This window comes from Streptomyces sp. NPDC050164 (assembly GCF_044459945.1).
Classification (GTDB): domain Bacteria; phylum Actinomycetota; class Actinomycetes; order Streptomycetales; family Streptomycetaceae; genus Streptomyces; species Streptomyces coeruleorubidus_A.
The window spans coordinates 112,570-170,240 of record NZ_JBITJK010000015.1 but is presented as its reverse complement, the minus strand read 5'-3'; the positions used below and the strand labels follow the sequence as shown (position 1 = coordinate 170,240).

The window sequence follows — 57,671 nt, the reverse complement described above, 5'->3', positions numbered from 1 at the left end:
CGCTGTCCCGGGTGGACGGACGGCTGAAGGTGACCGGCCAGGCCAAGTACACCGCCGACCACGACATCGACGGAGTCGTCCACGCCGTCATCGTCGACAGCAGTGTCGGCCGCGGACGGATCACCGGCATCGACACCCGCACCGCCGACGCCCAGCCCGGCGTCCTGGGCGTCATCAGCCACCTCGACAAACCCGCGCTGGCCTACCGCGACAACCCGGGCGCCTGGTTGGACCCCCGCGACGGCGAACGGCTGCACGTCTTCCAGGACGACAAGATCCGCTTCATGGGGCAGCCCGTCGCCGTGGTCGTCGCCCGCACACTGGAGGCCGCACAGCACGCCGCGGACCTGGTGAAGGTCTCCTACGACGCCGACAAGCCGTCGACCGACATGGCGGCATCCGGAGTCCGGGAGAACGACCCCCTGCCGCCGCAGAACTACGTGCGCGGCACCCCCGAAGACGCACTGGCGTCGGCGGAGGTCAAACTGGAGGGCACCTACCGGCTCACCCGTAACCACCACAACGCGCTGGAGCCACACGCCACCATCGCCCGCTGGGACGGCGACAAGCTCACCGTGTGGGACAAGAGCCAGTGGGTGGTGGGCGCGCGGGACGAACTCGCCGCCGTGTTCGGCATGTCGGCGGAGAACGTGCGCGTCATCTCGCCGTTCGTCGGCGGCGCGTTCGGCAACGGGCTGCGTACCTGGCCGCACACCACCATCGCGGCCCTCGCCGCCCGCCAGATCCGCCGCCCGGTCAAACTGGTCCTGACCCGCGAGCAGCTGTACTACGGGGTGGGCTACCGGCCCGCCTACGACTACGGGCTGCGTCTGGGCAGTACCCGAGGCGGACGCCTGACCGCGGCGGTCCACCGGATACGGGCCGAGACGTCCTCGTACGAGCACTACGTCGAGGGCGTGATGAACCCGGGGCAGATGCTCTACGCCACGCCCCACGTCCGCCAGGCGTATCGGACCGTGCCGCTGGACGTGAACACACCGACGTTCATGCGGGGTCCCGGCTGGTCCAGCGCCGCCTTCGCCATCGAGTCGGCCATGGACGAACTCGCCCACAAAACCGGCATCGACCCGATCGAGCTGCGGCTGCGCAACGAACCGCAGGAGGACCCTGCCAACGGGCTGCCCTGGTCCACCCGGCGCCTGAGCGAGTGCCTGCGGACCGGAGCCCGCGAGTTCGGCTGGCACCGGCGCAACCCCAAGCCCCGCTCCCGGCGGGACGGCGACTGGCTGATCGGCATGGGCATGGCCAGCGGTATCTACGACACCCTGCGCATGCGGTCCGAGGCACGGGTCAGGCTGGACGCCGACGGCACGGCCCTGGTCCAGGCGTCGACCAGCGACATGGGCCCCGGCACCTACACCTCCATGACCCAGCTCGCCGCCGACGCCCTCGGCCTGACCATGCGCACGGTCCGCTTCGAACTCGGCGACTCCACCTTCCCGGCGGCTCCGCCGCACGGCGGATCGCAGACCATGGCCGGCGTCGGCTCCGCCGTCCAGGACGGCTGCGACAAGCTGCGACAGGAGGCGATCAAACTCGCCGTCGAGGACGAGCGGTCACCGCTGCACGGCGTCGACGCCGACGACATCGTGGTCCGCGGCGGCCGGCTGCACATCAAGGGCAACCCCGCGCGCGGGGAGACCTACCGGCAACTGCTGGCCCGTAACAGCCGTACGCACCTGGAGACGCGCGGGATCTTCACCCCGAGCGGCGACGACCGGCACTCCATGAACGCCTACAGCGTGACGTTCGCCGAGGTGGCCGTCGACCGGCGGCTGGGCCTGGTGCGGATGCGGCGCATGCTGGGCGTCTACGACGTCGGGCGGATCATCAGTCCCAAGCTCGCCGACAGCCAGGCCCTCGGCGCCATGGTGGGCGGCGTCGGGCAGGCCCTGCTGGAGCACACGGCCACCGACCACCGCGACGGCCGGATCGTCAATGCCAACCTCGCCGACTACCTCGTGCCCGTCAACGCCGACATCCCCGACATCAAGGCAATCTATCTGGACGGGGAGGACCTTCACGCCGACCCCATCGGCGTCAAGGGCCTCGGCGAGATCGTGAAGGTCGGGGTCGCGCCGGCCATCGCGAACGCGGTCTTCAACGCCACCGGCCGCCGCGTCCGCGACCTGCCCATCACCGCCGAAGCCCTGCTCTGAACCCCGGGCGGCAGGGGCCCCTCCCGCCCCCCGGGCGGGGCCTTGAGAGCCGTCCCACTGATCGGCTCGCCGCCGTGCCCTCGATCCCCCCATGCCGGCGCGGCGGCGGGCTTCCCAACCTCCCGCAGGAGAGCCACTCATGCTGAACATCGCGGACACTCTGTACCGCTGGTGCCGCGAGGCCCGCCCCTTCGCCCTGGCCACCGTCATCCAGGTCAGCGGCAGCGCACCCCTGCCACCCGGCACCGCACTGGCGGTGGACACCGACGGCGAGGCGGTCGGCAGCATCTCCGGAGGGTGCGTGGAGGGCGCCGTCTACGAGCTGTGCCAACAGGTGCTGGAGACGGGCGAACCCCCGATACGGGCCTCGTTCGGCTACTCCGACGACGACGCCTTCGCCGTGGGCCTGACCTGCGGCGGGGAGCTGGAGGTCCTGGTGCAGCGGGTCGACCCCGCCGACCAGCCCCACCTCACCACCACCCTGGAACAGGTGTCGGCCGGAGTGCCCGTCGCCGTGGCACAGGTGATCGGCGGGCCGCAGCGCCTTCTCGGCCGCACCCTGTCCGTTTTCGGGGGCGGCAGCGCGTACGACGGGACACTGGGCAGCCGGCAGGCGGACCGGGCGGCGGCCAACCAGGTCCGCGCGCTGCTTCGGGCGGGCCGGACCGCCCACGTCGAGGTCGGCGGGGACGCCGACACCTGCCCGGAGAAGCTGACGCTCCTGGCCCACACCCAGGCGGCGCCGCCCCGCATGCTGATCTTCGGCGCCGTCGACTTCGCCGCCGCCCTCAGCCAGGCCGGACGCTTCCTCGGCTACCACGTCACCGTCTGCGACGCCCGCCCCGTCTTCGCCACCACTCAGCGCTTCCCACACGCCGACGAGGTCGTCGTCGACTGGCCCCACCGCTACCTGGAGGCCACGGAAGTCGACGCCCGTACCGCGATCTGCGTCCTCACCCACGACGCCAAGTTCGACATCCCCCTGCTGCGCCTGGCCCTCGGTCTCCCGGTCGGCTACATCGGCGCGATGGGCTCCCGGCGCACCCACGAACACCGCCTGGAACGTCTGCGTGAGACCGGCGTGCCCGAAGAGCACCTCGCGCTCCTGCACTCGCCGATCGGACTCGACCTCGGCGCCCACACCCCTGAAGAGACAGCGATCTCCATCACCGCCGAGATCATCGCCCACATCAACAACGGCACCGGCCTGCCCTTGTCCCGCGTCCCCGGTCCCATCCACGGTTCCGCCCCGGTGGCCGGGATGTCACCCTCCTCGGTGCTGGCCGCATGACGGCGTGACATGCACCGGGGAGATCAGCGCAGCGGCTCCATTTCCCAACTGGCCAGCATCCGCAGGGCTTCCTCCGAGCGGGAGCCCGGCTCGGCGTGGTAGGTCATCAGCCGCATGGGGGCGCCCCCCGGCAGCGTCATGGGTTCGTGGACGAGGTCGAACTCTCCCACGAGCGGGTGCCGCACCCGCACGGGCTCGCCGGTGCTCTGGCAGCTCACCTCGTGCCGTGCCCACAACTGCCGGAACTCCTCACTCTTCTGCGACAACTCCTGGATCAGCGAAGAGAGGTATGAATCCCCGGGGCTCTTGCCGGCGTTCATGCGCAGCACGCCGGCGATTCTCAGAGCGCTACGGTCCGGGTCGGCGAAGCGGTCGCGCGCCTCGGGCGAGAGGAAGAACAGCCGGGCCACGTTGCGCTCCTCGGGCGCCAGTTGGGCCCAGTCCCCGAAGACGGCGGTGGCGAGCCGGTTCCACCCCAGGATGTCCAGGCGTCGGCCGACGACGTAGGCGGGTACACCGAGCGAGTCGAGCAGGTGCTGGACGGTGGGCCGCAGTCGCTGCGGCGAGGGTGCGGCCTGCGCCGTGCTCTGACGCTCGGGCTGAGCCAGCCGGACCAAATGGTCACTCTCCTCCTGGCTCAGACGCAGGGCGCGGGCGACGGCGTCCAGCACCTCGGCCGACATGGTCTCGCCGTAGCCCTGCTCCAGGCGTGCGTAGTACGCGTACGACATTCCCGCCAACTGCGCCAACTCCTCGCGCCGTAGTCCGGGAACCCGCCGCCGCCCGTACGAGGGCAGGCCCACGTCCTCAGGCCTGAGCCGGGCCCTACGGGAACGCAGGAACTCCCTCAGTTCAGTACGCCGGTCGAGTCCGGACGTCACCTGGTCACCGTGCGCCACATCTGAAGACATCTCTGTCCTCCAGTTGTCAAACGTGCCTCGCTGATGCGGGGCAGCGTACAGCATCGAATCCACGACTCATCTTGATACTGAGTCTCAGTCCGATGTGGGTGGCCGCCCACGGCGAGACGATCATTCCGCTGAAGCTGGACGTCACCGACAAGGCCGCCGTCACCGAGGCCGTCCAGCGGGCGCACGACCTGCGCGTCTCAGGGTGCCGTCGCGTAACCGGACGCCGGCAGCGCCCTCAGGGGCGGCGCTTTTCGCAGCTCTCAACCCACCATAGGTGACGAGCAGTTGGCGACGATATGTGTACGCGGTAACCCGTCCCGGTTGTTCACCAGCCGGTGACGCGCTTCCAGAAGCCCAGGATCTCCGGTGCCGTCCAGGCCGGTGACCAGGCCGTATCCCTGGTCCTGCGCCTGGACGGCGGTGCCGCGGTCGCGGGGCATCGCCATCCAGCCGCCGTCGGTGACGATCCAGCCGTACTCGGGGCGGTGGCCGATGACGGTGACGACGACGGACAGGGCGAGGTCCTCGATGCGGCAGACGCCGAGGCCGGCCATCACCAGGTCGAAGAATTCGGGTGGTCGTCCAGTAGGCCGGGTCGGTTTCGGCGAGGTGATCGGTGTCACTCGGGTCTGATACTCGGTATCAAATTGAGCCCTTGTTGTACCCTTCTGGCATGAACGAGACCGCCCGTACCGCCGCCCAGCCCGCAGGCAAGCCGCCCGGCTTGCGTGAGCGCATGCGTGCGACGGTTCGGACGGAAGTGGTCGAGGTGGCGCACCGGCTCTTCACCGAGCAGGGGTTCGACAAGACGACCGTCGACCAGATCGCCGCCGAGGTGGGTCTGTCGCGCGCCAGCCTGTTCCGGTACTTCGGCACCAAGGAAGAAATCGTCCTCGGGCGCTTGGCGGAGTCCGGCCGCCGGATCGCGGAGGCGCTCGCCGCCCGCCCCGACGACGAGCGGCCCTGGGAGGCGCTGCGCCGGTCCTTCGATGTCCTGACGCGGATGAACGAGCAGGCGCCCGAGCAGGCACTCAGCTATCTGCGCATGCTCCAGGAGACCCCGTCGCTGCGCGCCGGGCACCATGAGAAGCAACGGAGCTGGCAGGAACTGCTGGTGCCGGAGATCGCCCGGCGACTCGGGGTCAGCCCCGACCGGCCGGAGGACACCAGGCCGAGCGCGCTGGTCGCCGCCGCGCTCGCCTGCCTGGACGTGGCCGCCACGGGGTGGGTGGCTTGCGAGGGCGCTGTTCCCCTGGCCGTGCTGCTCGACCGGGCGATGGGCGCGCTGGAGGAGCAGCCAGGCCTCGCGTGAGCGTAAGGGCCTTACGCGCCGGTGTACCGGGAGGCGCTCGTCGCCGAACTGGTGCAGTGGGTGCGCGAGCACCGGTTCGCCGCCGTGTTCGGGGCGTCCGGCAGCGGTAAGTCGTCGTTGCCGCGGGCGGGACTGATTCCGTGGCTGCGGCAGACGGCAGACGGCAGACGGCGGACGGCGGACGGCGGACGGCAGGGGCGGGACGGGGAGTTCCTGGCCACGGCGGACGACCACGAGCTCGCCGTATGGCGGCTGGCCAGTGGCGGTACTCAGGTCTTCCACCGGCCGCTGTCCGGTGCGGACATGCGCGGGCTGACCTGGGACCCGGGCAGGCATGGCCTCCTGCGCTACCTCGACGGCGCCACGTTCCACTGCCTCGACCTGACCGACCGTCTCACCTCGCAGTGACAGAGCACGCGCGAGGGAGGTCTGCTCGTGAGCTCCGACGATCAGCACGTCGATCCGGAGTCCGGAAGGTCGCCGGACGGGCGCTCGCCGACGGCCGTGAGGTCACCGCGCCGGCGTTCAGCCCCGACGGCTCCCGGCTCGCCTTCGGCGACGCCACCGGGCACGACACGCTGTGGGACGGCGACCTCCGTCACCGTGCTGACCGGCACCTCCGACACGGTGTCCCAGGGCGAGCCGGAGGCGGTGGGGGCGCTCGCCTTCTCGTCCGACGGCAGCACCCTGGCCGTGGGCGGCGCGCGCGGGACCTTGCGGATGTGGGACACCGAGGGGCAGCAGCTCCTCGGGTCGGACCTGCCCGCGCCCGGCGACGAGATCCGGTCCCTCGCCTTCGCCGAGGACGGTGGCACGGTGTACGTCGGCGGCCCCCACGTGTCGCTCCAGCGTCTGACCGTCGCCCTTGCGCCAATAGCGGATGAAAAGGTGAAACAAGCAGAAAAGGGGCAGGGGTTCGATTTTTCAGACGGCCGTGTGGGTCGCTGAAAAACGCCTCTGACCTGGAAGATCACTGACCAGAACGACCGCGGTGTCCCGTCGGCGGCGGCCGCGAATCCCCTAAGTCAGGTTCTGGTCTCACGCATGCGCACTCACACTCTTGTCCCCTCCCTTCTGCTGCTCGGCGCCCTCTCCTTCACGGCGGCCTGCTCACCCGGAACGTCCGGGTCCCCGGATGCGGCATTCGCCCGGCCCGGTTCCACTCCCGTCCCCTCGCCCGTCCGAAGTGTCGACCCGTCGAAGATCAAGGGCCTGGAGATCGTCAGCGACAACAGTGAAGACAAGTCCTGCCCCTTCGCGACGAGCTACCCCGACGTGCCCGGCGCCGAAGCGATGACGGTAGCGATGAAGCAGTACGTGGAGCGGCGCCTGGCCTCCTTCCGCTCGGGCTCGGCGGTGTGCGAGGACGGCACCGGCGGCGCGGAGGGCATCGAGCTCAACATCAGCCACCAGTTCCTGGTCGCCTCCGGCGACGTCCTCGGCGTCCGGCTCAGCACCCATGACCCCAGCGGCGCCGGGTCCGGTCAGTCGGCGACGACGTACTGGTACGACGGCAGGGCGGGCGCGTACCGAACGGCCCTCGGGCTCGTCGCCGAAGGCTCCCGGGGTGCCTTTCTCGGCGCCTTGAAGGACCGGCTCGAGGGGCGCGAAGGCGTGGATGCCGCCTCCCTCGACAACACGTTCTCCGACCCGGACTCCCGCGCCGCCGCCCTGGACGACATGGCGTTCACCGCCGACGGCGGCCTGCGGGTGGCCATCGACCAGGGCGACGTGAGCGCACCGGCCGCCGGGGCCTTCACGGTGACGCTCTCCAAGGAGACGGTCACCCCCTGGCTGTCCGCTTTCGGGAAGCGTGTCCAGCGGCAGACGGTGACGCCCAGCCGTTCGCTCGACCTGGGCGCGACGCACATCCCCACGCCGGCTGTCCCCACCCACACCGCTTCCGGCGACGACGACACCGACTGCAGGAGGCTCAGGTGCCTCGCGCTGACCTTCGACGACGGACCGGCGGTGCCGGAGACCGCGACCCTGCTGACCTAGCTGGCGCAGCACAAGGCGCGCGCCACCTTCTTCACCGTCGGCCAGAACGGCGCCACCCACCCCGATCTCACCAAGCCCGCCTCCCGGCAGGTCGCCTCCCGGCTCAACCGCACGAGCGCCGCCATCAAGGCTGCCACCGGCAAGACCCCCAGCCTCTTCCGCCCGCCCTACGGTGCCGTCAACAGTGTGTTGTGACGTGGGTCACGCGATCCCAATAGTTACCTTGAGGTGACTGGTTACCGATCGTAAGGATTGGCAGCACCAGGGAGAACGCAGGTTGAAGGAGTGAGTGTGATGACCGGTACGAACGTCGATACCGCCCGTGAGTACTTCCAGGCTGTGCAGCAGGGTGACTTGGCCAGGGTGGGTGAACTCCTCGACGAGGGGATCGTCTGGCACCAGCCCGGCTCCAACCGGTACTCGGGCGAGCAGAAGGGGCGCGACGCCGTCTTCGCGATGCTCGGCGGGATGATGCAGACCAGCCAGGGTTCCTTCGCGATCGACGCCGTCCATAGCCTCATGGGCAACGACGACATGGTGGCGGCCACCATCCACTTCTCCGGCCGGCGCGACGGCGCGTCGATGAGCATGGACGGCGTGGACGTCCTGCGCGTCAAGGACGGGAAGATCGTCGAGGTGTGGCTGTTCTCAAGCGATCAGGCGGCCGAGGACGAGTTCTGGGGCCGGTGAGCCCGCCGGGTTCTCCAACCGGCCGCAGCGCCGCGACGCATCAAGGCCTTCCCGACCGCCGGTCGGGAAGGCCTTGTGCCGTCGATGGCCGGGGGAAGCGCTTGGAGGCGTCAGCGTTGGGCGTCGTAGGCTTCGCGTGCCGCGAGTACGGCGGGAATGTGCGCCTCGGCCCACTGTCCCAGAGCGCGTAGGGGGGCGTGCAGGGTCTGCCCGAGTGCGGTCAGTTCGTATTCGACCCTGGGCGGTATTTCGGCGTACGCGTGGCGCGCGACGAGCCCGTCGCGTTCGAGGTCCCGCAGGGTGTCGGTGAGGACCTTCGCGCTGATCCCGTCGACCGTGGTGCGCAGGTCGCCGAAGCGCATCGGGCCCGGGCCGAGTGCGATCACGATCATGGCGGTCCACTTGTTGGCGATCCGGGCCAGTGAAGTGCGGGACGGGCAGGTCGCCGTGAGCACGTCGAACGCCGGGTGTTGTGACATGCGTCGCGCACCTCCACCGGTTACGTCGGGGTGAATAGTTACCGATGGTGAGTATAGGGGAACCCGGTCCCCGACAACCGGCCTACTCGGCCTTGATGGCGTTCAGCATGTCGAGCTTCGCGGCGCTGCGCGCCGGCCACATCGCGGCCAGGACGCCCACGAAGGCTGCCAGGACCAGGAAGATCCCGATCCGGTCCCACGGGACGACCAGCGCGTACTTCGGCAGATCGCCCTTGATGGTCTGGCCGATCGCCCAGCCCAGGAACGTGCCGAGGGCGACGCCGACCACCGCGCCGAAGACGGAGATGACCACGGCCTCCAGGCGGACCATCCGCTTCACCCGGGGACGGTCCAGGCCGATCGCCCGCAGCATGCCGATCTCCTGCTGACGCTCGAAGACCGACATGGCCAGGGTGTTGACCACCCCGAGCACCGCGATCAGCAGCGCCATCGCCAGCAGCCCGTACATGATGTTCAGCATCATGTTGACGGCGCCGCCGAGTTCGTCGCGGATGTCCTTCTGGTCCATGACTGCGATCGCCGGGTTCTTGCCGAGGGCGCTGATCAGCGCCTTCTCGTTCGCGTCGCTCGGGCCGCCGTCCATCTTCACGAAGATCCGGGAGATGTACGGCTCCGCCTCGTGCGGGGTGACGAGCTTCGTGTCCACCAGCACCGAGGAGAGCACCGCCCCCTCCTCGTAGACGGCGCCGACCTTCAGTGAGCCCTTCTTGCCGTCCTCGAACGTGACCGGCACCGTGGCACCGACCTTCCAGCCCTGCTCGGTGGCCGTCTTCTCGTCGACCGCCATCTGCCCCTTGCCGAGCGAACTCAGCGAACCGTTCACCACATCGATGTCGAGGACCCGCTCGACATCGCCCGGCGTGACGCCCGTCGCCGACACGAAATCGTCCTTGAGGCGGAAGTACGCCGACTGGTCGGGCGAGAGCGCCGAGACACCCGGCGTCCTGTCCAGCGCGGTCAGCGCGGACCGGTCAAGGCCACCGCCGGCGGCTGTCTCGACCATGTAGTCGGCCTTGATCTGCTCGGTGGTCGCCCTGTCCAGCGCCGCGCCCATCGAGACGCCCAGCACCGACAGGCCGGTGACCAGCGTCAGACCGATGGCCAGCGCGGAGGCGGTGGCGCCGGTTCGGCGCGGGTTGCGGACCGCGTTCTGCCCGGCCAGCTTGCCGGCCACCCCGAAGGCACGGACCAGGAACGGCCGTACGAGCGCGATGACCGGGCGGGACAGCAGCGGGATCAGTACGATCACGCCGATCAGCGCGAAGAACACACCGCCGCCGATGATCTCCCGGCCCTGCTCGCCGATCGCGGCACCCGCCGTGATCAGCGCGGCGCCGAGCGCGGTGACAGCGGCCCCGATGGAGTTGCGGACGACCAGCGACTTGGTGGTCGGCACCGCGTGGACACTGTTCATCGCCGCCACCGGCGGGATCTTCCCGGCGCGGCGACCGGGCAGCCAGGCCGCGAACATGGTGACGAGGATGCCGACGGCGAGCGCGGTGATCAGCGGCGTCGTACCGATGACGAGAGGGCCGGCCGGCACCTTCATGTCGAACGCGGCCATCCCCGAGCGCAGCCCGGCGGCCAGGGCGACACCGAGTCCGAAGCCGACCACGGAAGCGACCAGGCCGACCAGACCGGCCTCGGCCAGCACGGAGCGGGTGATCTGCTTGCGCGAGGCACCCACCGCGCGCATCAGAGCGAGTTCCCTGGTGCGCTGGGCGACCAGCATGGTGAAGGTGTTGGCGATCAGGAACACGCCCACGAAGAGCGCGATGCCCGCGAAGCCCAGCAGCATCTGGTTGAGGCTGCTCATGTCCTGCTCGATCGTCCAGGCCTGATCCTCGGCGAGCGTGGCGCCCGTCTTCGCCTCGGAGTTCTCGGGCATCAGCGGCTTGATCGCGTCGAGGATCTTCTCGTCGTCGGCGCCGGGCGCGGCGGTGACGGTCACGTCCTGGTAGTGGCCCGGCTTCAGGTAGAGGCGTTGGGCGAGGGAGGTGTCGAAGAGGACCAGGCTGCCGCCGACGCTGACGGCGCCGTCGTCGGTGGTGAAGACACCGGTGAGCGTGAACTCCTTGACCGGGCCGTTCGTGGCGACGCGTACCTTGTCGCCGACCTCGTACTCGCCCTTGGCGGCGGTGTCCTTGTCGAGCGCGATCTGGTCGTCCCGCACCGGGCCCGCGCCGTCGGTGAAGTCGTAGGCGGGGTCCTCGCCGTCCTTGCCGGGGGCGAAGTTGGAGCCCGTGTTGGACCAGTCGGCGCCGATGAGCTTGCCGTCGGGATCGGCGACCCCGGCGAAGCCGTTCACCCGTCCGGTGACGGAGGCGACCCCGTCCAGCTTGCCGATCCTGTCGAGCGTCCGCTGGGACAGGCCCGCCTCCTGTCCGCTGTCGCTGTCGACGTAGGAGGTGATGCCGACGGCGACATCGTCGTAGCTCTTGGCCGACTGTTTGCGGAAGGCGTGGGAGAGGGTGTCGGTGAAGACCAGCGTGCCGGAGACGAAGGCCACGCCGAGCATCACGGCGAGCACGGTCATCAGCAGCCTGGCCTTGTGCGCGAGCACATTGCGCAAGGCGGTACGGAACATGAGTTGTGGGTCCTGGGGTGGGTGTCCGGTGGCGTACGGGGAGGGGGGCGCTGCGCCCTGGGAGGCTCAGCTGGTGCGGCCCCTGCCGTCGAACTCCTTCATGCGGTCGAGCACGCCGTCCGCCGTGGGCCGGAGCATCTCGTCGACGATCCGGCCGTCCGCGAGGAAGATCACGCGGTCCGCGTAGGAGGCGGCCACCGGGTCGTGGGTCACCATCACCACGGTCTGCCCCAACTCCCGTACGGAGTGGCGCAGGAAGCCCAGCACCTCGGCGCCCGAGCGCGAGTCCAGGTTTCCGGTCGGCTCGTCACCGAAGACGATCTCGGGGCGGGAGGCCAGCGCGCGGGCCACGGCGACACGCTGCTGCTGGCCGCCGGACAACTGCGCGGGCCGGTGATCCAGCCGATCGGACAGGCCCACCATGTCGATGACCTTGCGCAGCCACTCCTGGTCGGGCTTGCGGCCCGCGATGTCCATGGGCAGCGTGATGTTCTCCAGGGCCGTCAGGGTCGGCAGCAGGTTGAACGCCTGGAAGATGAAACCGATCTTGTCCCGCCGCAGAAGCGTGAGCTGCTTGTCCTTGAGCGAGCCCAACTCGGTGTCACCGATGCGGACCGAGCCGCCGCTGAAGGTGTCGAGGCCGGCCACGCAGTGCATCAGCGTCGACTTGCCCGAGCCCGACGGCCCCATGATCGCGGTGTACTCGCCCTGGTGGAAGTTCACGGTGACGTGATCCAGGGCGATCACCCGGGTCTCGCCCTGTCCGTACACCTTGGACAGATCCGCGGCGCGTGCGGCCACCGCGGTGGCGCGGCGAGCGGCGGGTGTGGTGATCACGAGGGGACTCCTGTCGGGAACTGGTCTTCGAGGACCCGTCCATCGTCCGCGCCCGTGACCCGCGGGGCGTCCCTCCACATGCCCGTTTCCGGGGACGGCCGAAAGTGCGAGCGGGGGCCGGCCCGTCCCCCGGAAGTATGACGAGGCCCCTCCTCAAGAAGGGGCCAGGACCTGAGATACGACGTTGTCTGGACGCTACTCGTCGGCGAGCGTGAGGTCAGGAACCCGCCAGGCCGCGAGCGCGAAGGCGGCCAGGGACACCGCGGCGCCGGTGAGGAAGACGATGCGCATCGAGGTGACGTAGCCCTCCAGGAACGGCAGTGCCGCGCTCGGGTCGAGGGTGCGCAGGAAGGCGGAGTCCTCCAGGTTGACGCCGCCGCCGGGGCGGAGGACGCCCGTCAGGGCGTGCGCGTTGTCGGGCTGGGCAAGAAGGTGGCGGTAGGCCGGGTCGTGGCGGGCCTCGGCCAGTCGGTCAGCGATGCTGCCGGCCGCCGTGGTGAACAGGATCGACAGGAACGCCGCGGTGCCGACCGTGCCGCCGTTGGAGCGGAAGAAGTTGACGGACGCCGTCGCCGCGCCCATGTCCGTACGGGGCACCTCGCACTGCGCGAGCGTGGTGAGCGTCTGCATCGACGCACCGAGTCCCGCGCCCATCAGGGCCATGCCGAGCGCCGGATGCCACAGCGGGCTGTCCACGCGCAGCGTGGCGAACACGAGCATCGCGGCGGTGAAGGAGCCGACACCGGCGACGAGATGGACCTTGAACCGGCCGGTCCGGGCGATCATCCGGCCCGTCAGCAGCGTCACCGCGAGGTTCGCGGCGACCGTGGGCAGCGTGGCCAGGCCCGCCGCGATGGGGCTCATGCCGCGCACGAGCTGGAGATAGAGCGGCAGCGTCGTCATCGCGCCGAACATGCCGATGCCGACGACGAAGTGCAGCCCGACGCCCAGCCGGAAGGTCCGGATGCGGAACAGGCGAGGCGGCAGCAGCGCGGCGTCGCCCGACCGCCGCTCGACCACGACGAACACCGCAAGTCCTGCCACGCCGATCGCGTACATCAACAGGGCCCGGGGCGAGTCCCACCCCCAGACGCGGCCCTGTTCGGCGACCGTCAGCAGCGGCACCAGTCCCACGGCCAGAGCGAGCGCCCCGGCGTGGTCGAGCCGGTGCCGCACCCGCCGGTGCGGGAAGCGCAGCACGCGCATGATCGCCACCGCGGCCGCGGCGGCGAGCGGCACGTTGATCAGGAAGATCCACCGCCAGCCGGCTGTGCCGAGCAGGTCGGCCCGGTCCGCGAACGCGCCGCCCACCAGCGGGCCGACGATGCTGGCGCCGCCGAACACGGCCATGAAGTAACCCTGGTAGCGGCCCCTTTCGCGTGGGGTGGTGATGTCGGCGACGATCGTCATCGCCAGCGACATCAGACCGCCGCCGCCGAGACCCTGCACGGCGCGGAACGCCGCGAGTTGATAGATCGACGTGGCGCATCCGCACAGCAGCGAGCCGACGGTGAACAGGGCGATCGCGGCCAGGTAGACGGGCCTGCGGCCGTGGATGTCGGAGAGCTTGCCGTACAGCGGCGTCGCGATGGTGGCGGTGATGAGATACGCGGTGGTCACCCACGCCTGGGCGGTCAGCCCGTGCAGGTCGTCGGCGATGGTCCGCAGCGCGGACGAGACCACCGTCTGGTCCAGCGCCCCCAGGAACATGCCGAGCACCAGCCCGGACATGACGGTGGTGATCTGCCGGTGACTGAGCCTCGGGGGCATGTCCCCGGCCGCGCCCTGTTCTTGGGTGTCGGAGAAGGTCACGTGTCGTCCTCGGGGGTGGGGGCGGGTACGGCTCGCGGGCGCGGGCCACCCCGGAGCTCCGGAGCGGCCCGCGCCGGGGGGCCGGGGGACTAGGGCCTGTTGCGAAAGTGCCGCCTGCCGCGCGGCGTCCGGCACGCCCTCTCGCCGCACCGGCCGAAAGCCCGAGTACGCCCAGTACGAGGGCTTCCGGCCGGCACGCCGAGAGCACGCACCGGACGCCGCGCGGCCGCCCTGCGGGCGACGACGCCACTTTCGCAACAGGCCCTAGCCGGCGATACCGGCGATGCCGGCCAGGTCACCGACCGCCTGCCCGACCTCCGGCAGCGTCAGCATCGCCAGCTGGGCCGACCGGGCCCGCGCCCGGGGCTCGGGATCGGCGAGGAGTTTGCGGCACACGTCGGCGATGCCGGCCGCGCTGCGGTCCGCGATGTGACGGCCCAGGCCCAGCTCCTCCACGCGCTCCGCGTTGGCGGGCTGGTCCCCGAAGTGCGGCAGGACCGCGAGCGGCGTGCCGGTGCGCATGGCCTCGCGGATGCTGTTGAAGCCGCCGTGGGTGACGAACAGGTCGACCGACTCCAGCAGCAGCGGCTGCGGCACCCGCTCGGTGACGTGGACGTGCCCGGGCAGCCCCTCGGTGTCCACCGGCACCCCGGACGTCGACACGACCACCGTGCAGTCGTCCAGCTCGGCCGCCGCCCCCACGATCGCGCGCAGGCTCTCGGCGCTGTCCGGCAGTTGCACGGGCGGAGGTGTTTCCCGGTCCGCCATGCGCGCACGGATCCCCGGCAGGGCGGTACCGATCGCGGCGTACACCAGCGGCCGGTCCGTGGGCAGTCCGGCGGCCCACTGAGGCAGCACCCCGCCGCGCTCGACGTCCACCGTCTGCCGGTATGCCCACGTCCTGGGCAGGTGCCGGGCGAAGGAGAAGGCGGGCGGCACGTAGTCGACCCGGCCGTGCGGTACGACGGACAGCGGGTCGTCCCGCACGGGAAGTCCCAGCTCCTCGCGCCGCTCGTTCAGCTGCGGCAGCACCTCGGCGGGGTCCAGGACGTTGCTGAACCCGGAAGGCGTCGGCAGCTGCGGCACGCCGAGCAGTTCGGCGGTGAGGACCGCGCCCATGTCCATGCCGTCCCGAAGGATCACATCGGGCCGGAAGTCCCGGGCGATGGGGAGCAGGACGTCCAGGTGCGGCTTGACTCCCGACCCGGCCAAGTGGCGCATCAGCAGCCGGGTCAGCGCCGCCGTCGGGTCCGTCAGGTCGGGGGTGTCGCCGAGCTCGGCGAGGTACGGGCCCATCGCGGCGAGCGGATCGAACTCCGGTAAGGCGGCGTTCACTTGTACGTCGTCGTCACGGAAGACGGGGACGAGGGCCTCGGTGGTGACCACCAGCACCTGATGCCCGGCCTCGGCGAGGGCGCGCAGCAGGGGCAGCTGAGCACGCCCGTGGGAGGGACTCCCGAGCGTGGTGCACAGAACCCGCATGGGTGAGCCTTTCTCTTGGGATTCTTCTTCGGAGGGAAGAAAGGAAGGTGGGGAGGGGGAGTCGGGGGAGCACAGGTGTCACGCCACCCGCGTCGGTGCCTCCGCGCGTCCGATGCCGTGCCAGCTCAGCCCGGCCCGCGCGAGCCGGTCCGCGTCCAGCAGGTTGCGGAAGTCGTGGACCTCCCGGCCGGCCATGCGAGCGGCGATCGCCGCCCAGTCGAGGTCGCGCAGCTGTGGCCACTCGGTGAGGACGAGACAAGCCGCCGCCCCCTCCGCCGCCCGCACCGGGTCGTCGGCGAGGTCGACCAGATCACTCAGGTCGGGCCGCTCCTCGCGCAACGCCGGGTCGTACGCCGTGAGTTCGGCGCCGCGCTCGCGCAGCAGCCGGGCGACGGAGAGCGCGGGGGAGTCGCGCAGGTCGGAGGTGCCGGCCTTGAAGGTCAGGCCGTACAGGGCCAGCCGTACGCCGTGCAGCGAGCCGTCCGTGCCGCGTCCGCACGCGGCGGCGACACGTTCGACGAGCTGCTGCTGGTGGGTGACGTTGGTCTCGATGGTGGCGCGCAGCAGGGGGAAGTCGACGCCGGCCAGTTCGCACACGGTCAGCAGGGCGTGCGTGTCCTTGGGAAGACAGGAGCCGCCCCAGCCGGGCCCGGGCCGCAGGAACGCGGAGCCGATGCGCGGGTCCCGGCCGATGCCCTCGGTGACATCGTTGATGTCGGCGCCGAAGCGTTCGCAGACGGTGGCGAGGTTGTTGGCGAAGGACAGCTTCATCGCGAGGAAGAAGTTCGCCGCGTACTTGGTCAGTTCGGCGCTGGCGGCGTCGGTGAGCACCAGCGGCGCGTCCAGTCCGGCGTACAGGTCGGCCACGCGCCGGGAGGCGTCCCGGTCGGCGGCGCCGATGACGATCCGGTCGGGGTGCAGGAAGTCGTGGACGGCGCGGCCCTCGCGCAGGAACTCCGGGTTGCTCACCACGGCCACGTCGTCCCGGTCGAGCAGCGCGGCGACGCGCTCGCACGTCCCGACGGGCACCGTCGACTTGTTGACGACGACACAGCCGGGCGGCAGCACGTCGCGGATCTGCGCGGCGACGGCCTCCACGGCGGCGAGATCGGCCGCGCCGCCCGCCCCCATGGGCGTGGGCAGGCACAGGAACACCACCTCGGCCTCGGCGACGGCGGCCGCGGTGTCGCCGGTGAAGTCGAGCCGGGCCGCGTCCAGGGCGTCCCGGACGGTCTCGGGCAGATCGGGCTCCAGGATGTCCACCCGGGCCTCGCGCAGCCGCTCGACCTTGTGCGGGTCGGCGTCCGCGCACACCACACGGTGCCCGAGAGAGGCCAGGCAGGCGCCGGTTGTCAGTCCGACGTAGCCGGTTCCGATCACGGCGACGCGTCGAGCAGGCACAGAAGATCACCTTTTCCGGTCGGTGGGGGGCGCCCGCTTGCGACGGTCGAGGGGTGCGCGAGGGCGCGCTCGATCGCGTCGTGCGGGCGGACCTGGAAGGGCCGACTCCGTCGTACGGCCCGGGCAGAGCCAGGACTCAAGTCACCAGTCGTTGACGTGAGTCAGGTATCGCATGCGGCGAGAATGTAAGTCAACGACTGATGACATCGATCGGTGACTTTGAGACAGTCGCCACAGACTGGAACATGGGCGGATGGCGGAAACGCCGAGGACCACGGAGGTGCGGTACGTGACCGGAGTACACAACGGCGAGGCGGCCGAGGAGGTGGCCCGTCGGCCCGCCCGCAAACGCTCGGCCTCGGCGACGCGTACCGCGCTGCGGGCCGCCGCGTCCTTCCGATTCGGCAAGTACGGCTACGAGGGCACCAGCGTGCGCGACATCGCGGGCGACGTGGGCGTGGACGCCGCCCTCGTCTACCGCTACTTCGGCTCGAAAGAAGCGCTGTTCAACGACGTTTCGAGCTCCGGCAAGATGTTCGAGCCACTGCTGAACGAGCCGGTCGAGGCGATACCCGACTGGTTCTGCGCGCTGCTCATGGGGCAGCCGAAGGAGGGTGACTTCCCGCATCCGGTGCTCTCCGTGCTGCGGTCCTCCGGCCGGGACGAGGCTGTGGCGCGGCTGCGCGCGGACTTCACGGAGGTGTTCTCCAAGCGCCTGGCCGCCCGCCTCGACGGCCCCGACGCCGACCTGCGGGCGGAGCTCCTTGCGGCCTGGATGCTCGGCACCAGCCTGATGCGCACGGAGATCCGCCCACCCGCCCTGGTCTCGGCGCCGGACGCCACGCTGGAGCGGTACCTGCGCGCGGGCATCGAGGTCCTGCTGGGGCCGGCGCCGGCGCCGGAAGACGGCGAAGGGGCGACCGGGGGCGAGGACGAGGAGCGTGCCGTCGACGACGACTGACGGTGCTGCAACCTGTCAGGCAGAAGGGCGGGCGACGACTTTGATGTTGAACGTATGAGAACCCAGACCGCCCGCGATGCCCATGAAAAGCAGGGCGAAATGCTCCTGCCCGCGTGCTGTGCCGATGCCGCCGATGTCGAGCTGGGACGACGGGGGCCAGCCGAGATCGGTGAGCAGTCGGCCGGTGGTCCGCTTGGCTTCGGCGTCGTCGCCGGAGAGGAAGACGGTGCTCGGGCCGTCCAGATCGCCCGGGGCTACCATCACCGTGGAGTCCATGGTGCACAGCGTCTTCACGACGGGGGTCAGGGGAAAGGCTTCCTGGATCTGTTCCCCAAGGCTGCTGTTGGGGTGCGAGAGCTCGGTGAAGTCGTCGGAGAGACCGACCCCGACATCGATCAGCAGGGTGCCGGCCAGTGCCGGTGCCCCGATGGAGTGCAGGAGTTCCACGGAGACGGTCCCCGGGGTGGCGTTGACGAGTACTTCCGCATGGGCGGCTGTGTCGTCGAGGCTCGCCACGGGGAGGCCGAGGCCACCCCGTTCCTCAGGTCGGCGTGAGCCGAGGAGTACGTCGTGCCCTGCGGCGCTCCAGCCGTGGGCCAGTGCTCGGGCGACGTTGCCGGTGCCAAGTAGTCCTAAGCGCATGGGTGGGACGCTAGCTGCTGTCCGGGGGCCGGCGAATCGGACCGCGGGCCGAGTGGGCGGGGCACCAAAGACCTAAGCAGTTCGTTTGGATCAGTAGGTCGTTGGTCCCGGTGTGCCGTCGACGGCAGCTGGGAGCGGGTGCCGATCGTGGAGCACGGAGGCGAGGGCCTACTCGCCTCCGTCGAGGGGCTGCGGTTCGTGGGCCGAAGCGGACCATCAACGCTGGTCCATCGCCGAAGTACTACCACTTCAAACGGGGCAGCGGATGGAGATGCCCGGCGAGGGCACCGGCGGGTACGGGCCGCTGGAGCCGCTGGCCTGCAACAAGGTGAACCCGAACAAAGTGGTGACGCGCTGGCCGGACATGCTCCGGGTGGTCGGCTCCCTGGCCACCGGGCAGTGCGGGCGGATCGCCAAGACCCTGCACCTGCTGCGCGTGGTCGACCCGGTCGACGACACCTGCCGGCGGAAGGTGAACCGGCAGCTCTGGTGCTGAATGCCGCCGTGCTGTGGACGACCCGCTATCTGGACGCCGCCGTCGAGGAGTTGCGGGCGGCCGATGAGGGCGAGTGCGACGTCCTGGAGGAATGACAGCAGCCAACGGGTTCAGCAGGCGGCCCGGTCAGCCGTACATCGCCACGCGGTAAAGAGTCGCAAGCGCGTCGTCGATGGGATGGGGCTGCGGCTTGCCGGAGGAGTCGAGTCTGTTCCACCTCTGCAGGTTCACCGCGACGGACATCTGCCGCTTGCCGTCGGCACGGGTCATGGCCAGGGCTCCACCACCCCAGACCGTGCCGCCGTGGCCCCAGAAGGTGCCCTGACCGGGACCCTCCATCGGGTGCAGACCGAGGCCGTAGTCGATCGTCTTTCCCTCTTGGGAGACGACCGGGACGGTGCGTCGCATCTGCGCCAGCGACGACGGACTGACGACCTCTCCGGCCAGCAGCATGCCGAAGAAGCGGTTGAGGTCCGTGACGGTCGATATCAGCGAGGCTGACGGCCCCACCCATGACATGTCGTAGACGCTGTAGTCACGCGGCGGGTCGATCATGCCGAACCACGCCTCGTAGAGCTGCGAGTGCGGCCCGTTGACGTGCGGTCCGGCGGGGAGTTCGGTGTCCCGGAGCCCGGCGAGCTCGATGACGTTCCGGGTGATGTACCGCTCGGCCGTAGTGCCGGTCACCTGTTCCAGGAGTTTGCCGAGGAGCAGGTAGTTGGCTTGAGGGAGGGGTAGGCGTACGGGAGATACTCGGCGAGGCCGCTGGTGTGGTTGATCAGCATCCGGACCGTGATCGCGTCACCGCGTGCTCCGGGAACCAGCTTTGGAAGGTACCGGCCGATCGGTGTGTCGAGACCGATCTGGCCGGGGAGCCATCCGCAGGGCCGTCGTCGACCTCATGCCCGAGCACACCACGGCTGACCGCGAAGGCACCCAGCCCCGGAGCTGCCGGTCACTCTCGACATACCGGGCAAGGTCGCCGACTTCCTCCGCACGACCGAGCTGGACGACGTCGAACGGGCTGCGCCCGACCAGGGCGTGACCGTACGACGCGGCCAGGGCTACACGCTGCGCGTCACCGCCGCGCCCCCGGTCCACCGCCAACTCCTCGCCCGCTGCCGACCCCTCGACGGCACTCATGGGCCATGATCACGCCGAGAGGAACGGCTCCGTCAAATGCGGCGTCGCCAGGTGCAGCGTGGTGGCGGTTTCGCGGCCGAGCATGCGCTCCCTCGAGTGCCTGGCCGCCTCAGGGTCGACCTCGTGCGCGTAGGCGAGCTCGGGGTGGAGGAGCTGGAGCGCGTGCACCAGGAGGTCGCCGGTGACGAGCGCCAGCTCGCGCCCGTCGGCGACCAGCACGCTCTGGTGTCCGGGCGTATGACCGGGCGTGGCTACCGCGCGCCCGGCGCGCAGCGGCGTGTCCCCGTCGAGGAGCCGGAGCCGGCCGGCGGCCGCGAGCGGGTCGGTGAGGGTCTCGCGAAGCTGCGGGTTGAGCGTGTCGAGGGCGTCGAACTCGGCCCGCTGGAGCAGGTATTCGGCGTTCGGGAAATAAGGGCGGCGGCCGCTGGTCGCGCCGCCGGTCGAAGCGTTGCCGTCCACCGCGCCGCCCGCTGACGGGACGGCCGCCTCGGTCACGACCGCCCACCCGACGTGGTCGGTGTGCAGATGTGTGAGCACCACGGTGTCGACTTCGGCCGGGTCGATGCCCGCGGCGGCGAGCGACTCGGGGAGCGCACCGGGCACGGGCGCCCACGAGGCGGCCGGGCTGTCCGCCGGACCGATCCCGGCGTCCACGACGGTGAGGCCCTTGTCGCCGCGGATCGCGTACGCGCGGAACTGGAGCCGCCAGCGGCCCTCGGCGTCGACCGCGCCCGGGTCGTAGCGGTCGGCCTCGGCCCACTGAGCGGCGTGGCCTCGGGGAAGGCCTCGGCACGCGCGGAGAAGAACGGGCCCTCGCCGTCGGCGAGGGCGATGATCTCGGTCGAGCCGATCCAGAGGCGGGGAACGATGAGGGACATGGCCGCGATCCTGCCACGCATTCCACGCGGGCGGTGACTCGCCTCGTGCCGTGATGATCTCGATGTGGGGCGAGGTGATCTCTCAGATGAACAGTGGGCAGTACTGGGGTCGTTGCTGCCTGTTGCGCTGTTGGGTGGGCCGTCGGTGTGTCGAAGGCGCCTACCGCCACCTGATCGCCGACCGCCTCGACATCACCGGCGCGCGTTGGGGGCTCGACGGCGCCGAAACCGCGGTTCGATTGGTCCCCGGGGTCGGTCATGACCCGTCTGAGTGTCCCCCGGCCACGGGGACGGCCCCGCACCAGGACGGACGTAGTCCTGGCCGACGAAGCGGGGCGCACGCGGCGCGACGAGCTTCACCGCCGACGGGGCGAGCGACTGCGCCGCTCGGCGGGTCGACGTGGTCGATCTGGTCGGCGCGGACATCCCCGCCCGTCTGCACCGAGCCGTCACCGCCGCCGCCTTCGCCGTCGCCACCCGGGGGCGACCGGGAGGGCCTTCCGACGCCGGACGAACTCGGCCTGTCCGACCAGCCGGACGGCACCACCAGCCGCATCAGTGGCCGACTCTTCGAATTGCGCGACGCCACCGGGCCGGTCCAACTCGGCGGACCGGGTGTGCCATTGGGGGCTGTCGCGCCGGTGAGCGACCGGCCGGATACCTGGATCGCCGCCGCGGGCACGGGGATCGCGCTGTTCTTGGCCGACGGCGCACTCGCACCGGAGTGGCTGGGGCGCCCCGAGGGCCGCACCCCGCTCCCCAGCCGGATGAACGACGGCGTCGCGGACCTCGGCGGCCGTTTCTGGGCAGGTCTGCCTGTGGGTCGCGATGTGGGGCGTCGGCACGGTCCGCCGGCACACCTCGACGGCCGTCTGCTCCACACCACAGAGAGTTCGACCGCGGCCCCGGCGTCGCGCCGGACGTAACGAGGGCAACTGGATAGGGTAATCCGATTGCTACAGTGGCCGGTATGACCCCTGGCGCCCAGAACCCCGACGGTCCAGCAGCACAGCCGCTGCGCAAGGACGCCGAGCGCAACCGGGAGCGGATCATCGCCGCCGCGCGGACGGTCTTCGCCCGGGACGGTCTCAACGCCTCCATGGCGTCCGTGGCACGCGAGGCAGGCGTGGGGATCGCCACCATGTTCCGCCGCTTCCCGACGAAGGAAGAGCTGGTTGACGCGGTCTTCTCGGACCGCATGGACGCCTACGCCGACGCGGTCGCGACCGCCCTGGAGGACCCGGACCCCTGGCGCGGTTTCGTCGGCTACATCGAGACCGCCTGCGCGATGCAGGCCGCCGACTACGGCTTCGCCGACGTCCTGACCATGACCTTCCCCACCGCCAAGGCCCTGGAGCGGCGCCGCAACGAGGCGTACGAGGCCATGGTTCGGCTCATCGACCGGGCCAAGGCCTCAGGCCGGCTGCGTGAGGACTTCGACCCCTCGGACCTGGTGCTGATCCACATGGCCAACGCCGGTGTCGTCAACGCCACCGGCGACGCCGCCCCCGACGCCTGGCGACGCGTCGTCGCCCTGATGATCCAGTCGCTGGAGGCCCCGGCCCGCGGCCCCCTGCCCGACCTGCCCGAGCACGACGCCCTCTACAAGGCGATGCTCCGCGCCGGCCCGGGAGGCCCCACGGCGCCGGCACCCGACAAGAGGAGCTGACACACACGCCGGTCCGCTTACTGCGTGGCGGAGCCCGCTCCATGCGTGGCGGCCCAGGTGGTGAGCAGGTGCACGCTCTCCGCGGAGGGCGAGCCGGGCTCGGCGGTGTAGATGATGAGGGTGAGTCCGGGTTCGGCGGTGATGCCCAGGGCTTCCCAGACGAGGGTGAGGTCGCCGACGACGGGGTGGTGGAACTGTTTCGTGCCGGTGCCGTGGCGGGTGACGTTGTGAGCGCCCCAGCGGGAGCGGAACGCGTCGCTGCGGGTGGACAGTTCGCCGACGAGGTCGTGCAGGTCCTTGTCGTGGGGATTGCGGCCGGCCTCGGTGCGCAGGACGTCGACGGTCATGTCGGCGGCGAGCTCCCAGTTGGCGTAGAAGCGCTGGGCGGCGGGGTCGAGGAACTGGTAGCGGGCGAGGTTCGGCGGCTGGGAGTGGTGGCTGCTGTAGATGTCGCTGAAGAAGGCGCGGGCGAGCTGGTTGGTGGCGAGCAGATCCAGACGGCCGTTGGCGACGAACGCGGCCCCGGTGGTGATGGCGTCCAGGGTCCATTGCAGGCTCTTGTGCAGGGTGCGCCGCCTGCCGGAGCGGGGCCGGGGGCGGGCGAGGGTGTCGGAGCCCTCGGCGGCCTGGGCCAGATGGAGCAGGTGGGCGCGCTCCGCGTCGTCGAGCTGGAGGGCGCGGGCGACGGCTTCGAGCACGGCGGGTGAGACGCCCGCGAGGTTGCCGCGTTCGAGTTTGGCGTAGTACTCGACGCTGACGTCGGCCAGGGCCGCGACCTCGCTGCGGCGCAGTCCGGGGACGCGGCGCCGGGTGCCGGCCGGCAGTGCGGCCTGCGCGGGGGTGATCTTGGCTCGCCGCGAGGTGAGGAACTCGCGGACTTCGTCACGGTTGTCCACAGCACGACCGTACGGCCGAGTCCGGCGGCTCGGGGTGTACTGCCAGTACACCCATCATCAGTAACTCGCTGTCCGTGCCATGGGCTGGTTCTCTGGATGTCGTGGCGCTTTCCGCTCCGCCGTCACCGGTGGCGCGGCCTGATCACAAGCGCCTCGGGCGGTGAGGTGACCCGCCCGGCAGGACTAGGGCCTGTCGTTTGGATCACGCCGCAGACGCGGGGTCTGGCACGCACCTCTGCGGCGTTGTCGTCGGTTGCCGACTCCCCCAAGCTCTCGACTTCGATCGAGCAAGATCGCGTCGACGCCCTCCTCCGCCTTGCAGAGGCACGCACCAGACCCCGCTCGCCGGCACCGAGCAGAACAGTCGCTTCCCTGCGACCTGATCCAAACGACAGACCCTAGGCGCTGCGGGCGTCGGCACACAGCAGCGAAGGCAAGGAGACGCAGTCATGCGTGGAGTAGTCATGTACACGGCCGGTGATGTCCGGGTGGAGGAGCGTGCGGACCCGAAGATCGTCGAGCCCACCGACGCGATCGTCCGGCTGACCGCGACCTGTATCTGCGGGTCGGACCTGTGGCCCTACCGCGGGGTCGAGCCCGCCGACCACACGGCCATGGGCCACGAGTACGTGGGCGTGGTCGAGGAAGTCGGCGACGACGTGCGCAGCGTGGAGGTGGGCGACTTCGTCGTCGGGTCGTTCGTGATCTCCGACGACACCTGTGAGATCTGCCGTGCGGGCTACCAGTCCGGCTGTGTGCACCGGGAGTTCGTGGCGCGGACGGTCGGCACCCAGGCCGAGAAGGCCCGCATCCCCCACGCCGACGGCACTCTCGTCGCCACGCCGGGGCAGCCGGACGAGGACCTGATCCCGTCGCTGCTCGCCGCCTCCGACGTGCTCGGCACCGGCTGGTACGGGGCCGTCGCGGCGGAGGCAGGCCCCGGCAAGACGGTCGCGGTCGTCGGCGACGGCGCGGTCGGCCTGATGGCCGTCCTCGCCGCCAAGTAACTGGGCGCCGAGCGCATCATCGCGATGTCCCGCCACCCCGAGCGGCAGGAGCTGGCGCGCTTCTACGGCGCGACCGACATCGTCGCCGAGCGCGGCGACGCGGGCGTGGCCAGGATCAAGGAGCTCACGGGCGGGCTCGGCGCGCACTCGGTGGTCGAGGCCGTCGGCACCCAGGAGTCGACGATGCAGGCCATCAACTCCACCCGCCCCGGTGGGCACATGGGCTTCGTCGGCGTCAACTACGACGTCGCGATCCAGGGCATCGACCTGTTCTTCGCCGGCATCCACACCGAGGGCGGCCCCGCCCCGGTACGCCGCTTCCTGCCCGACCTGATCCGGCTCATCTGGGACCGCAAGATCGACCCCGGCAAGGTCTTCGACCTCACCCTGCCGCTGGAGGAGGCCGCGGAGGGTTACAGGGCCATGGACGAGCGGCGCGCCACCAAGGTGCTCCTGACGCTCTGATGGGAGATGACTGACATGGCATTGGTTCTGGTGACCGGAGCGGCCGGCGGGCTCGGACGCAACACGGCGGACGCGCTGGCCGGCGAGGGACACGACGTGGTCGTCCACGTCCGCAACCCGGCCCGGCTCGCCGGCGCGGACGACACCGCCCGGTGGAAAGGCGTCATCACCGGGGACCTCGCCGAGCCGGCCGAGATCCGCGATGTCGCCCGGCAGGCCGCCGGGTTCGGCCGCTTCGACGCCGTCATCCACAACGCCGGTGTCATGCACCGCCCGGAGGATGTCACCGTCAACACCGTCGCGCCCTACGTGCTGACGGCCCTGATGGACAAGCCGGCCAGGCTCATCTACCTCAGCAGCTCCATGCACCGAACGGGCTCCACCGACCTGCGACGGCCGGCCGTCGGATCCGCCTCCTACGACGACACCAAACTGTGGGTCACCACCCTCGCGCTCGCGTTCGCCTCCCGCTGGGAAGGAACCTCCAGCCACGCGGTCGACCCCGGGTGGGTCCCCACCCGTATGGGCGGGCGCGGCGCACCGGACGACCTGACCGCCGGCCACGAGACGCAGGCATGGCTCGCCACCCACCCCGACGTGACCCCGGCCACCGGCGGCTACTGGTACCACCGGCAGACCCGGACACCCCACCCCGCCTCGCGGGACGAACGGTTCCAGGCTCAGCTCGTCCAAGCCCTGGAGAGGCACACGGGCGTCGCGCTCGACTGACCCTGCTACCCCTTCCTCGCCGCCCCGCCCTGTGGTGTGCCGTCCGCCGATGTGACCGTCGCGGCGGTGGTGCGGCCGTCCGGGGTGATCCGCAGGACGGGGATCGCCTTGTCCTTGGTGGCGCCGTCGTTTCCGAGGGCGATCCAGCCGCTCGCGCCCGGCAGCGGACCCTCCTGCCGCAGCCGGGACAGCGTCCGGTGGACGTCGGTGACCGTCGGATCCGGCACCGCGGGGGTCACCCGGACCGCCCGGACCGCGGTGAGCAGGGCGTCGTGCATCATGACGGCCCTGCCGTCCTCCAGGTCGCTGTGCGGGAACGTGCCGTCGCGGAAGGGCGCGACGAGTTTCGCGTCGAAGGCGTCCGGTGCCGCGTCCCACGCTCCGGGGTGGGCGAGGCCGGTGTGGAGCAGGCCGATGCGGCCCTTGCCGAGCACGTCGGTCAGTTCCTGCGCGTCGAAGCCCGTCGTGTCTCTGATCATCATGGTGTCGTCGCCCGACATCACGGTGATCCGGTGGTCTCGGCAGCGGCGCGCGGCGAGGACGGTCAGGAGTTGCGGCAGCGTGGTGCCGCGGCCCCCGAAGTAGACGACGTCGGGCTTCACTTCGCACACGTCCGCCAGTGCGGCGCGAAAGCGGTCAGACCGGGCCGTGACGAGTCGTCCTCGGTTTCCGCCTTCGGGCCTACGGCCTCCCTCATCACAGGTGACACAGCGCGGGCGCTGACACGCGGGGCGAGGCGCCGACCCCGGGTTTCCGGATCGGCGCCTCGCGTTCGGCAGGGGGCTACTTCGCCGCCAGCGGCGTGACGGCGACCCGGTCGATCACCGGCGCGTACGGGGACCGCTGGTCGTACTGGTTGTACGTGTCGCCGTCGAAGTCCGGCAGTTCCTCCGCCGTGAAGGTGAGCCGGTTCGTGCCCTTTTCGAGGGTGACCGGGACGGTCAGGTCCCAGAAGTTGTTGAAGTGGAAGGTGGTCGGGAACAGCACCCGGCGCGCCGGTCCGCCGTTGACGGAGAGGTCGGCGTGGCGGGCGATCGGGTCGGGGTTGTAGTGGGTGGCCGGGGCCTGCTCGGCGTTGGAGTAGCGGATGGTCAGCGCGTGCCGCCCGGCCCTGGCGGCCACGACCTCGACGGTGAGGGCGTTGGCCTTTCCGTCGCCGATGTCCGTGACGGCCTTGCCGTTCGTGGCGAAGGTGTAGGCGTCGGTGACCTTCGCCGCCCCGGTGAGCGTGCCGTTCTCGGCCTGGTACACGGTGGGCACCAAAGCGCCCTTCGACGGGGCGACCCGCAGCCGGTCGAGGACCAGCTCGCGTCCCGTACCGGTGACGGTGATCTTGTTGATGCCACCGGACAGGAACAGCCGGACCGTGTCCGTGCCCTTCTTGGCGCCGCCGGCCTTCGGCAGGTCGAGCTTCTCGCCGTTGAGTGCCAGGCTCGCGTGGCCGCCGCCCAAGTGGTCGACCGACACGGTCGATTCACCGTCGGCGGGGGAGTGGACCCAGAAGGTCGCGGAGGCACCCTTCGGCAGCGGAACCGCGCCCGGTCCCGAGGCACTGCCGTACGTGTAGCGCGGCTCGGTACCGGTGAGGGTGGCGTACTCGGCCTCGTAGATCGCCGGGGCGGTCACCTTCTCGTCGCGCAGGGACAGATCGATCTTGTCGATGATCGCGTCACCCTTGGTGACCCCGAGGTCGGCGTCCTGCGCGGCCAGGGTGATCCGGTGCTTGCCGGCCGTCAGTTTCACCGTCGTGTCGGTGTGGCCCCACACGACCCACTTGTAGCCGAGCGGCAGGCGCAGCTCCTGCGGGTCCTTGCCGTCGACCCGCAGGAAGACGTTGGTCGGGCCCTGTTCCTTCACCAGGCCGTACAGGTTGTAGGAGTTGGCGAAGACGCTCAGGTCGTACGTGCCGTCCCGCGGGACCTCGACGTCGAAGGCGAGGACCCCGTCGGAGCCGGTGCGCAGACCGCCCACGTTGTAGGCGCCCGACGTGGCGAACTTGCCGACGTCGGAGGGCGTGCCCTCGGGGCCGTTCCTGGAGTAGCCCTTACCGGTGTAGGTGGCGTTCTCCGCCTCGTACGTCTTGCGCCAGCTCACGGAAGGTGCGGCCGGTTTCCCGCCGTTGCCGCCGGGGGAGAGGATGACCTGGTAGGCGGACATCTCGTTCATGCCGGTCATCGGCAGAGTGACCGAGCCGTCCGCGCCGACGGTCAGTTCCTGGTCCGCGAGCCGCAACGGCTGTGCCGAGTCGCCGACCTGACCGCTCCAGGGGATCTCCTGGACGGTGGCGCGCACGGTCTTCCCGAACAGCTTCGGGTCGACGTGGTCGAAGACGATGTCGGCGTCGCCGCTCTTGCCGCCGAAGAGGGCCCGGGACTGCTTCTTGTCCTGGTCGAGGGTCGCCACGCCCTGGAGTGTGTACTGCTGGTTGGGGTGCGGGGCGGTCACCTTCACGGTGTGGCCGGACATCTGCCCGTAGGCGTTGAACAGCCACCACTGGCCGTTGCCCTTGTTGGCCTCCACGGCCGAGTCGTTGAGGTTGCCGTCGATGTTCCAGTACGCCAGGTCGGCGTCGATCTTCGACTCCTCGATGGCGGAGACCCACTGGACGACCTGGCCGGGCACGGACAGGTGGTAGTTGTGCCCGTACTCGTTGACGTTGATCGGCAGCGGGCCGATCCCGACTTCCTTCTCCATCTGCCGGTACTTCGCCACGTTCGTGCGGACCGCGGCGGGCGACGACAGCTCGTGCCAGGTCATCACGTCCGGCACCACGTCGTTGGCCTTGGCATACTGCAGGAAGCCCTTGACCTGGCTGTAGAGGACGCTGGTGTTGGGGCCGGCGATGCGGGCGTCCGGGTCGAGGTCCTTGATGAGGTGGTAGACCTCCTTCCAGGCCGCGAAGTAGTGCTGGGGGTCCTTCAGCCAGGAGACCTTGTTGTAGCTCCACTCGCCGGTCCCGAACATGTTCCCTTCGGGCTCGTTGAAGGGCACGTAGACGACGTTGTCCTTGTACTCGCCCATGGTCAGGACCTGCTGGACCTGCTTCTTGATCTTCTTCTTGAAGTCGGCGAGCCGCGCCGGACCGTCCGCGCCCGGCCACTGGTACGGAAAGCCGCGGTAGATGTCCGTCATGTAGATGTAGACGTCCTTGCCGCCGGAGTCCACGAACGGCGGCAGCATCTCCAGGGCGTCCGCTCCCGGGTGCTGCGGACCGTCCTGCGCCTTCGTCGACACCGTGCGCAGATGCATGCCCTCGATGAGGTTGCGGCTCGGCACGCCGTCGCCGTACACGCCGTACAGCGAGCCGGAGGCGCCGCCGTGGAAGGCGCCGGTGTCGGTGGCGAGGTCGATGACGAGCCGTTCTCGCTCCGCGGCCCCGGCGGTTCCCGCGGAAGGGCCGGCCAGGAGGGTGGCGAGGGCGGCCGTCGCCGCGGCTGTGGCCACAGTCGTTCTACTTCGTCGCACTGAGGTCTCCGTGGTTTCCGTACTGCTCGGACGCTGAATCGGGCACTGAAGGAGGCGAACCGGTTCGACTCATCGCATGGAAATGGGGTGCGACCCGTCCGCCGTCCCTTGTGGCGCGCAGAGACCGCCGCTCGTCGAACCGGTTCGCAGGAAGTTAGCACCGGCGAAATCCCCCAGCAATACCCCTGCCGCGGCACAAGAAGTGCTGCGCGAGGTGTTGACAGCCGCCCGGGCAGTTCTTAGCTTCACTTCACGCGAACCGGTTCGACAATCGCCGGTTCGACAGCCCACGCAAGGAGTTCTTCGTGAACATCGGTGAGATCGCCCGGCGGGCCGGTGTCTCGCGGAGCACCGTGTCGTACGCGCTGAGCGGCAAGCGTCCGGTGTCGGACGAGACACGCCGGAAGATCCAGGAGGTCATCGACGAGCTGGGCTACCGGCCCAACGCCAGCGCACGCGCCCTGGCCAACGGCCGGACCAGCACGATCGGCCTGGTCTTCCCGCCGGCCGGGAACCACTACACCGGCATGCAGCTGGACTTCATCGGCAGTGTCGTCGAAGCCGCCGCGGCCCACGACTACGACGTGCTGCTGTCGCCGAGCGGCGTGGACAGCGACCGCTCCTTCCAGCGGCTGCTGGGCGAGCGGCGGGTCGACGGCGCGATCCTGATGGAGATCAGACTGGAGGACGACCGGGTCGATCACCTGGCCGCCCTGGACTTCCCCTCCGTGGCCATCGGCCGCACCGCGCATCCGGAGCGCGGCTGGTGGGTCGGCCTGGACCACACCGCGCTGGCGGCAGCTTGCGTCCACCACCTCGCCGACCTCGGCCACCGTCGGGTCGCCTTCGTCAACCGGCCGGAGCAGCTCCTGCGGGCGGGGTACGAGTCCGCGCACCGGGGACTGGACGGCTTCACCAAGGCCGCGGCCGAGCGCGGGCTGACCGTGCGCACGTACTGCTGCGGGGACGACGCCGCGTCCGGCCAGGCGTGTCTGGAGCGGATCCTGCACGACGATCCGGCGACCACGGCCCTGGTCACGCTGAACGAGGCCGCCCTGGGCGGCCTCTACCGAGGGCTCGCCCAGGCGGGCCGCCATGTGCCGCGTGACTTCTCCGTCACCGGAGTCGTGGCCGGCCGGTGGGCGGAGACGGTGACCCCGCAGCTCACCGCGGCGGACGTACCCGCCGAGGAGATGGGCCGCCGCGCCGTCGACCTGCTCATCGAACGGCTCGACCATCCCGACGCGCCGCCTCGGCACCACCTTCTCGCACCGCCCATCTCGCTGCGGGCGAGCACCGGGCCCGCCGGCCCTACGTCCCCCGCCTGACCCTCGAACCCTCCTCCGACTCTCCTCACTTCACCAGGCAAGCCGCCGCCGTTCGGCGTGCCCGCACACCCTCGTCACCTCTCCCACGGCACCCGTATGCCAAGAACGAAGGACCCGCCATGCACAGCTCCGCCAGACGGCTCCTCGCCACCGTGGCCCTGTCGACCGTCGTCGCCGTCGTCGGCACCGCCTGTTCCTCCGGGGCGGGCAGCACCGACTCCAAGGACGCCGACAGCGGCACCTACACGATCTGGGACCCGTACCCGCAGTTCGCCAAGGGCTCGGCCTGGACGAAGCTGCTGGACAAGTGCGGCACCCAGGCTGGTGTGAAGGTCAAGCGGACCGGCTTCGACACCAGCGACCTGGCCAACAAGACGCTGCTGGCGGCCCAGCAGGGCAACTCCCCGGACGTGCTCATCGTCGACAACCCCGTCGTCTCGACCCTGGCCGAGGCGGGCGTGCTCACCACCACCGACGACAACAAGCTCGACACCTCCAAGGTCGACCCGAACCTGCTCGCGGCCGGCCAGTCGGGCGGCAAGACGTACGGCACGCCGATCGGCGCCAACACCCTCGCCCTCTACTACAACAAGAAGGTGCTGAAGGACGCCGGGGTGGACATCGCCTCGGTCAAGGACTGGAAGTCGCTGACGGCGGCGCTGGCCAAGGTCAAGAAGGCCGGCAAGAAGGGCATCACGTTCTCGGCGATCGGCACCGAGGAGGGCAGCTTCCAGTTCCTGCCCTGGTTCTGGGGAGCGGGCGCCGAACTGACCGAACTCGACTCCGCCCGGGCCGTCTCCGCACTGTCGCTGTGGCAGGACTGGCTGAAGCAGGGCTACGCCCCCAACTCGGTCATCAACAACACCCAGACGACCAGCTGGCAGGAGTTCGCCGGCGGCGACTACGCCTTCGCCGAGAACGGCACCTGGCAGCTCGCGAACGCCGAGAAGGCCGGCTTCGAGTACGGCGTCCTGCCGATCCCGGGCGCCGACGGGGGCAACGCGGCGGCCCCGACCGGCGGCGAGTTCGTCACCCTCCCGGTCCAGGACGACACCGGCCGCTACACCACCTCGCAGAAGCTGGCGGCCTGCCTGACCAGCACCCAGAACCTGTACGACACCGACACGACCCTGTCCTACGTGGCCCCCACCGCCGAGGTCCAGAACAAGCAGGTGGCGGCGAACCCCGCGCTGAAGGCCTGGGTCGACGCGGTCAAGGCGGCCAAGGGACGCACCAGCGGCGACCTCGGCACCAAGTACCCCAAGATCTCGGAGCAGTTGTGGAAGGCGGTCCAGTCCGCACTCAGCGGGGCGAAGGCCCCGAAGGACGCTCTCTCTTCGGCGCAGTCCGCAGTCAAGTGACGTGGGCCCGATGAAGCAGACGACATATCCGCCGGCCCGCCGGCCCGCGCTCGACCGGAACGGCGGGGCGGCCACCGCCGCCCCGCCCCCGGCGGGCCCCGCGCCACGACGCCGCCCGACCTCCCAGCAGTGGGCCGCCTGGGCCTTCCTCGCCCCGGTCACCCTCTACCTCGTCCTCTTCTACGCCTATCCCCTCTACCGCAACCTCGACCTGAGCCTGCGCAACTACACCGTCCGCTCCTTCGTCCAGGGCAACGCGCCCTTCACGGGCCTGGAGAACTACGCGAAGATCCTCGACGACCCGACGTTCACCCCGGCCCTGCTCCACACCGTGGTGTTCACGGCCGTGTGCCTGGTCTTCCAGTACGCCATCGGCCTGGCCCTGGCGGTCTTCTTCCACCAGCACTTCCGGCTGTCGGCGACCCTGCGGGCCCTGTTCCTGGTGCCCTGGCTGCTGCCGCTGATCGTGTCGGCCTCGACCTGGTCGTGGATGCTCAACAGTGACTCCGGCATCGTCAACGCCCTGCTGAGGACCGTCGGCGTCGACCCGGTGAACTGGCTGACCTCGCCGTCCTGGTCGCTCACCTCGGTGATCATCGCGAACATCTGGATCGGCGTCCCCTTCAACCTGGTGGTGCTCCACAGCGGCCTGCAGTCCATCCCCGCCGGCCTGTACGAGGCCGCGGCGCTGGACGGGGCGAACGCCTGGCAGCGCTTCTGGCGCATCACCTTCCCGCTGCTGCGCCCGGTGTCCGCGATCACCCTGCTGCTGGGCCTGGTCTACACGCTCAAGGTCTTCGACATCATCTGGATCATGACCAAGGGCGGCCCGGCGGACTCCTCCACCACCTTCGCCACCTGGTCCTACCAGCTCGGCTTCGGCAACCTCCTGCCCGCCTTCGGACCCGGAGCGGCCGTCGGCAACCTGCTCGTCGTCGCCGCCCTGGTCTTCGGCCTCGTCTACATCCGGGTCCAGCGAAAGCAGGCGCTGTCATGAACCGAAGCCCCAGCCGCACGTGGTGGAAGACGGCCACAGGTCTGCTGCTGACCGCGATCATGCTCTTCCCGGTGTACTGGATGCTCAACGTGTCCTTCACCCGCGACCAGGACATGCGCAAGAGCCCCCCGGACCTGCTGCCGCTGAACGGCACCCTGGCCGGCTACCGCACCGTCCTGGACGAGCAGTTGCCCTACCTCGCCACCAGCCTCGTCATCGGCCTGGGCACCGTCGTCCTGACCGTCGCCCTCGCCGCACCCGCCGGCTACGCCCTGGCCAAACTCCGCCCGCGCGGCGGCGGCGTGCTCGGCTTCCTCTTCCTGGTCGCCCAGATGATCCCCGGCATCATCATGGCGATGGGCTTCTACGCCATCTACCTCCAGCTCGGCCTGCTCCAGTCCGTGCCCGGCCTGATCGTCGCCGACTCCACCCTGGCCGTCCCCTTCGCCGTCCTCATCTTCACCGCGTTCATGTCCGGCATCCCCGGCGAACTGCTCCAGGCCGCGACGATGGACGGCGCCGGGCCCCTGACCACCTTCCGGTCCATCGTCCTGCCGATGAGCCGCAACGCCGTCGTCACGGTGTCCCTGTTCGCGTTCCTGTGGTCCTGGTCCGACTTCGTCTTCGCCAGCACCCTGGTCAACGGCGGCGCCCACGAACCGATCACCCTCGGCATCTACCACTACATCGGCAACAACAACCAGGAGTGGAACGCCATCATGGCCACCGCCGTCGTGGCCTCACTGCCCGCCACGGTGATCCTCGTCCTCGCCCAGCGCTACGTCGCCGCCGGCGTGACCGCCGGAGCCGTCAAGGACTGACCTCCCGCGAACTCCCGCGGACCTCCCCTTCTGCCGACGATCCCTGCTCGAGAAACGAGTCACGCCTTCATGACCGCCGCCCCGTCGTCCGGACCTGCCTTCTCCGTCCACGACATCCCGTTCAGCACGTTCGGATCCTGGTTCGGCATCTCACCCGTGGTGGCGGAGAAGACGTACGCCGAGGACCTCCACCTCGTCTCGCACCAGAACGGCATGCACGCCGTACTCCGCCTCGTCCCCCTGGACCCGGCGACGGGCGAGCGCGCCGACACCCGCGTCGAGGCGACACCGGGACTGCTCAGCTGGGTCGGCCCGGCCGGGCGCATCGACCTCGCCTACGAGTCGCCGGACACCGTACGCCTGCGGGGGAGCGGCCTGGACATCGGCGTCTTCGCGGCCGCGCAGGTCCTGACGCCGTTCAGCGGGACGTACTTCTTCCACGACCCGGCAGCGGGCGCGCACGTGTTCACGTCGTACGAGACGGGGCGCCGCTACCGCATCACCGTCCTGTCCGGCCGTATCGCCCACACCGCCGGAGCCCAGGCCCTGGGCAGCGGTGACCGCGGTCTCGCCCTGGCCGCGGCGGCGGACGGCGAGTGGGAGATCGCCATCGAGGAAGTGGACACCGCTCGCCCGCCGTACGCGTCCTCGGCCGCCTTCGGCGAGACCGTGGCGGCGGCGCGCGGGTCCTTCGCGGACTTCGTCGACGCGGTGGCCCCCTGGCGCTCGTCCGCCACCCCGGCCGCCGAACTCGCCGCCTACGTCCTCTGGTCGGCGACCGTACGCCCGGCCGGACTCGTCTCCCGGCCCGCCGTACTCATGTCCAAGCACTGGATGGACAAGGTCTGGAGCTGGGACCACTGCTTCAACGCCCTGGCGCTGGCCCCGGGCTGTCCCGAACTGGCCACGGACCAGTTCGCCCTGCCCTTCGACCACCAGGACGGCAGCGGAGCCCTGCCCGACTCCGTCACCCACTCCGAGGTCCTCCACAACTTCGTCAAACCGCCCGTCCACGGCTGGGCGTCGGGCCATCTTCGCCGCCGTCTGCCGGTGCCTCCCAGCCGGGCGGAACTGGCCGAGATGTACGACCGGCTGGTCCGCTGGACGGACTTCTGGCTCACCGCGCGGCGCGCACCCGGCGCCGTCCTGCCCCACTACCAGCACGGCAACGACAGCGGCTGGGACAACGCCACCACCTTCGACCCCGAGCGGGTCGTCGTCACCGCCGACCTGGCCGCCTTCCTCGTCCTCCAGCTGCACGAACTCGCTGATCTCGCCGCGGAGTTGCGGAAGCCGGACGAAGCGAGCCGGTGGACTCGAACGGCACACGACATCCAGTCGGCGCTGCTGGACGAACTCTGGACCGGCGAACGGTTCCTCGCCCGGGGAGCCGCCACCGGGCACACCTGGAGCAGCTCCAGTCTCCTCGACCTGATGCCCATCGTGCTGGGCGAGCACCTGCCCGGCGAGGTCGGCAGCGCACTGGCCGACCACATCAAGGCCCACCTGACCCCGTACGGCCTCGCCACCGAACTGCCCACCTCACCGCACTACCTCTCCGACGGCTACTGGCGCGGCCCCGTCTGGGCCCCCGCCACCGTCCTCATCGAGGACGGCCTGCGCCGGGCCGGCCACCAGCGGCTCGCCGACGACATAAGTGCCCGCTTCCGCGCCCTGTGCGAGACCCACGGCTTCGCAGAGAACTTCGACGCCCTCACGGGCACGGGTCTGCGCGACCGCGCCTATACCTGGACCGCCGCCGGCTACCTCCTCCTCGCCGAAGCCCACGCACACCGGGGCGGCCACTGACCGGCGGGTCGAGCCCGGGCCTCCCTCACCGCAGCGGATGCAGTGCCGTCAACTCGGCCGCCCGGCGGCCCGTGACGATCGACTCCGCCAGCAACTTGCCGCTGAGGGGGCCCAGGGCGATGCCCCACATGCCGTGGCCCCCGCAGACATGGACGCGGGGCGAGCGGGTCGGGCCGACCAGGGGCAGGCCGTCGGCCGTGCACGGGCGGGGGCCGGCCCATTCGTCGGTGCGGTGGGTGAGGTCGGCCGAAGGGAGCAGATCACGGACCGAGTTGACGATCGCCTCGATACGGCGGGGGTCCGCAGGGCGGTCGGGTGCCGTGAACTCCATCATTCCCGCCACCCGCACCCGGTCCCCGAGCGGTGTGCAGACCACTCGCCGCTCGGCGAAGTACGTGGGCCGGGTGGGCAGCCCGCCCGGAGGCAGGGAGAAGCTGTAGCCGCGTCCGGACTGCACCGGGGTGCGCACACCGAAGGGCGCGGCCAGTCGGCCGAGCCAGGCTCCGGGGGCGAGGACGGCCGCGTCGGCATGCACGGACGTGCCGTCCCGGGCGAGGGCGACGACCCCGGTGCCCAGGTCCCGTACACGGGTGACCTCCAGGCCGGTGATGATCTTCCCGCCCCGGTCGCGGACCGCGTCGGCCAGCGCCAAGACGAACGCCCCCGGGTCGAGGCCACTCCGGCCGTGCCGCCCACCCCGCCGATCAGTGCCAGCACGGTGACCACGTCGCCCTCCGGCAGCCGTGGCCGCAACGAGGACACCAGACCGGACGGGTCGTCCATGGTGGCCAGCGTGACCACGGCCAGCACGACCATGCCGACGAACTTGGCGAGCATGAACCCGCTCATCACCCGCTCGAACAGCGTGTACCGGCCCACGTACACGATTCCGGCCGACGCCAGCGCGATCACGACGGCCAGCGGCCTCAGCGGCAGCGCGGGGAACAGCGTCGACAGCGCGAGTGACGCCACCGAGCTCAGGGCCGCCCCGTACAGCAGCCCGATGACCAGGACGAACCCGAAGAAGGCGTACGGGAGCCAGCGGGCGGCCGAGCGCAGGCTCGCGATCGCCGTCAGCCCGGTCGCCAGATACAGGCGTCCCACCGCCTCGGTCAGCGCGTACTTGAGTACGACGCCGACGAGGATCGCCCACAGCAGGGCCATGCCGTAGCCGGCGGCGCCCGCCAGCGACGTCACCATGTCGCCGGCGCCCACGCTGGTGGCCGCCAGGACCAGCCCCGGCCCGAGGACGGCCAGCCGCCCCCGCCGGGTGGCGGGGGCGGCGAAGGGCTCGGGGGACGGGGCAGCCGCTTGAGGATGAGGAGGACTTCCGGGTGTCGCGGTCATGTCGGCCACCTCCGGAGGTAGGGAGAGCGCGGTCCGGCTTCCCGGCACAGTCGGGCAGGTCGACGGATGGGAACAAGATTCCCTGGGAAATCGACGGAATCGGCCATACGCTCAGGCCGATGGACGCACCGCACACCGGCTTCGTGGCCGATTCGCTGGACCGGCGCATCATCAGCGCGCTGCAGATCGACGGCCGCGTCTCGTGGCACCGCATCGCGACGGTGCTCGGCGAACCGGAACGCACCGTCGTCCGCCGGGGCACCCGGCTGCTGGACTCGGGGCTGGTACGGATCGGCGCCATGGCGGTGCGCGGACGCAGCACCGTGATCGGAGTGCGCTGCGCACCCGGCCAGGCCCGGGTGGTCGCCACCGCGCTGGCGCGCCGCCCCGACTGTGTCTTCGCCCATGTCCTGACCGGGACCTGGGACTGCGTGGCCGAAGTGCAGTGCCCGCGCGACCGTCTCGCGGGACTCGTCATGGACGACCTCCCGGGTCTGCCGGGGGTCGTACGGACGCTGACGCTCCCGGTGCTGCGGCACGTGCGGACGATTCGCGAGTGGCACGCGGGCCTGCTCACCGAGGCCGAGATCGCCGCACTCACCGACGGGACCGGCGATGCCCCCGCGTCGGCGGACGTGTCGCCCCCGTTCGACGGTGCCGGTGAACTCTCCCGGTCCGACCGGCTGCTGGTGAACGCCCTGGCCGAGGACGGACGGTGCACGTTCGACGAACTGGCCAGGGTGGCCGGAGTGTCCGAGGCCACCGCCCGGCGCCGGCTGGGTGCCCTGCGCAGGGCAGGGCGGGTCCGCGTCCGAGCCGTGATCGAACCGGTGCTGCTCGGACTGCCGGTGGAGGCGGTGCTGTGGGTACGGGCCGTGCCGTCGGAGGTCGACGCGGTGACGGCGGCGCTCGCCGGGTCCCCGCACGTCCGGTACGTCAGCTTCGTCACCGGCGAACGCCAGCTGCTGGTTCTGACCGCCTTTCCCGACGAGGCGGCGCTCCACGACTTCGTCACGCGTTCCTCGTGTTTGCGCGAGGCGGTGTCGGTGGACGTGTCGATGGTCCTCGGCTCACTGAGGCGGGGCGGGATGCTCGCGCCGTGGCTGCGTGACTGACGCGTGTCTAGGCCTCGTACCGCGGTGTCCACTGCGTCTTCGCGATCGCCTCGCGCAGTTCCGCCTCCGTCGCCCGCGGGGCCACCCCGTCCTCGACGGCGGCGAGAGCCGCGGCCAGGGCGATCTCGCGAGCGGACTCGCGCATCCCGGTCAGGGGCGGCAGCAGCGGCACGGGGCCGTCCTCGCCGTGCGCCGCCCGTACCGCGCACTCGGCGACCGCCCGGGCGGCGGCCACCATCATGCGGTCGGTGACGCGCGTGGCACGGCTCGCGGTCACCGCGAGCCCCATGGCCGGGAAGACGTACACGTTGTTCGACTGCGCCACCGGCACCTCGTGCCCGTCCACCGTGAGCGGCGGGAAGGGCGAGCCGGTGGCGATCAGCGCCCGGCCGTCTGTCCAGCGGGTGAGGTCCGCGGGCTCGGCCTCGGAGTGGGAGGTGGGGTTGGAGAGCGGGAAGATGACGGGCCGTTCGCAGGTCGAGCCCATCTGCCGCACGATCTCCTCGGTGAACGCGCCATGAGCCGTCGACAGGCCGATGAGCGCCGTCGGCTCGACACGGCGCACCACTTCGGCGAGGCCGGTGCCGTCCCAGTCGGTCACCTCGTTGTCGTCGCGCGCGAACGTCCGCTGCTGCGGCGTCAGTTCCGTGCGCGACCGCACCAGCAGGCCGTCGACGTCGAGGATCCAGAACCGTGCCGTGGCCTCGTCCTCGGACAGACCTTCCTCGATCATGGCCGTCCGGATCATGTCGGCGACACCGATGGCCGCCGACCCCGCCCCCAGGATCACCAGGCGCTGCTCGGACAGCGCAGTGCCCGACACGTTCGCGGCGGTGGACAGGGCACCGAGCGTGACGGCCGCCGTGCCCTGGATGTCGTCGTTGAAGGTGAGCAGCCGGTCCCGGTAGCGCTCGAGGATGGGATAGGCGTGGGCGGTGGCGAAGTCCTCCCACTGGAGCAGCGTCCCGGGAAGCTCCGCCTCGACCGCCGACACGAAGGCCTCGATCATCTCGTCGTACTCGGCGCCGGTCAGCCTGGGGGCGCGCCGGCCGAGGTAGCGCGGGTTGCGGAGCAGGTCCTCGTTGTCGGTGCCGACGTCCAGCAGGACCGGCAGGGTGCGGGCGGGGTGGATGCCGCCGATCGCCGTGTAGAGGCTGAGCTTGCCGATGGGGATGCCCATCCCGCCGACGCCCTGGTCGCCCAGGCCGAGGATGCGCTGCCCGTCGGTGACGACGATGACGTCCACGTCCTTGTCGCGGTGCGGGCGGTTGCGCAGGATGTCCCGGAAGCGGTGCCGGTCCTCCCACGTCAGGAACAGCCCGCGCGGCCGCCGGTAGATCTCGCTGAAACGCCGGCAGGCCTCACCCACCGTCGGCGTGTAGACGACGGGCAGCAGCTCCTCCAGGTACTCGGTGATCAGACGGTAGAAGAGCACCTCGTTGGTGTCCTGGAGCTGACGCAGATAGATGTGCCGGTTGAGGGGCTTGTCGTAGCCGTGGAACGCCTCGTAGGCGCGGGCGACCTGCTCGTCCAGGGTCTCCACGGCGGGCGGCAGCAGCCCGTCGAGACCGAGCTCGGCGCGCTCCTGCCGGCTGAAGGCGGTGCCCTTGTTGACCAGCGGATCGGCCAGGGTCGTGATGGCGGGGCTGGTGGTCGTGCGGGGGTGCTGGTTCATCGGCTGGTCCATGGTGTGACGCGTTCCCTGGACTCGCCGGTTCGTGCAGGCGACTTGCGCCGTTCGGTCCAACCGTCGTTTCGGTCCTCGGTTCACCGATGAGTTCCGGCGCGTCGCCCGGTCTACCTCTCCGTAAGGCGCACCGAGCCCCAACACCGAGCAGGAGAAGGCGACATGAGCGTGACGACCCCTCAGACGCAGGTCCGGACCGAGTCCCACACCCCTGGCTTCCTTTCCACCCGCCCCGTATGGCTGGTCGGCGTCCTGGCGACGCTCGCCGGTGCCGTCGTGACGGAGGCGTTCGCGCTCGTCGCCCGGACCGCGGGCGTCCCGATGGAGGCGGCCAGCCCCGGGGCCGAGGAGGCCGCGGAGATCCCCGTCGGCGGCTTCGTCGGCGGCGTGCTGTTCTGGGCGGTCGCCGGGATCGTCCTGGCCGTGGTGCTCGCCCACTGGGCAAAGCGGCCCGCCCGCACCTTCACCGTGACCACCGTCGTCCTCACCGCACTGTCCCTCGCCGGCCCTGCCGTCGCCCCGCACACGGCCACGTCCACCCAGATCGTCCTCGCCGCCTCCCATGTGGTGGCCGCCGCGGTGATCATCCCCCTGGTGGCACGGCGGCTGTCCCACGTACAGAGGTGACGCCCTCGACTCCCCGCATCCCGACACCGGCCCGTCGCGCTCACCGCCGACGGGCCGTCGTCGTGTGCGTGCCGCTGCCCCTCGCCGCAGCGCCCTTGAGCTACTCGCCCGACGGCGCGGTCAGCGGTACGCCCAGGCCCACCGGGGTGCCGAGGTTCGGCGTGCCGTCGGCGTTCCAGGTGAACATCCCCGTCGCCGCGTACGTGACCCCACCGCTGACCACGGTGCGCCAGCCCTTCGACGCCGTGGCGCGAGAGGGACTCCGGCTCCTGGTGGAGGCCATCGAGAAACCGGACGCGGAGCCGTCCCCGGCGACCGACCCCCCGGTCGAGCTCGTGATCCGCGTCTCGACCGCACCCCCGCCGTCCCGGTAGCCGCCCCGGCCTTGCCCACGCCGTACCGCTGGCGCACGCTGGTCCTATGGGGGCGCAAGAGGGCCCTACGCTCATCACCTCCGTCCAGCGGGCCATGCGGCTACTGGAGGCTGTGAGCGCACACCAGAACGGCGCGCCGGCGAAGCAGCTGGCACGCGAGACCGGGCTGCCTCTGGCCACCGCCTATCACCTGCTGCGCACGCTGGTGCACGACGGCTACGTGCGGAAACTGGACGACGGCGGGTTCATCCTCGGTGACAAGCTGCAGAGCCTCCGGACCACGGGGCGCGCGCAGGCGCTGCTCAGCCGCGTCCGGCCCACGCTCGCCGCGCTGCGGGACGAGCTCACGACCCCCGCCTATCTCACCTTCTACGAGGAGGGCGAGATCCGGGTCGCCGAGATCGTCGACGGCCCCGGGACGCCCCGCGTCGATCTCTGGGTGGGCTTCGAGGACGCGGGACACGCGACCGCACTGGGCAAGTCCGTGCTCAGGGAACTGGACGAGGAGTCCCGCAAGGACTACCTATCCCGCCACCATCTCGCCGACCTCACCCCGCGGACCATCACCAGCCCGCCGGAACTGCTCCGGCGGCTGGACACCTCACCCCTGGCCCCGGCCGTCACGGACCTGGAGGAGTACGCCCTCGGCACGGTCTGCGTCGCCGTCCCGGTCTACAGCGGGGACACACTCGGCTCCCTCGGCGTCTCACTGCCGGCGAACCGGCTCTCCCGGCTGCCGGAGATCAGCGAACGGCTGCTCCCGACCGCGAGCCGCGTGACGAGGAGCCTCTCGCTCACTATCTGAAAATCCGCTCCTTGCCGGTGCCCCCGCTCACCCCGTTTTCTGGATGAAACAGACATTTCCAGGGTGTGCCCCCAGCCTGGCGCCCCGCTCACAGGTGAGGACCACGGATACAGATATGACCCACACCCGAGACCTTGGTGACGACCACTGGGCCGTACGGCCGTTCAAGAACCGAGTGGCCGGTGCCCGGGCCTCGGCCTGCAGACGCGCGTTCGCGCAGCTGGCCGCCGGTACACCCGTCCTGCCCGTGGTGATCGTCACCGTCATCGTGCTCGTCGACCTCGTCGGCGGAGCCGGGATGATCTGGCTGCCCCTGCTCGCGGCCGGACCTGCCCTCGCGGCCACGACCAACGGGCCGCGCGGAGTCCTCTCGGTCGGCTTCCTCGCCGTCGCACTCGGCGCGACGCTCGGCATCCGGGACGGTATCCCGGGCCGGGAACTGGTCGCCGTACTGTCCGCCCTGGTGGCCGTCACCCTCGCGAGCGGCCTGGCCGGCGTCCTGCGGGGGCGCCGGGAGCGGGTGCTCGCGGCCGTCCGCTCGGTCGCGGAGACCGCCCAGCACGCGCTGCTCAAGCCCGTGCCGTCGACCGTCGGACCGTTCCAGGTGGCCGTCCGCTACAGCGCCGCGGCGGCCGAGGCCCGTATCGGCGGGGACCTCTACGCCCTGATACCCACCCCGCACGGGGTGCGGCTGATCGTCGGCGATGTGCGCGGCAAGGGGCTGCCCGCCGTGGGGACCGCCGCGCTGGTGCTCGGTGTCTTCCGCGAGGCCGCCCACGACGAGCCCGATCTCCTCGCCGTGGTCGACAGGATCGAGCGGAGCCTGGCGCGCAACCTCGGTCACGACGACTTCGTCACGGCCGTGGTCGCCGGATACCCGCAGGCCGGGCATCTGGAGGTGGTGAACTGCGGGCACACGCCGCCGCTGCTGGTGCGCGCCTGCGGGAGCGTCACGCCCGTGGAGCCCGCCCATCCGTCGCCGCCTCTCGGACTGCGCGCCCTCGCCGGTCACGCGCCCAGCCTCCACAAGCTCCCCTTCGACGAAGGCGACCAGCTGCTGCTCTACACCGACGGCGTGACCGAAGCCCGGGACCACGGGCGGGCCTTCTATCCGCTCGCCGAAGGACTGGAGCGCCACGTGTCCCACGAGCCGGCCCGCACTCTCGACGCGCTCCACGACGAGCTGCTGGCCCATGTGGGCGGCCGGCTGCACGACGACGCGGCACTGCTCCTGATCCGCAAACCGGCCGCATCCGAAGCGGGGGTGCCCGCCGAGAGGACCGCTCCCGGCGTGGCTCCCGAGGTGCGGTGCTATCTGTGAGGGAGGTGTTACCGCTCCTCGCGCAGATCCTTGACCCGGCGGAGTTTGCCGACGGAGCGCTCCAGGGTCTCCGGTTCGACGATCGCCACGTCGACGGTGACGCCGACTGCGTCCTTGACGTCCTTCGCGATCGCGTGGGCGGCGGCCTCGCGCAGTCCGGCGGGTGTGCCGGGGCGGGTTTCGACGCGGACGGTCATGTGGTCCATGCGGCCGCGCCGGGTCAGCTGGATCTGGAAGTGCGGGGCGACGCCGGGCGTGCGCAGCACGATCTCCTCGATCTGGCTGGGGAAGACGTTCACCCCACGCAGGATGATCATGTCGTCGCAGCGGCTGGTGATCTTCTGGATGCGACGGAAGGCGGGCCGGGCCGTGCCGGGCAGCAGCCGGGTCAGGTCGCGGGTGCGGTAGCGGACGACCGGCAGGGCCTCCTTGGTCAGGGACGTGAAGACCAGTTCCCCCTCCTCGCCCTCGGGCAGTACCTCGCCCGTGATCGGGTCGACGACCTCGGGATAGAAGTGGTCCTCCCACACGTGCAGCCCGTCCTTGGTCTCCACACACTCCTGGGCGACACCCGGGCCGATGACTTCCGACAAGCCGTATAGGTCGACGGCGTGGATGTCCATCCGCTCCTCGATCTCGCGGCGCATCTCCTCCGTCCACGGCTCGGCACCGAAGACGCCCGCCCGCAGGCTGCTGCCGCGCGGGTCGACGCCCTGCCGCTCGAACTCGTCGAGGAGCGTGAGCATGTAGGAGGGGGTGACCATGATGATCTCGGGCTGGAAGTCCTGGATGATCTGCACCTGGCGTGCGGTCATGCCTCCCGAGGCGGGGATCACGGTGCACCCGGCCCGCTCGGCGCCGTAGTGGGCGCCGAGGCCGCCGGTGAACAGGCCGTAGCCGTAGGAGATGTGCACCTTGTGCCCGGGGCGGCCGCCCGCGGCACGGATCGAGCGGGCGACCAGGTCCGCCCACATCGCCAGGTCGTTCTCCGTGTAGCCGACCACCGTCGGGCGCCCGGTGGTGCCGCTGGAGGCGTGGACGCGGCGGACCTGGTCCATGGGGACGGCGAACATGCCGAACGGGTAGGTGCCGCGCAGATCCGCCTTGGTCGTGAAGGGGAAGCGGGACAGGTCCGCCAAGGTCCGGCAGTCGTCGGGCGTGACGCCGGCCTCGTCGAACTTCTTCCGGTACGTCTCCACGTTGTCGTAGGCGTGGCGCAGGCTCCGGCGCAGACGGTCGAGCTGGAGCTCGCACAGTTCCTCGCGCGTCAGGCGCTCAGCGTCGTCCAGCAGGTCGTGGGGGAGGGGTTCGCCCCGTCGCTGTCCAGCCGCCGTGTCAGCCGTACGTCTCACTTCACGCACCACCTTGTAACCCGACCGACCATTCGGTTAGCTTCAGCGCTGCCAAGTAATCCAGCCGCCTCGAGGCCTGTCAAGGATCAGGGGCTTACCAAGGCGCGCGGGGGCGTTCTATGATGGACCGAACGAATGGTCGGTTGGGAAGTGGGACGGATGGACACGACACACTCCAGCCCCCCGGGGGCGGACGGCGCCGAGCCGGTTCTCCAGCAGCACTTCGACGCGACGATCGCGCGGGACCAGCGGATCGAGCCGCGTGACTGGATGCCGGAGGGCTACCGGAAGACGCTCGTCCGGCAGATCGCGCAGCACGCGCACTCGGAGATCATCGGCATGCAGCCGGAGGGCGAGTGGATCACGCGTGCGCCGTCGCTGCGCCGCAAGGCCATTCTGTTCGCGAAGGTCCAGGACGAGGCCGGGCACGGGCTGTATCTGTACTCGGCGGCGGAGACGCTGGGCGCCGACCGCGCGGATCTGACCGAGCGGCTGATCGAGGGCCGCCAGAAGTACTCCTCGATCTTCAATTACCCCACGCTGAGCTTCGCGGACGTCGGAGTGATCGGCTGGTTCGTGGACGGGGCGGCGATCTGCAACCAGGTGCCGCTGTGCCGCAGCTCCTACGGCCCTTACGCGCGTGCGATGGTGCGGATCTGCAAGGAGGAGTCGTTCCATCAGCGGCAGGGCTACGAGCTGCTGATGACGATGATGCGGGGCACCGCGGCGCAGCGGGAGATGGTGCAGGACGCGGTGAACCGCTGGTGGTGGCCGTCGCTGATGATGTTCGGCCCGCCCGACGACGCCTCGCCCAACTCGGCGCAGTCCATGGCCTGGAAGATCAAACGGCACAGCAACGACGAACTGCGTCAGCGCTTCGTCGACATGACCGTCCCGCAGGCCGAGAAGCTCGGCGTGACGCTGCCCGACCCCCAGCTGCGCTGGAACGAGGAGCGCGGGCACCACGACTTCGGCACCCCCGACTGGGACGAGCTGATGCGGGTCATCAAGGGCGACGGCCCGTGCAACGCCCAGCGGATGGAGCGGCGACGCACCGCTCATGAGGAGGGCGCCTGGGTGCGTGAGGCGGCCAGCGCCCACGCGGCCAAGCAGGCCGCACGCTCGGAGAAGGGAGCGGTGGCATGACCGCCGAGAAGCAGAACTGGCCGCTGTACGAGGTGTTCGTGCGCGGCAAGCGCGGGCTGAACCACGTCCACGTGGGCTCGCTGCACGCCGCCGACGACCGTATGGCGCTCACGCACGCCCGGGACCTGTACACGCGGCGCAACGAGGGCGTGAGCATCTGGGTGGTGCGCTCCGAGCACATCGCCGCCTCGACCCGCGACGAGAAGGACCCCTTCTTCGAGCCGAGCGCCGACAAGGTCTACCGGCACCCGACCTTCTACGACATTCCCGACGACGTCCCGCACATCTGAAGGAGAGGGTATGAGCGACGACCACGTCTACATGACCCTCGCCGAGGGACACGAGGACGACACCCGCTGGGCCTACGGCACCGGCTTCGAGGACCCCCTGCACGGCGTCGAGACCGCCGTGCCCGACGGCGTCGACGCCGGGGAACTGGCCGCCCTCTGCGTCACCCTGGCCGACGACGCCCTGGTCTCGGCCCAGCGGCTGGCCGAGTGGACCACCCGCGCCCCGGAGCTGGAGGAGGAGGTGGCGCTGGCCAACATCGGACTCGACCTGCTCGGCCAGGCCCGCCTGCTGTACTCCCGAGCGGGCCAGGTCGACGGCACCGGGCGCGGCGAGGACGCCTACGCCTACTTCCGCGACGCCGGCGAGTTCCGCAACGTACGCCTGGCCGAACTGCCGGGCGGCGACTTCGCGTTCTCGATCGTGCGGCTGCTGGTGTTCTCCAGCTGGCGCCTCGCGCACTTCGAGCGGCTCACCGCCCACCGCGACCCGGTGCTCGCGGCGATCGCCGCCAAGGGTGTGAAGGAGCTGACCTACCACCGGCAGTACGCGGCCGAGTGGGCGGTACGGCTGGGCGACGGCACCGAGGAGTCGCACCGCCGGACGCGCAGGGCGCTGGAGCAGGTGGCGCCCTACCTGGGCGAGTTGTTCACGGCGTACGACGTACGGGACGAGGTCGTCGCCGTCCTGCGTCAGGTCACCGAGGCGGCCGGGCTGCCCATGCCCGTCTACCGGCCGCTGCCCGGCTCGGGCCGCAGCGGGGAGCACACCGAGCATCTCGCCCCGCTGCTGGCCGAGTTGCAGGGCGTGGCCCGCGCCCACCCGGAGGCGACATGGTGACCGGGCTGCTGGACGCGCGACGGGCCCGGCGCATCGCCGAGCAGGTGCCCGACCCCGAGCTGCCCATGCTCACCCTGGCCGACCTCGGGGTGCTGCGCGAGGTGTCCATGGACCCGGACGGGACGGTGGTCGCGAGCCTGACCCCGACCTACTCGGGCTGCCCGGCCATGGCCGAGATGCGTGCAGGCGTGGCCGCCCGGCTCAAGGACGCCGGCTACGCGCGCGTCAAGATCCGCACCGTCCTCGACCCGCCGTGGACCAGCGACTGGATCACGCCGGCCGGCCGCCGAAAGCTCGCCGAACACGGCATCGCCCCGCCCGGGGCAGCGCCCGCGCGCGCCGCCGGACCGGTGCCGCTCGTGCTGTCGCCGACCCGCCGCTCGGTGCCCTGCCCGCGGTGCGGCGGCGCGGACACCGAGGAGACCTCCCGCTTCGCCGCCACGTCCTGCAAGGCGTTGTGGCGCTGCCTCGTCTGCCGCGAGCCGTTCGAGTACGTCAAGGAGATCTGATGGAGGACCTGATGGAGCCGGCCCCCGCCCCGGCGCCGCGCGCGCGTACCCGCCGACGTCCGGTCTTCCACCCGCTGCGGGTCGCCGCCGTGCAGCCGCTGTGCGAGGACGCGGCGGCCGTCAGCTTCGACATCCCGGCCGAGCTGGCCGAGGAGTTCGCCTTCGCGCCCGGCCAGTCGCTCACCCTGCGGCGCGAGGTGGACGGCCGGGACGAGCGCCGCTCGTACTCGATCTGCTCACCCGCCGGCACGGCACCGCGCATCGGCGTCCGGGTCGTACCCGGCGGCCTGTTCTCCTCCTGGCTGGTGCACGAGGTGCGCCCCGGCGGCACCGTCGAGGTGATGGCCCCCACCGGCGCCTTCACTCCCGACCTCACCACCCCCGGCCACCACGTCCTGATCGCGGCAGGCTCCGGCATCACGCCCATGGTCTCCATCGCCGAGTCCGTCCTGGCCGCCGACTCCCGCTCGACGGTCACCCTCTTCTACGGCAACCGCCGCACCGGCACCGTGATGTTCGCCGACGAGCTGGCCGACCTGAAGGACCTCTACCCGACGCGGTTCCAGCTCGCCCACGTCCTCTCCCGTGAGCCCCGCGAGGCCGAGGTGCTCTCCGGCCGCCTCGACGCCGACCGGCTGTCGGTGCTCATCGACGCGCTGGTCGACGTGGAGTCCGCCGACCACTGGTGGCTGTGCGGCCCGCACGGAATGGTCCGCGCCGCCCAGCAGGTCCTGGCCGGCCTCGGCGTGCCCGGCGACCGCGTCCACCAGGAGCTGTTCTACGCCGACGACGAGCCCGTACGCGAGGTCCACCACGCCGAGGCCGGCCCCTCCGGCCCGGTCAGCCAGGTCACCGTCACCCTCGACGGCCGCTCCACCACCTCCGCCCTACCCCGCGAGCGGACCATCCTCGAAGGCGCCCAGCAGACCCGCCCCGACCTGCCGTTCGCCTGCAAGGGCGGCGTCTGCGGCACCTGCCGCGCCCTGGTCACCGACGGCAAGGCCGACATGCGCCGCAACTTCGCCCTCGAACCGGCCGAGGTCGACGCGGGTTACGTCCTCACCTGCCAGTCGTTCCCGGTCTCCGACGCCCTGACGGTGGACTTCGACACCTAGGGCCTGTCGTTCGGATCACGTCGCAGACGCGGGGCCTGGCACGCGCATCCGCGGCGTTGTCGTGCCGCCCTCCTCCGCCTTACAGCTGCACGCACCAGGCCCCGCTCACCGGTGCTGAAGAGATGCCGTCGATTCCCTGCGACCTGATCCAAACGACAGACCCTAGGGGCGTGTCGGTCGTGAGGACCGCGGACGGCGAGTGGCTGCTCACCTTCGAGTACTGGGCCGCGGCCGCATCGTGATCCTCAACGACCAGGACACGTCGACGATCGCCCACGCCGAGGTCGGCCTCGGCCGCTCGGACGTGGCCTACCACCGGCTCGTCAACCGCAGGACCGGCCAGGTCAGCGGCACCGGCGGCAACACCAACGACGCGAACATCGGCAACGGGGGACGTCCCCGACGTCCGCCTGGAGGACGCGGGCCGGTGCGTCCCGAGGGGCGCCGCTCACCCTCCAGAAGGAGGCCGCGGACGGCTCGCAGGAGTGGCGGCTGGTCCGGCAGGCGGGGCCTCGGCCCAACTGACGCTCACCCGTCGCGCAGCACGCGCAACGCCGTGAGTGCCACGTGGAGTTCGGTGCGGCGTTCACCGGATTCGAGGTCGGTGTCGAGGAGGCGTTCGATGGTGCGCAGACGCTGGTACATGGTCTCCCGGGACAGGCCGCCCCGGCGGGCCGCGGTGGTCTTGTTGCCGGCGGCGTCGAGGTAGTGCCCGAGCGTCGTCAGCAGGTCGGAGCCGTGCCGGGTGTCGTGGTCGATGAGCCGGCCGAGGCGCCGTTCGGTGTAGTCCTGGATCCGGGTGTCCTCGCGCAGGGCGTACAGCAGGCGGCGCAGGTCGATGTCCGGCAGCTCGTGGAAGGAGCGGTCGGCGGGAAGGGGCTGGCCGGGCGGGGTGGCCTCGATGACGCGGGCCGCCTCCCGGAAGGAGCGGGCGGCGTCGGCGAGGTCCGCCACCTCCGAGCCGGCGCTCACGAGCGCCTCCGGGTACAGCCCCAGCGCGGTGCGGCTCAGGCGCTCGGCCACCGGACGCCAGGGCTGGGCGGCGCGCAGGGCCAGCAGGACACCGAGGCGGCCGGGGGAGAGCTCGCCGGCGAGCGCCGGGACACCCGCCGACCTGAGCTCCCGGTGCAGTCGGGACTCCGGCTCCGCCCCCGCGGCTCCAGGGCCCAGGTCGACGAGCAGTGCCAGGAATCGGCTGTCCTCGGTGGGCAGGCCCAGCGCGGCGCAGCGGGCACGGGCGTCCGCGGGGGAGTGGTGGCGCTGTTCGGCCAGTTCCCGCAGGGCACTGCGGTGGGCCGTGTGTTCCCACGGCGTCGCGTGGATGAGGCGGGCGACGGTCAGCGCCATCGCCGTCCTCTCCAGGACGGTGACGTGCTCCGGCCCGAAGTCCGGCCCGTCGTCGGGAGCCCGGAGCATGGCCAGACGGCCCCAGCGTTCACCCTGGTAGGAGACCGGCGCGGTCAGCCAGCCCTCCGGACCGCCCACCTCCGTGTGGTCGCCCGGCTCGGTGGCCCGGGAGCGCTGCTCCCAGCCGGTGAGCGCCTCCCGCACCGTGCTGCCCGACGGCTCGCAGATCAGTGCCTGGTGCACCAGGTTCTCCAGGACGACCGTGCGGCCGCTCATCTCCGCCGCCGCGCGCACCACGTCCTGAGGCCCCGCGCCGCGCAGCGTCAGCGCGGTGAACGCCTCGTGGATCCGCTGGGTCCGGCGCATCGCGTCGGCCTGGTTGCCGAGGATGAGGGCGTGGACGACCTGGGTGACCTCCAGGAAGTTGACGTCCCGGGCGAGGGTCACCAGGGGAAGCCCCCGGGCGCGGCAGGCCTGGACGAGGGCGTCGGGCGGGCGGTGGTAGCGCCGTACCAGCTCGATGACCAGGGCGGCCGCTCCCACCTCGGTGAGTTCGTCGACGTACCGGCGGACCCCCGCGGTGTCCTCGGGCAGCGGCATGCCCGTCGTCAGGACCAGCTCCCCGCCCTTGAGGAAGGACGCCGGGTCCGTCAGCTCGGTGATGTGCACCCAGCGCACCGGCCGGTCCAGCTGGGCCAGCCCGGTGACGACCTGGGGCTGTCCGGCGGCCAGGACGGGCAGGGCCAGCACGTCGGCGACGGTCGGCGCGCGACCGGCCGGGGCCTTCGGGTGGTTCTCGTCCACGGTGACTCCCTGCTCGCCCGGTCACTCTGACAAGCGCCACTGACCTGCGCAAGAGCTGTCCACGGCAGGGGCGGGCGGGACCCGAGGGGTTCGGAGGTTGACACAACGTCCGAACAACGCGTTCCGGCTGGACAGATCACGCGTTGTCGCCCGTCGCGGGGGCTTGGATGCTCGGTTACCGGAGCTGAGCCAAGCAACCACACCTCGACGTACGGCCGGGAGACAACATGACCGCACTGTCGCCGCACCTTCGCCAGGCCACACCCGTGGTGGCGGCCCGGGGCGAGGGCGTCCACCTCTACGGTGAGGACGGCCGCCGCTACCTCGATTTCACCGCCGGCATCGGCGTCACCAGCACCGGGCACTGCCACCCCAAGGTCGTGGCGGCGGCGCAGGAGCAGGTGGGCTCGCTGATCCACGGCCAGTACACCACCGTCATGCACCAGCCGCTGCGCCGCCTCGTCGACAAGCTGGGCGAGGTGCTGCCGGCCGGTCTCGACAGCCTGTTCTTCACCAACTCCGGCAGCGAGGCCGTCGAGGCGGCACTGCGGCTGGCCCGCCAGGCCACCGGCCGCCCCAACGTCCTGGTCTGCCACGGAGGTTTCCACGGCCGTACCGTCGCCGCCGCCTCCATGACCACCTCCGGCATCCGCTTCCGGTCCGGTTTCTCCCCGCTGATGAGCGGCGTGGTCGTCACCCCGTTCCCGACGGCCTTCCGGTACGGCTGGGACGAGGAGACCGCCACCCGCTTCGCCCTGAAGGAGCTCGACTACACCCTCCAGACGATCTCGTCGCCCGCCGACACGGCCGCGATCATCGTCGAGCCGGTGCTCGGCGAGGGCGGCTACGTGCCCGCGAACCGCGCCTTCATCGAAGGGCTGCGCGAGCGGGCGGACCGGCACGGCATCCTGCTGATCTTCGACGAGGTGCAGACCGGCGTCGGCCGCACCGGACGTTTCTGGGGACACGACCACTTCGGCGTCACCCCGGACATCCTCGTCACCGCCAAGGGCCTGGCCAGCGGCTTCCCCATCTCCGGCATCGCCGCCTCCGAGGAACTGATGGCCAAGGCGTGGCCCGGCTCGCAGGGCGGCACGTACGGCGCAAACGCCGTCGCCTGCGCCGCCGCCTGCGCGACCCTCGACGTCGTACGCGACGAGAAGCTCGTCGAGAACGCCGAGGCGATGGGCAAGCGGCTGCGCCACGGTCTGGAGGCGGTGGCCGACCGGACCCCGGGCATCGGCGACGTCCGTGGCCTCGGACTCATGCTCGCCACCGAGTTCGTCACCGAGGACGGCAGCCCCGACTCCGAGACCGCCGCCCGTGTGCAGCGCGCCGCCATCGACGAGGGTCTGCTCCTGCTGCTGTGCGGCGCCTGGAACCAGGTGGTCCGTATGATCCCGGCGCTCGTGATCGACGAGACGGGCGTGGACGAGGGCCTGCAGGCCTGGGCGAACGCCGTGGAGGCCGGTACGTCGGGAGCGGCGGACCGATGACCACCGCCACCCGCGACCTGGAGGGTCTGACGGACCGCATCGCCGAGATCGCGCCCGGCCTGCGGGTGGAGACCGGCCCGGGGGCGACGGGCCCCTATGCCTACGATGCCTCCAACTACCGTGTGCTGCCGCGGGCCGTGGCCTTCCCGCGCACCGCCGACGAGGTGGTCGCGGTGCTGCGGGCCTGCCGGGAGGCCGGCGTCCCGGTCACCGCCCGGGGCGGCGGCACCAGCATGGCCGGCAACGCCGTCGGCCTCGGAGTCGTCCTGGACTTCTCCCGGTACATGAACCGGATCCTGGACATCGACCCGGCGGCACGCACCGCGCGCGTCGAGGCCGGTGTCGTCCTCGACGCGCTGCGCGACGCGACCGCCCTGCACGGGCTCGACTTCGGCCCGGACCCGTCCTCGCACAGCCGCTGCACCCTCGGCGGCATGATCGGCAACGACGCGTGCGGCAACCGGTCGGTGCGGGACGGGCGGACCAGCGGCCATGTGGAGGCCCTGGAGATCGTGACGGCCGACGGCGTGCGGGCCGTCGCCGACCACTCCGGGCTGCGTGCCACCGAGCCGGGCGACGCGGAGGCTGTGCGGCGCGTCGCCCGGCTCGAATCCGACCTCAGGCGGCTGGTCGAGGACAACCTGGCGCTGATCCGTACCGAGCTGGGCCGGATCCCGCGTCAGGTCTCCGGCTTCCAGCTGCATCACCTGCTGCCGGAGAACGGATTCGATCTGGTCCGTGCTCTGGTGGGCACCGAGGGCACCTGTGCGGTCGTCACCGCCGCGACGGTCCGCCTGGTGGCGACCGCACAGGCATCCACGCTGCTGACGCTCGGCTACGAGGACGTGGTCGAGGCGGCCGAGGACGTGCCGCAGATCCTGCGCTTCTCGCCCAGCGCCGTGGAGGGCATGGACGAGGCGATCGTCGCCACCATGCGCGCCCGCCGTGGTGCGGATTCGGTGACCGGGCTGCCCGAGGGGCGGGCCTGGCTGTACGTCGAGCTGGAGGGTGACGATCAGGCTGCGGTGAACGCCCGCGCCGCTGAGCTGTTGGATGTGCTCAGGGCGCGGGGGCGGATGACCGGCGGCCGGGTGGTGGAGAGCCCGGCCGAGCGGCGGTCGCTGTGGCGGGTGCGTGAGGACGGGGCGGGGCTGGCCGCGCGCCTCGTCGATGGTGGCGAGTCCTGGCCGGGCTGGGAGGACGCGGCCGTCGCGCCCGAGCACCTGGCCGCCTACCTGCGCGACTTCCGCAAGCTGCTGACCAGCCACGACCTGATCGGCGTGCTCTACGGGCACTTCGGCGCGGGATGCGTGCACGTGCGGATCGACTTCGACCCGGCCACCGAGGCCGGCCGGGCGGTCATGCGCCGGTTCCTGACCGAGGCGGCCGCGCTGGTGGTCGAGCACGGCGGCACGCTGTCGGGCGAGCACGGCGACGGACGGGCGCGCAGCGAACTGCTCGAGGTCATGTACAGCCACCGCATGATCGCCGCGTTCGCCGCGTTCAAGCGGACCTTCGACCCCGACGGGCTGCTCAACCCCGGCGTGATCGTCGACCCGGCCCCGCTGGACACCGACCTCGCGCTGCGTGAACTCCCGCTGCTGGACACGACGTTCGGCTTCCCTCATGACGAGGACGGTTTCGCCGGCGCCGTGCGCCGCTGCGTCGGTGTCGGCCGCTGCCGCAGTGACGCGGGCGGGGTGATGTGCCCGAGCTACCGGGCCACGGGCGAGGAGAACGACTCCACCCGCGGCCGGGCCCGCATGCTCCAGGAGATGGTGCGCGGCGAGGCCGTCCAGGACGGCTGGCGCTCGACCGAGGTCAAAGACGCCCTCGATCTGTGCCTGTCGTGCAAGGCCTGCTCCAGTGACTGCCCGGTCGGCGTCGACATGGCCACGTACAAGGCGGAGTTCCTCCACCAGCACTACAAGGGACGGTTCCGTCCGCGTTCCCATTACTCGCTGGGCTGGCTGCCGCTGACGTCGGCGTTGGCCGGATACGTGGCCCGCCCGGTCAATCTGCTGCTACGGGGACCGTTCGGCAGGCTCCTCGCCCGTCTGGGCGGTGTGACCACCCGGCGCAGGATCCCGGCCTTCGCCTCCCGGCGTGCCCTGCGCAGGGCCCTGCTTGCGGCGAAGACGAACGAGTCGGCGAAGGCCGTGCTCTTCGTCGACAGCTTCACCCGTGCCTTCCGCCCCGAGGTCGCCGGAGCCGCCGGCCGCGTCCTGGCCGACGCCGGCGTCCCCTGCACGCCCCAGGGCGGCCTGTGCTGCGGACTGACCTGGGTCAGCACCGGACAGCTGAACGTCGCCCGCAGAATCATGGCCCGCACGGTCGCCACCCTCGACAACGGCGACGACCGGCCGATCATCGTGGCCGAGCCGAGCTGTGCGGCCGCGTTGAAACGTGACGTCCCCGAACTGCTTGGCACCGAGGCCGCCCGGCGCGTCGCCGACCGGGTGCACACCTTCGGCGGGGCCCTCACGGACCTCGCCGACCAGGGCTGGAGCCCGCCGCCGCTGCCCGAGAACGTCGTGCTCCAGACCCACTGCCACGAGTACGCCACCTTCAAGGGCCGCCGCCCCGCCGACCTGCTGCGCCGGCTCGGCGTACGTGGCGTCGACGAGGCCGAGGGCTGCTGCGGCCTCGCCGGGAACTTCGGTTTCGAGGCAGAGCACTACGACACCTCGATGGCCGTCGCCGATCTCGCCCTCAAACCCCGCATCGACAACCTCGACGGACGCACCGTCGTGGCCGACGGCTTCAGCTGCGCCACCCAGATCGGCCACCTCGCGGGCGACCGGGACATCCGCGCCCTGCACCTCGCGGAACTCCTCGACCCCGCCGCCGATCGAACAGGAGAGACATCATGACCGAGATACTGACCCAGTTGTTCATCGGTGGTGCCTGGGTGGACGCCGCGGACGGCGCCACCATGCCCGTCGACGACCCCGCGACCGGCGAGATCCTCTGCCATGTCGCCGACGCCGGCCCCAAGGACGCACGGCTCGCCGAGGAGGCCGCCGTCCAGGCCCAGGCCGACTGGGCACGTACCGCACCCCGGGCCCGCAGCGAGATCCTGCGCCGCGCCCACGAGCTCATCCTCGAGCGCACCGACGAGCTCGCCCACCTGATGACGTCCGAAATGGGCAAGCCGCTGGCCGAGGCCAGGGGAGAGGTGGCGTACGCCGCCGAGTTCTTCCGCTGGTTCTCCGAGGAGGCCGTGCGCATCGACGGCGGCTGCGGCACCCTGCCCGACGGCCGCAACCGCATGCTGCTCTCCCGCCGCCCGGTCGGCCCCTGCCTGCTGATCACGCCGTGGAACTTCCCGCTGGCCATGGGCACCCGCAAGATCGGCCCGGCGATCGCGGCGGGCTGCACGATGGTCCTCAAGCCGGCCCCGCAGACCCCGCTCTCCAGCCTGGCCCTGGCCGGGATCCTCAAGGAGGCCGGGCTCCCGGACGGTGTGCTGAACGTCGTGACCACCTCCCGCGCCGGCGAGGTCTGCGAACCCCTCCTGCGCGGCGGCCGCATCCGCAAGCTGTCCTTCACCGGCTCCACGGGCGTCGGCCGGCTGCTGCTCGCCCAGTGCGCCGACACCGTCGTACGGACGTCGATGGAGCTGGGCGGCAACGCGCCGTTCATCGTCTTCGACGACGCCGATCTGGACGTGGCCGTGGACGGCGCGATGGTCGCCAAGATGCGCAACATGGGCGAGGCGTGCACCGCCGCGAACCGCTTCTTCGTGCACCGGTCGGTGGCCGACGAGTTCGGCCGGCGGCTCGCCGAGCGCATGGGCGCGCTCGTGGTGGGCCCCGGCACCCGGGAGGGTGTCGACGTCGGCCCGCTGATCGACGCCGCCGGACGGGCCAAGGTCGCGGAGCTCGTCGCCGACGCCGTCGAGCGCGGTGCCCGGGTGCTCGTCGGCGGCCGTACGCCGGAAGGCGCGGGCTGCTTCTACCCGCCGACCGTGCTCGCCGACGTCGACCCCGGCAGCCGCCTGATGGACACGGAGATCTTCGGCCCCGTCGCGGCGATCCTCACCTTCGACGACGAGGACGAGGTCCTGCGCCGCGCCAACGACACGCAGTGGGGTCTGGTCGGTTACGTCTTCACCCAGGGCCTGGACCGTGGGCTGCGCGTCAGCGAGGGTCTGGAGGTGGGCATGGTGGGCCTGAACACCGGCCTCGTCTCCAACCCGGCCGCGCCGTTCGGCGGGGTCAAGCAGTCCGGCCTCGGCCGCGAGGGCGGCCGGGTCGGGATCGAGGAGTTCCTGGAGTACCAGTACGTCGCGGTGCCCGTGCGATGACGGTGTTCCTGTCCTGACACACGCCCCATCGCGCACCGCGCGCACAGCCCTCGCTTACTCGGCCCGCCCCCCGGGCCGCATGCGGGTCGCCCCGTGCCCGGCCTCTCCCCCCCCCGGCCGGGCACGGGCCATACCGCTGAGACGCCCGGCGCGAGGGCGTGTGCACGGTGATCCGCTGTGCCGGGCTGTCACGCGCCCAGTCGGCGGTCGCTGATGCCGGACGCCGTGTCGGCGACCAGGCGGCCCCACTCGGGCAGCCGGTCCGCGTCGTAGCGGGAGTCCGGCATGGAGACGGCCACGGAGGCCAGCGGTGTGCCGTCCTCGTCCAGGACGGGTGCGGCGATCGCGCAGACGTCGGGGCGGTACTGGTTGCGGTTGAGGGCATAGCCGTCCGTGCGCACCCGCTTCAGCTCGGCGCGCAGCTCGGCCGGGTCGACCGTCGTCGCGTCGCGTGCCGTCGGCGAACAGCGCCTTGTACCAGCCCAGCGTCCACGCCTCGGGCGGGAACGAGCCGAAGGCGCCTGCTGAACGAGGTGACGACCCGGTCGACGACGACCATGCACTGCAACGCGTCCGGCACCGCTGCGCTCACACCGTGCGGACGTACTACGCGATCGGCGACACCTCGCCCCTGCACGCCACCGCCACCGGGCGCGCGATCCTGGCCCACCTGCCGCCCGCCGACGTGGACGAACTGGTCGCGCACAGGCTGGAGCGCTACAAGCAAGTGGCCGGCCGCCCTGTCGACGAGCGCGCTGGTGGCCTGTCTGAGCACCGTGTTCTCGCTGATCATCGGTGTGACCGCGGCGACCGCCCTGACCAGAAGCGAACTCCCGCTGCGCTCCGCGGTCTACGCCCTGGTCCTCGGGCCGCTGGTCATTCCGCAGATTGTCACCGCGCTGGGCCTGTTCCTGCTGTTCGAGCCCGCCGCGATGCTGGGCAGCCCGATCGCCATCGCTCTCGGCCACACCGTGCTGGCCTCGCCGATCGCGGTGCTCATCCTGATCGCGACCCTGCGCGGGATCGACGAACGGCTGGAGGACGCCGCGGCGAGCATGGGCGCGAACCGGCTGACCATCGCGCGCAGGATCACCTTCCCCCTCGCCACCCCCGGAATGATCGCGGCGGCGATCTTCTCCTTCATCACCAGCTTCGACGAGTTCTACGTCTCCCAGTTCCTGTCCTCGGTCGACACCGTCACCCTGCCGGTGCAGATCTACAACTCCCTGACCTTCGACATCGATCCCAGCGTGACCGCGATCAGCGCGCTGCTCATCGCAGGCGCGATCCTCGCCCTCGCCCTGGTGGCCCTGGTGCGCTGGCTCGGTTCCGGGCGGCAGAACTCCCTGCTGTCCGTCGAGACCGCGACGGGGATCGCCACCCCCGGAGGTGAGACCGTATGACCACCACCGCTCAGCGGCACCTGCTGCTGAACATGACCGCCAACGGATCGCTCGCGAAGCCCGGCAAGGACCTCTTCGTCGTGCGCCACGGCGAGGGCCCCTACGTCGACGACGC

The 57,671-nt window shown here is 71.1% G+C and carries 45 protein-coding genes and 9 pseudogenes (2 of these 54 only partly in view); 34 read left to right on the top strand and 20 right to left on the bottom strand.

Annotated elements, in window-relative coordinates:
* Positions 1-2,180, top strand: partial view of a xanthine dehydrogenase family protein molybdopterin-binding subunit gene (locus ACIBNA_RS21625; protein ID WP_399166776.1) — the 3' portion only. Its footprint begins 34 nt before the window's first position; only the last 2,180 of its 2,214 coding nucleotides appear in the window; the start codon falls outside the window, past its left edge; it ends in the stop codon at positions 2,178-2,180.
* A 139-nt stretch (positions 2,181-2,319) separates the two neighbouring features.
* The gene (locus tag ACIBNA_RS21620; protein WP_399166775.1) at positions 2,320-3,471 is read left to right on the top strand and encodes an XdhC family protein; all 1,152 of its coding nucleotides are present in this window, start codon (positions 2,320-2,322) and stop codon (positions 3,469-3,471) included.
* A gap of 23 nt (positions 3,472-3,494) precedes the next feature.
* Here the strand turns inward: ACIBNA_RS21620 and ACIBNA_RS21615 are convergent, their stop codons facing one another.
* Positions 3,495-4,382 carry a helix-turn-helix domain-containing protein gene (locus ACIBNA_RS21615; RefSeq protein WP_399166774.1) on the bottom strand — a complete coding sequence of 296 codons (888 nt, stop codon included), beginning with the start codon at positions 4,380-4,382 and terminating at the stop codon, positions 3,495-3,497.
* 311 nt (positions 4,383-4,693) lie between these two features.
* A pseudogene (locus ACIBNA_RS21610) lies at positions 4,694-4,951 on the bottom strand (DSD1 family PLP-dependent enzyme); the annotation flags it as partial.
* Positions 4,952-5,055: 104 nt separating this feature from the next.
* Between ACIBNA_RS21610 and ACIBNA_RS21605 the strand changes: the two are divergent.
* The 6 genes and pseudogenes from ACIBNA_RS21605 (at position 5,056) to ACIBNA_RS21580 (ending at position 8,385) form a co-directional block, all read left to right on the top strand.
* Positions 5,056-5,694 (top strand): TetR family transcriptional regulator, encoded by a 639-nt coding sequence (locus ACIBNA_RS21605; RefSeq protein ID WP_399166773.1) that lies wholly within the window; start codon positions 5,056-5,058, stop codon positions 5,692-5,694.
* A 27-nt stretch (positions 5,695-5,721) separates the two neighbouring features.
* Positions 5,722-5,862 (top strand): annotated as a pseudogene (locus tag ACIBNA_RS21600) (hypothetical protein); the annotation flags it as partial.
* A gap of 435 nt (positions 5,863-6,297) precedes the next feature.
* Positions 6,298-6,642 (top strand): WD40 repeat domain-containing protein, encoded by a 345-nt coding sequence (locus ACIBNA_RS21595; RefSeq protein WP_399166772.1) that lies wholly within the window; start codon positions 6,298-6,300, stop codon positions 6,640-6,642.
* Between the two features lie 96 nt (positions 6,643-6,738).
* Entirely contained in the window at positions 6,739-7,695 is a 957-nt protein-coding gene (locus ACIBNA_RS21590) for a hypothetical protein (protein ID WP_399166771.1), read from the top strand.
* The gene (locus tag ACIBNA_RS21585; RefSeq protein WP_399166788.1) at positions 7,696-7,890 is read left to right on the top strand and encodes a polysaccharide deacetylase family protein; all 195 of its coding nucleotides are present in this window, start codon (positions 7,696-7,698) and stop codon (positions 7,888-7,890) included.
* Between the two features lie 99 nt (positions 7,891-7,989).
* On the top strand, positions 7,990-8,385 hold the full coding sequence (locus tag ACIBNA_RS21580; protein WP_399166770.1) for a nuclear transport factor 2 family protein: 396 nt from the start codon (positions 7,990-7,992) through the stop codon (positions 8,383-8,385).
* A 110-nt stretch (positions 8,386-8,495) separates the two neighbouring features.
* On the opposite strand, the gene ACIBNA_RS21575 is transcribed toward ACIBNA_RS21580, so the two are convergent.
* From ACIBNA_RS21575 to ACIBNA_RS21550, 6 genes are all read right to left on the bottom strand, one after another.
* A complete protein-coding gene (locus ACIBNA_RS21575; RefSeq protein ID WP_399166769.1) occupies positions 8,496-8,864 on the bottom strand; it encodes a winged helix-turn-helix transcriptional regulator in 369 nt (122 codons plus the stop codon).
* Between the two features lie 82 nt (positions 8,865-8,946).
* On the bottom strand, positions 8,947-11,472 hold the full coding sequence (locus ACIBNA_RS21570; RefSeq protein ID WP_399166768.1) for an ABC transporter permease: 2,526 nt from the start codon (positions 11,470-11,472) through the stop codon (positions 8,947-8,949).
* A gap of 66 nt (positions 11,473-11,538) precedes the next feature.
* A complete protein-coding gene (locus ACIBNA_RS21565) occupies positions 11,539-12,309 on the bottom strand; it encodes an ABC transporter ATP-binding protein (RefSeq protein WP_399166767.1) in 771 nt (256 codons plus the stop codon).
* Positions 12,310-12,504: 195 nt separating this feature from the next.
* On the bottom strand, positions 12,505-14,121 hold the full coding sequence (locus ACIBNA_RS21560) for an MDR family MFS transporter (RefSeq protein ID WP_399166766.1): 1,617 nt from the start codon (positions 14,119-14,121) through the stop codon (positions 12,505-12,507).
* 264 nt (positions 14,122-14,385) lie between these two features.
* Complete coding sequence (locus ACIBNA_RS21555; RefSeq protein ID WP_399166765.1) at positions 14,386-15,603, bottom strand: glycosyltransferase; 1,218 nt, start codon at positions 15,601-15,603, stop codon at positions 14,386-14,388.
* Between the two features lie 78 nt (positions 15,604-15,681).
* Positions 15,682-17,004, bottom strand: coding sequence for a UDP-glucose dehydrogenase family protein (locus ACIBNA_RS21550; protein ID WP_399166764.1), 1,323 nt, complete (start codon positions 17,002-17,004; stop codon positions 15,682-15,684).
* Positions 17,005-17,293: 289 nt separating this feature from the next.
* On the opposite strand from ACIBNA_RS21550, the gene ACIBNA_RS21545 reads away from it, so the two are divergent.
* On the top strand, positions 17,294-17,965 hold the full coding sequence (locus ACIBNA_RS21545) for a TetR family transcriptional regulator (protein WP_399166763.1): 672 nt from the start codon (positions 17,294-17,296) through the stop codon (positions 17,963-17,965).
* Between the two features lie 15 nt (positions 17,966-17,980).
* On the opposite strand, the gene ACIBNA_RS21540 is transcribed toward ACIBNA_RS21545, so the two are convergent.
* Positions 17,981-18,607 (bottom strand): NADPH-dependent F420 reductase, encoded by a 627-nt coding sequence (locus tag ACIBNA_RS21540; RefSeq protein WP_399166762.1) that lies wholly within the window; start codon positions 18,605-18,607, stop codon positions 17,981-17,983.
* 138 nt (positions 18,608-18,745) lie between these two features.
* Between ACIBNA_RS21540 and ACIBNA_RS21535 the strand changes: the two are divergent.
* Positions 18,746-19,162 (top strand): annotated as a pseudogene (locus ACIBNA_RS21535) (hypothetical protein); the annotation flags it as partial.
* A gap of 67 nt (positions 19,163-19,229) precedes the next feature.
* On the opposite strand, the pseudogene ACIBNA_RS21530 reads toward ACIBNA_RS21535, so the two are convergent.
* Positions 19,230-19,972: pseudogene (locus ACIBNA_RS21530) on the bottom strand (serine hydrolase domain-containing protein); the annotation flags it as partial.
* A 283-nt stretch (positions 19,973-20,255) separates the two neighbouring features.
* A pseudogene (locus ACIBNA_RS21525) lies at positions 20,256-21,124 on the bottom strand (MBL fold metallo-hydrolase).
* Between the two features lie 970 nt (positions 21,125-22,094).
* Between ACIBNA_RS21525 and ACIBNA_RS21520 the strand changes: the two are divergent.
* On the top strand, positions 22,095-22,793 hold the full coding sequence (locus tag ACIBNA_RS21520) for a TetR/AcrR family transcriptional regulator (protein ID WP_399166761.1): 699 nt from the start codon (positions 22,095-22,097) through the stop codon (positions 22,791-22,793).
* Positions 22,794-22,810: 17 nt separating this feature from the next.
* On the opposite strand, the gene ACIBNA_RS21515 is transcribed toward ACIBNA_RS21520, so the two are convergent.
* Entirely contained in the window at positions 22,811-23,689 is an 879-nt protein-coding gene (locus ACIBNA_RS21515) for a helix-turn-helix transcriptional regulator (protein ID WP_399166760.1), read from the bottom strand.
* Between the two features lie 449 nt (positions 23,690-24,138).
* Here ACIBNA_RS21515 and ACIBNA_RS21510 point away from each other — a divergent pair.
* Positions 24,139-25,161, top strand: a pseudogene (locus tag ACIBNA_RS21510) (zinc-dependent alcohol dehydrogenase family protein).
* Positions 25,162-25,176: 15 nt separating this feature from the next.
* Complete coding sequence (locus ACIBNA_RS21505) at positions 25,177-25,890, top strand: SDR family NAD(P)-dependent oxidoreductase (protein WP_399166759.1); 714 nt, start codon at positions 25,177-25,179, stop codon at positions 25,888-25,890.
* Positions 25,891-25,895: 5 nt separating this feature from the next.
* Here ACIBNA_RS21505 and ACIBNA_RS21500 read toward each other — a convergent pair whose 3' ends face one another.
* Entirely contained in the window at positions 25,896-26,501 is a 606-nt protein-coding gene (locus ACIBNA_RS21500; protein WP_399166758.1) for a hypothetical protein, read from the bottom strand.
* 172 nt (positions 26,502-26,673) lie between these two features.
* Positions 26,674-29,334 (bottom strand): cellulosome protein, encoded by a 2,661-nt coding sequence (locus ACIBNA_RS21495; protein WP_399166757.1) that lies wholly within the window; start codon positions 29,332-29,334, stop codon positions 26,674-26,676.
* Positions 29,335-29,660: 326 nt separating this feature from the next.
* Between ACIBNA_RS21495 and ACIBNA_RS21490 the strand changes: the two genes are divergently transcribed.
* The 5 genes from ACIBNA_RS21490 (at position 29,661) to ACIBNA_RS21470 (ending at position 35,671) form a co-directional block, all read left to right on the top strand.
* Positions 29,661-30,683, top strand: a complete 1,023-nt coding sequence (locus ACIBNA_RS21490; protein WP_399166756.1) for a LacI family DNA-binding transcriptional regulator — start codon at positions 29,661-29,663, stop codon at positions 30,681-30,683.
* Between the two features lie 119 nt (positions 30,684-30,802).
* Positions 30,803-32,044 carry an extracellular solute-binding protein gene (locus ACIBNA_RS21485; RefSeq protein ID WP_399166755.1) on the top strand — a complete coding sequence of 414 codons (1,242 nt, stop codon included), beginning with the start codon at positions 30,803-30,805 and terminating at the stop codon, positions 32,042-32,044.
* A gap of 10 nt (positions 32,045-32,054) precedes the next feature.
* Complete coding sequence (locus tag ACIBNA_RS21480) at positions 32,055-33,041, top strand: carbohydrate ABC transporter permease (protein WP_399166754.1); 987 nt, start codon at positions 32,055-32,057, stop codon at positions 33,039-33,041.
* The gene (locus tag ACIBNA_RS21475; RefSeq protein WP_399166753.1) at positions 33,038-33,862 is read left to right on the top strand and encodes a carbohydrate ABC transporter permease; all 825 of its coding nucleotides are present in this window, start codon (positions 33,038-33,040) and stop codon (positions 33,860-33,862) included. The genes ACIBNA_RS21480 and ACIBNA_RS21475 overlap by 4 nt, the downstream gene beginning before the upstream one ends.
* 69 nt (positions 33,863-33,931) lie before the next feature.
* Positions 33,932-35,671 carry an amylo-alpha-1,6-glucosidase gene (locus ACIBNA_RS21470; RefSeq protein ID WP_399166752.1) on the top strand — a complete coding sequence of 580 codons (1,740 nt, stop codon included), beginning with the start codon at positions 33,932-33,934 and terminating at the stop codon, positions 35,669-35,671.
* 25 nt (positions 35,672-35,696) lie between these two features.
* On the opposite strand, the gene ACIBNA_RS21465 is transcribed toward ACIBNA_RS21470, so the two are convergent.
* Complete coding sequence (locus ACIBNA_RS21465) at positions 35,697-36,323, bottom strand: NAD(P)/FAD-dependent oxidoreductase (protein ID WP_399166751.1); 627 nt, start codon at positions 36,321-36,323, stop codon at positions 35,697-35,699.
* An 89-nt stretch (positions 36,324-36,412) separates the two neighbouring features.
* Positions 36,413-36,871: pseudogene (locus tag ACIBNA_RS21460) on the bottom strand (Nramp family divalent metal transporter); the annotation flags it as partial.
* Between the two features lie 266 nt (positions 36,872-37,137).
* On the opposite strand from ACIBNA_RS21460, the gene ACIBNA_RS21455 reads away from it, so the two are divergent.
* Entirely contained in the window at positions 37,138-38,133 is a 996-nt protein-coding gene (locus ACIBNA_RS21455) for an Lrp/AsnC family transcriptional regulator (RefSeq protein WP_399166750.1), read from the top strand.
* 7 nt (positions 38,134-38,140) lie between these two features.
* Here ACIBNA_RS21455 and ACIBNA_RS21450 read toward each other — a convergent pair whose 3' ends face one another.
* A complete protein-coding gene (locus tag ACIBNA_RS21450) occupies positions 38,141-39,820 on the bottom strand; it encodes an NAD-dependent malic enzyme (protein WP_399166749.1) in 1,680 nt (559 codons plus the stop codon).
* Between the two features lie 162 nt (positions 39,821-39,982).
* Between ACIBNA_RS21450 and ACIBNA_RS21445 the strand changes: the two genes are divergently transcribed.
* From ACIBNA_RS21445 to ACIBNA_RS21430, 4 genes and pseudogenes are all read left to right on the top strand, one after another.
* A complete protein-coding gene (locus ACIBNA_RS21445; protein ID WP_399166748.1) occupies positions 39,983-40,447 on the top strand; it encodes a DUF6069 family protein in 465 nt (154 codons plus the stop codon).
* A 182-nt stretch (positions 40,448-40,629) separates the two neighbouring features.
* Positions 40,630-40,821: pseudogene (locus tag ACIBNA_RS21440) on the top strand (substrate-binding domain-containing protein); the annotation flags it as partial.
* Positions 40,822-40,867: 46 nt separating this feature from the next.
* On the top strand, positions 40,868-41,626 hold the full coding sequence (locus ACIBNA_RS21435; protein ID WP_399166747.1) for an IclR family transcriptional regulator: 759 nt from the start codon (positions 40,868-40,870) through the stop codon (positions 41,624-41,626).
* Between the two features lie 115 nt (positions 41,627-41,741).
* Entirely contained in the window at positions 41,742-42,947 is a 1,206-nt protein-coding gene (locus ACIBNA_RS21430) for a PP2C family protein-serine/threonine phosphatase (protein WP_399166746.1), read from the top strand.
* A gap of 8 nt (positions 42,948-42,955) precedes the next feature.
* On the opposite strand, the gene paaK is transcribed toward ACIBNA_RS21430, so the two are convergent.
* Positions 42,956-44,299 carry a phenylacetate--CoA ligase PaaK gene (paaK, locus tag ACIBNA_RS21425; protein WP_399166745.1) on the bottom strand — a complete coding sequence of 448 codons (1,344 nt, stop codon included), beginning with the start codon at positions 44,297-44,299 and terminating at the stop codon, positions 42,956-42,958.
* Between the two features lie 159 nt (positions 44,300-44,458).
* Here paaK and paaA point away from each other — a divergent pair, with 159 nt between their 5' ends.
* The 5 genes from paaA to paaE are packed head-to-tail and all read left to right on the top strand — an operon-like array spanning position 44,459 to position 48,197.
* A complete protein-coding gene (gene paaA / locus ACIBNA_RS21420; protein WP_399166744.1) occupies positions 44,459-45,445 on the top strand; it encodes a 1,2-phenylacetyl-CoA epoxidase subunit PaaA in 987 nt (328 codons plus the stop codon).
* Positions 45,442-45,735, top strand: coding sequence for a 1,2-phenylacetyl-CoA epoxidase subunit PaaB (paaB, locus tag ACIBNA_RS21415; RefSeq protein WP_307179257.1), 294 nt, complete (start codon positions 45,442-45,444; stop codon positions 45,733-45,735). Before paaA ends, paaB begins: the two co-directional genes overlap by 4 nt.
* A 10-nt stretch (positions 45,736-45,745) precedes the next feature.
* Positions 45,746-46,573, top strand: a complete 828-nt coding sequence (gene paaC / locus ACIBNA_RS21410) for a 1,2-phenylacetyl-CoA epoxidase subunit PaaC (protein ID WP_399166743.1) — start codon at positions 45,746-45,748, stop codon at positions 46,571-46,573.
* Complete coding sequence (paaD, locus tag ACIBNA_RS21405; protein ID WP_399166742.1) at positions 46,567-47,082, top strand: 1,2-phenylacetyl-CoA epoxidase subunit PaaD; 516 nt, start codon at positions 46,567-46,569, stop codon at positions 47,080-47,082. The genes paaC and paaD overlap by 7 nt, the downstream gene beginning before the upstream one ends.
* Entirely contained in the window at positions 47,082-48,197 is a 1,116-nt protein-coding gene (gene paaE, locus ACIBNA_RS21400; RefSeq protein ID WP_399166741.1) for a 1,2-phenylacetyl-CoA epoxidase subunit PaaE, read from the top strand. The genes paaD and paaE overlap by 1 nt, the downstream gene beginning before the upstream one ends.
* A 528-nt stretch (positions 48,198-48,725) precedes the next feature.
* On the opposite strand, the gene ACIBNA_RS21395 is transcribed toward paaE, so the two are convergent.
* Entirely contained in the window at positions 48,726-50,348 is a 1,623-nt protein-coding gene (locus ACIBNA_RS21395) for a PucR family transcriptional regulator (protein ID WP_399166740.1), read from the bottom strand.
* A gap of 227 nt (positions 50,349-50,575) precedes the next feature.
* Between ACIBNA_RS21395 and ACIBNA_RS21390 the strand changes: the two genes are divergently transcribed.
* Genes ACIBNA_RS21390 through ACIBNA_RS21380 form a run of 3 tightly spaced genes read left to right on the top strand, consistent with a single transcriptional unit; the run spans position 50,576 to position 56,153 of the window.
* Positions 50,576-51,844 carry an aspartate aminotransferase family protein gene (locus tag ACIBNA_RS21390; protein WP_399166739.1) on the top strand — a complete coding sequence of 423 codons (1,269 nt, stop codon included), beginning with the start codon at positions 50,576-50,578 and terminating at the stop codon, positions 51,842-51,844.
* Positions 51,841-54,717, top strand: coding sequence for an FAD-binding and (Fe-S)-binding domain-containing protein (locus tag ACIBNA_RS21385; RefSeq protein ID WP_399166738.1), 2,877 nt, complete (start codon positions 51,841-51,843; stop codon positions 54,715-54,717). Before ACIBNA_RS21390 ends, ACIBNA_RS21385 begins: the two co-directional genes overlap by 4 nt.
* Complete coding sequence (locus ACIBNA_RS21380) at positions 54,714-56,153, top strand: NAD-dependent succinate-semialdehyde dehydrogenase (protein WP_399166737.1); 1,440 nt, start codon at positions 54,714-54,716, stop codon at positions 56,151-56,153. The genes ACIBNA_RS21385 and ACIBNA_RS21380 overlap by 4 nt, the downstream gene beginning before the upstream one ends.
* 188 nt (positions 56,154-56,341) lie before the next feature.
* Here the strand turns inward: ACIBNA_RS21380 and ACIBNA_RS21375 are convergent, their stop codons facing one another.
* Positions 56,342-56,554 carry an IclR family transcriptional regulator C-terminal domain-containing protein gene (locus ACIBNA_RS21375; protein ID WP_399166736.1) on the bottom strand — a complete coding sequence of 71 codons (213 nt, stop codon included), beginning with the start codon at positions 56,552-56,554 and terminating at the stop codon, positions 56,342-56,344.
* 50 nt (positions 56,555-56,604) lie between these two features.
* Between ACIBNA_RS21375 and ACIBNA_RS21370 the strand changes: the two are divergent.
* The 3 genes and pseudogenes from ACIBNA_RS21370 to ACIBNA_RS21360 all read left to right on the top strand — a co-directional run.
* Positions 56,605-56,805: pseudogene (locus tag ACIBNA_RS21370) on the top strand (hypothetical protein); the annotation flags it as partial.
* Between the two features lie 106 nt (positions 56,806-56,911).
* Entirely contained in the window at positions 56,912-57,556 is a 645-nt protein-coding gene (locus ACIBNA_RS21365; RefSeq protein WP_399166735.1) for an ABC transporter permease, read from the top strand.
* Positions 57,553-57,671 carry the beginning of an aminotransferase class III-fold pyridoxal phosphate-dependent enzyme gene (locus tag ACIBNA_RS21360; RefSeq protein WP_399166734.1) on the top strand. The gene runs 1,237 nt beyond the window's last position, so 119 of the gene's 1,356 nt are visible here — the first part of the coding sequence; its start codon is at positions 57,553-57,555; the stop codon falls past the right edge of the window. Before ACIBNA_RS21365 ends, ACIBNA_RS21360 begins: the two co-directional genes overlap by 4 nt.

Excerpts from the sequence above, each read along its gene's own strand:
- ACIBNA_RS21470 (WP_399166752.1), top strand. The coding sequence starts at position 33,932 with ATGACCGCCGCCCCGTCGTCCGGACCTGCCTTCTCCGTCCACGACATC.
- ACIBNA_RS21580 (WP_399166770.1), top strand. The coding sequence starts at position 7,990 with ATGACCGGTACGAACGTCGATACCGCCCGTGAGTACTTCCAGGCTGTG.
- ACIBNA_RS21575 (WP_399166769.1), bottom strand. The coding sequence starts at position 8,864 with ATGTCACAACACCCGGCGTTCGACGTGCTCACGGCGACCTGCCCGTCC.
- ACIBNA_RS21505 (WP_399166759.1), top strand. The coding sequence starts at position 25,177 with ATGGCATTGGTTCTGGTGACCGGAGCGGCCGGCGGGCTCGGACGCAAC.
- ACIBNA_RS21450 (WP_399166749.1), bottom strand. The coding sequence starts at position 39,820 with ATGGACCAGCCGATGAACCAGCACCCCCGCACGACCACCAGCCCCGCC.
- ACIBNA_RS21590 (WP_399166771.1), top strand. The coding sequence starts at position 6,739 with ATGCGCACTCACACTCTTGTCCCCTCCCTTCTGCTGCTCGGCGCCCTC.
- paaA (WP_399166744.1), top strand. The coding sequence starts at position 44,459 with ATGGACACGACACACTCCAGCCCCCCGGGGGCGGACGGCGCCGAGCCG.
- paaB (WP_307179257.1), top strand. The coding sequence starts at position 45,442 with ATGACCGCCGAGAAGCAGAACTGGCCGCTGTACGAGGTGTTCGTGCGC.
- paaD (WP_399166742.1), top strand. The coding sequence starts at position 46,567 with ATGGTGACCGGGCTGCTGGACGCGCGACGGGCCCGGCGCATCGCCGAG.
- ACIBNA_RS21520 (WP_399166761.1), top strand. The coding sequence starts at position 22,095 with ATGACCCCTGGCGCCCAGAACCCCGACGGTCCAGCAGCACAGCCGCTG.
- ACIBNA_RS21615 (WP_399166774.1), bottom strand. The coding sequence starts at position 4,382 with ATGTCTTCAGATGTGGCGCACGGTGACCAGGTGACGTCCGGACTCGAC.
- ACIBNA_RS21380 (WP_399166737.1), top strand. The coding sequence starts at position 54,714 with ATGACCGAGATACTGACCCAGTTGTTCATCGGTGGTGCCTGGGTGGAC.
- ACIBNA_RS21475 (WP_399166753.1), top strand. The coding sequence starts at position 33,038 with ATGAACCGAAGCCCCAGCCGCACGTGGTGGAAGACGGCCACAGGTCTG.
- paaE (WP_399166741.1), top strand. The coding sequence starts at position 47,082 with ATGGAGGACCTGATGGAGCCGGCCCCCGCCCCGGCGCCGCGCGCGCGT.
- ACIBNA_RS21605 (WP_399166773.1), top strand. The coding sequence starts at position 5,056 with ATGAACGAGACCGCCCGTACCGCCGCCCAGCCCGCAGGCAAGCCGCCC.
- ACIBNA_RS21455 (WP_399166750.1), top strand. The coding sequence starts at position 37,138 with ATGGACGCACCGCACACCGGCTTCGTGGCCGATTCGCTGGACCGGCGC.
- ACIBNA_RS21385 (WP_399166738.1), top strand. The coding sequence starts at position 51,841 with ATGACCACCGCCACCCGCGACCTGGAGGGTCTGACGGACCGCATCGCC.
- paaC (WP_399166743.1), top strand. The coding sequence starts at position 45,746 with ATGAGCGACGACCACGTCTACATGACCCTCGCCGAGGGACACGAGGAC.
- ACIBNA_RS21570 (WP_399166768.1), bottom strand. The coding sequence starts at position 11,472 with ATGTTCCGTACCGCCTTGCGCAATGTGCTCGCGCACAAGGCCAGGCTG.
- ACIBNA_RS21480 (WP_399166754.1), top strand. The coding sequence starts at position 32,055 with ATGAAGCAGACGACATATCCGCCGGCCCGCCGGCCCGCGCTCGACCGG.
- ACIBNA_RS21430 (WP_399166746.1), top strand. The coding sequence starts at position 41,742 with ATGACCCACACCCGAGACCTTGGTGACGACCACTGGGCCGTACGGCCG.
- ACIBNA_RS21485 (WP_399166755.1), top strand. The coding sequence starts at position 30,803 with ATGCACAGCTCCGCCAGACGGCTCCTCGCCACCGTGGCCCTGTCGACC.
- ACIBNA_RS21445 (WP_399166748.1), top strand. The coding sequence starts at position 39,983 with ATGAGCGTGACGACCCCTCAGACGCAGGTCCGGACCGAGTCCCACACC.
- ACIBNA_RS21620 (WP_399166775.1), top strand. The coding sequence starts at position 2,320 with ATGCTGAACATCGCGGACACTCTGTACCGCTGGTGCCGCGAGGCCCGC.
- ACIBNA_RS21540 (WP_399166762.1), bottom strand. The coding sequence starts at position 18,607 with ATGCGCTTAGGACTACTTGGCACCGGCAACGTCGCCCGAGCACTGGCC.
- ACIBNA_RS21555 (WP_399166765.1), bottom strand. The coding sequence starts at position 15,603 with ATGCGGGTTCTGTGCACCACGCTCGGGAGTCCCTCCCACGGGCGTGCT.
- ACIBNA_RS21390 (WP_399166739.1), top strand. The coding sequence starts at position 50,576 with ATGACCGCACTGTCGCCGCACCTTCGCCAGGCCACACCCGTGGTGGCG.
- ACIBNA_RS21435 (WP_399166747.1), top strand. The coding sequence starts at position 40,868 with ATGGGGGCGCAAGAGGGCCCTACGCTCATCACCTCCGTCCAGCGGGCC.